49 protein-coding genes and 1 tRNA gene (1 of these 50 only partly in view) are annotated in these 56749 nt (G+C 67.0%); 25 read left to right on the forward strand and 25 right to left on the reverse strand.

Annotated elements, in window-relative coordinates; genetic code table 11:
* From mmsA to HMPREF2716_RS09750, 7 genes are all read left to right on the forward strand, one after another.
* On the forward strand, nucleotides 1-1036 hold a 1036-nt coding region (gene mmsA, locus HMPREF2716_RS09720; protein ID WP_070621872.1), incomplete at its 5' end, for a CoA-acylating methylmalonate-semialdehyde dehydrogenase.
* An 11-nt stretch (nucleotides 1037-1047) separates the two neighbouring features.
* Nucleotides 1048-2211 (forward strand): isobutyryl-CoA dehydrogenase, encoded by a 1164-nt coding sequence (locus tag HMPREF2716_RS09725; RefSeq protein WP_003085499.1) that lies wholly within the window; start codon nucleotides 1048-1050, stop codon nucleotides 2209-2211.
* Nucleotides 2212-2276: 65 nt separating this feature from the next.
* Nucleotides 2277-3095 (forward strand): enoyl-CoA hydratase, encoded by an 819-nt coding sequence (locus HMPREF2716_RS09730; protein ID WP_003085498.1) that lies wholly within the window; start codon nucleotides 2277-2279, stop codon nucleotides 3093-3095.
* Between the two features lie 58 nt (nucleotides 3096-3153).
* Entirely contained in the window at nucleotides 3154-4257 is a 1104-nt protein-coding gene (locus tag HMPREF2716_RS09735) for an enoyl-CoA hydratase/isomerase family protein (RefSeq protein ID WP_003120788.1), read from the forward strand.
* Between the two features lie 111 nt (nucleotides 4258-4368).
* Nucleotides 4369-5265 carry a 3-hydroxyisobutyrate dehydrogenase gene (mmsB, locus tag HMPREF2716_RS09740; protein WP_003454697.1) on the forward strand — a complete coding sequence of 299 codons (897 nt, stop codon included), beginning with the start codon at nucleotides 4369-4371 and terminating at the stop codon, nucleotides 5263-5265.
* Between the two features lie 56 nt (nucleotides 5266-5321).
* Nucleotides 5322-5966 (forward strand): potassium channel family protein, encoded by a 645-nt coding sequence (locus HMPREF2716_RS09745; RefSeq protein ID WP_003085490.1) that lies wholly within the window; start codon nucleotides 5322-5324, stop codon nucleotides 5964-5966.
* 115 nt (nucleotides 5967-6081) lie between these two features.
* A complete protein-coding gene (locus tag HMPREF2716_RS09750) occupies nucleotides 6082-6723 on the forward strand; it encodes an NAD(P)-dependent oxidoreductase (protein WP_003110820.1) in 642 nt (213 codons plus the stop codon).
* A 34-nt stretch (nucleotides 6724-6757) separates the two neighbouring features.
* Here the strand turns inward: HMPREF2716_RS09750 and HMPREF2716_RS09755 are convergent, their stop codons facing one another.
* Complete coding sequence (locus HMPREF2716_RS09755; RefSeq protein ID WP_070621873.1) at nucleotides 6758-8734, reverse strand: alkyl/aryl-sulfatase; 1977 nt, start codon at nucleotides 8732-8734, stop codon at nucleotides 6758-6760.
* A gap of 102 nt (nucleotides 8735-8836) precedes the next feature.
* Here HMPREF2716_RS09755 and HMPREF2716_RS09760 point away from each other — a divergent pair, with 102 nt between their 5' ends.
* Entirely contained in the window at nucleotides 8837-9751 is a 915-nt protein-coding gene (locus HMPREF2716_RS09760) for a LysR family transcriptional regulator (RefSeq protein WP_003116515.1), read from the forward strand.
* A 3-nt stretch (nucleotides 9752-9754) separates the two neighbouring features.
* Here HMPREF2716_RS09760 and HMPREF2716_RS09765 read toward each other — a convergent pair whose 3' ends face one another.
* From HMPREF2716_RS09765 to HMPREF2716_RS09780, 4 genes are all read right to left on the reverse strand, one after another.
* Nucleotides 9755-9943 (reverse strand): hypothetical protein, encoded by a 189-nt coding sequence (locus HMPREF2716_RS09765; RefSeq protein WP_003098351.1) that lies wholly within the window; start codon nucleotides 9941-9943, stop codon nucleotides 9755-9757.
* Nucleotides 9944-10065: 122 nt separating this feature from the next.
* The gene (locus HMPREF2716_RS09770) at nucleotides 10066-10311 is read right to left on the reverse strand and encodes a DUF1145 domain-containing protein (protein WP_003085479.1); all 246 of its coding nucleotides are present in this window, start codon (nucleotides 10309-10311) and stop codon (nucleotides 10066-10068) included.
* A 116-nt stretch (nucleotides 10312-10427) separates the two neighbouring features.
* Nucleotides 10428-10883 (reverse strand): hypothetical protein, encoded by a 456-nt coding sequence (locus tag HMPREF2716_RS09775; RefSeq protein WP_003114164.1) that lies wholly within the window; start codon nucleotides 10881-10883, stop codon nucleotides 10428-10430.
* Nucleotides 10884-10978: 95 nt separating this feature from the next.
* Entirely contained in the window at nucleotides 10979-11158 is a 180-nt protein-coding gene (locus HMPREF2716_RS09780; RefSeq protein ID WP_003098355.1) for a hypothetical protein, read from the reverse strand.
* A gap of 232 nt (nucleotides 11159-11390) precedes the next feature.
* On the opposite strand from HMPREF2716_RS09780, the gene HMPREF2716_RS09785 reads away from it, so the two are divergent.
* The 8 genes from HMPREF2716_RS09785 (at nucleotide 11391) to HMPREF2716_RS09820 (ending at nucleotide 17818) form a co-directional block, all read left to right on the forward strand.
* On the forward strand, nucleotides 11391-12467 hold the full coding sequence (locus HMPREF2716_RS09785; protein ID WP_003098356.1) for a DUF2157 domain-containing protein: 1077 nt from the start codon (nucleotides 11391-11393) through the stop codon (nucleotides 12465-12467).
* Nucleotides 12464-13279, forward strand: coding sequence for a DUF4824 family protein (locus HMPREF2716_RS09790; RefSeq protein ID WP_031800765.1), 816 nt, complete (start codon nucleotides 12464-12466; stop codon nucleotides 13277-13279). Before HMPREF2716_RS09785 ends, HMPREF2716_RS09790 begins: the two co-directional genes overlap by 4 nt.
* An 80-nt stretch (nucleotides 13280-13359) precedes the next feature.
* Nucleotides 13360-13572, forward strand: a complete 213-nt coding sequence (locus HMPREF2716_RS09795; RefSeq protein WP_003098360.1) for a cysteine-rich CWC family protein — start codon at nucleotides 13360-13362, stop codon at nucleotides 13570-13572.
* Entirely contained in the window at nucleotides 13572-14264 is a 693-nt protein-coding gene (locus tag HMPREF2716_RS09800; RefSeq protein WP_003098362.1) for a pseudouridine synthase, read from the forward strand. The genes HMPREF2716_RS09795 and HMPREF2716_RS09800 overlap by 1 nt, the downstream gene beginning before the upstream one ends.
* Before the next feature lie 135 nt (nucleotides 14265-14399).
* On the forward strand, nucleotides 14400-15443 hold the full coding sequence (locus HMPREF2716_RS09805) for a L,D-transpeptidase (protein WP_003098363.1): 1044 nt from the start codon (nucleotides 14400-14402) through the stop codon (nucleotides 15441-15443).
* 79 nt (nucleotides 15444-15522) lie between these two features.
* The gene (locus HMPREF2716_RS09810) at nucleotides 15523-16260 is read left to right on the forward strand and encodes a murein L,D-transpeptidase catalytic domain family protein (RefSeq protein ID WP_003085453.1); all 738 of its coding nucleotides are present in this window, start codon (nucleotides 15523-15525) and stop codon (nucleotides 16258-16260) included.
* A 451-nt stretch (nucleotides 16261-16711) separates the two neighbouring features.
* Nucleotides 16712-17614, forward strand: coding sequence for a (R)-3-hydroxydecanoyl-ACP:CoA transacylase (phaG, locus tag HMPREF2716_RS09815; protein ID WP_003098365.1), 903 nt, complete (start codon nucleotides 16712-16714; stop codon nucleotides 17612-17614).
* Nucleotides 17615-17744: 130 nt separating this feature from the next.
* A tRNA-Gly gene (locus tag HMPREF2716_RS09820) sits at nucleotides 17745-17818 on the forward strand.
* Between the two features lie 137 nt (nucleotides 17819-17955).
* On the opposite strand, the gene HMPREF2716_RS09825 is transcribed toward HMPREF2716_RS09820, so the two are convergent.
* Together HMPREF2716_RS09825 and HMPREF2716_RS09830 are read right to left on the reverse strand one after the other, a co-directional pair.
* Nucleotides 17956-18432 carry a hypothetical protein gene (locus HMPREF2716_RS09825; protein ID WP_012614484.1) on the reverse strand — a complete coding sequence of 159 codons (477 nt, stop codon included), beginning with the start codon at nucleotides 18430-18432 and terminating at the stop codon, nucleotides 17956-17958.
* Nucleotides 18433-18663: 231 nt separating this feature from the next.
* Entirely contained in the window at nucleotides 18664-18957 is a 294-nt protein-coding gene (locus tag HMPREF2716_RS09830; RefSeq protein ID WP_003141121.1) for a DUF2845 domain-containing protein, read from the reverse strand.
* Nucleotides 18958-19296: 339 nt separating this feature from the next.
* Here HMPREF2716_RS09830 and HMPREF2716_RS09835 point away from each other — a divergent pair, with 339 nt between their 5' ends.
* Nucleotides 19297-19554 (forward strand): YjhX family toxin, encoded by a 258-nt coding sequence (locus HMPREF2716_RS09835; RefSeq protein ID WP_003085431.1) that lies wholly within the window; start codon nucleotides 19297-19299, stop codon nucleotides 19552-19554.
* A gap of 59 nt (nucleotides 19555-19613) precedes the next feature.
* Nucleotides 19614-20120, forward strand: coding sequence for a GNAT family N-acetyltransferase (locus tag HMPREF2716_RS09840; RefSeq protein ID WP_017148753.1), 507 nt, complete (start codon nucleotides 19614-19616; stop codon nucleotides 20118-20120).
* Nucleotides 20121-20163: 43 nt separating this feature from the next.
* On the opposite strand, the gene gloA is transcribed toward HMPREF2716_RS09840, so the two are convergent.
* Both gloA and HMPREF2716_RS09850 read right to left on the reverse strand, forming a co-directional pair.
* On the reverse strand, nucleotides 20164-20559 hold the full coding sequence (gene gloA / locus HMPREF2716_RS09845; RefSeq protein WP_031801448.1) for a lactoylglutathione lyase: 396 nt from the start codon (nucleotides 20557-20559) through the stop codon (nucleotides 20164-20166).
* Between the two features lie 44 nt (nucleotides 20560-20603).
* The gene (locus HMPREF2716_RS09850; RefSeq protein WP_003085421.1) at nucleotides 20604-20900 is read right to left on the reverse strand and encodes a heme-binding protein; all 297 of its coding nucleotides are present in this window, start codon (nucleotides 20898-20900) and stop codon (nucleotides 20604-20606) included.
* Between the two features lie 115 nt (nucleotides 20901-21015).
* Here HMPREF2716_RS09850 and HMPREF2716_RS09855 point away from each other — a divergent pair, with 115 nt between their 5' ends.
* The 7 genes from HMPREF2716_RS09855 to HMPREF2716_RS09885 all read left to right on the forward strand — a co-directional run bounded on the left by HMPREF2716_RS09855 (nucleotide 21016) and on the right by HMPREF2716_RS09885 (nucleotide 28713).
* Nucleotides 21016-21870: a LysR family transcriptional regulator gene (locus tag HMPREF2716_RS09855; protein ID WP_031801449.1), complete on the forward strand. Its 855-nt coding sequence runs from the start codon at nucleotides 21016-21018 to the stop codon at nucleotides 21868-21870.
* Nucleotides 21871-22155: 285 nt separating this feature from the next.
* Nucleotides 22156-22935 carry a toxA transcriptional regulator ToxR gene (gene toxR, locus HMPREF2716_RS09860; protein ID WP_003141130.1) on the forward strand — a complete coding sequence of 260 codons (780 nt, stop codon included), beginning with the start codon at nucleotides 22156-22158 and terminating at the stop codon, nucleotides 22933-22935.
* 92 nt (nucleotides 22936-23027) lie between these two features.
* Complete coding sequence (gene catB, locus HMPREF2716_RS09865) at nucleotides 23028-23666, forward strand: type B chloramphenicol O-acetyltransferase (protein ID WP_031801450.1); 639 nt, start codon at nucleotides 23028-23030, stop codon at nucleotides 23664-23666.
* Nucleotides 23667-23920: 254 nt separating this feature from the next.
* Nucleotides 23921-24820 (forward strand): alpha-1,6-rhamnosyltransferase, encoded by a 900-nt coding sequence (migA, locus tag HMPREF2716_RS09870; protein ID WP_003120802.1) that lies wholly within the window; start codon nucleotides 23921-23923, stop codon nucleotides 24818-24820.
* A 127-nt stretch (nucleotides 24821-24947) separates the two neighbouring features.
* A complete protein-coding gene (locus HMPREF2716_RS09875; protein ID WP_070621874.1) occupies nucleotides 24948-26342 on the forward strand; it encodes an amidase in 1395 nt (464 codons plus the stop codon).
* A 70-nt stretch (nucleotides 26343-26412) separates the two neighbouring features.
* The gene (locus HMPREF2716_RS09880; protein WP_070621875.1) at nucleotides 26413-27729 is read left to right on the forward strand and encodes an MFS transporter; all 1317 of its coding nucleotides are present in this window, start codon (nucleotides 26413-26415) and stop codon (nucleotides 27727-27729) included.
* Nucleotides 27730-27807: 78 nt separating this feature from the next.
* Nucleotides 27808-28713, forward strand: a complete 906-nt coding sequence (locus HMPREF2716_RS09885) for a sterol desaturase family protein (RefSeq protein ID WP_031800285.1) — start codon at nucleotides 27808-27810, stop codon at nucleotides 28711-28713.
* On the opposite strand, the gene HMPREF2716_RS09890 is transcribed toward HMPREF2716_RS09885, so the two are convergent.
* The 16 genes from HMPREF2716_RS09890 to gspF all read right to left on the reverse strand — a co-directional run.
* Nucleotides 28696-29361, reverse strand: a complete 666-nt coding sequence (locus HMPREF2716_RS09890; RefSeq protein WP_003116524.1) for a helix-turn-helix transcriptional regulator — start codon at nucleotides 29359-29361, stop codon at nucleotides 28696-28698. The two genes, HMPREF2716_RS09885 and HMPREF2716_RS09890, sit on opposite strands and share 18 nt — an antisense overlap.
* Before the next feature lie 71 nt (nucleotides 29362-29432).
* Nucleotides 29433-30419, reverse strand: a complete 987-nt coding sequence (locus HMPREF2716_RS09895; RefSeq protein ID WP_003098443.1) for a LysR family transcriptional regulator — start codon at nucleotides 30417-30419, stop codon at nucleotides 29433-29435.
* Between the two features lie 9 nt (nucleotides 30420-30428).
* A complete protein-coding gene (locus HMPREF2716_RS09900) occupies nucleotides 30429-30854 on the reverse strand; it encodes a hypothetical protein (protein WP_003110838.1) in 426 nt (141 codons plus the stop codon).
* The gene (locus HMPREF2716_RS09905; RefSeq protein ID WP_003116526.1) at nucleotides 30854-31798 is read right to left on the reverse strand and encodes a peptidylprolyl isomerase; all 945 of its coding nucleotides are present in this window, start codon (nucleotides 31796-31798) and stop codon (nucleotides 30854-30856) included. The genes HMPREF2716_RS09900 and HMPREF2716_RS09905 overlap by 1 nt, the downstream gene beginning before the upstream one ends.
* Before the next feature lie 4 nt (nucleotides 31799-31802).
* A complete protein-coding gene (locus HMPREF2716_RS09910) occupies nucleotides 31803-32282 on the reverse strand; it encodes a YbjN domain-containing protein (RefSeq protein ID WP_003085375.1) in 480 nt (159 codons plus the stop codon).
* Between the two features lie 28 nt (nucleotides 32283-32310).
* Nucleotides 32311-32973, reverse strand: a complete 663-nt coding sequence (locus HMPREF2716_RS09915; RefSeq protein WP_003116527.1) for a hypothetical protein — start codon at nucleotides 32971-32973, stop codon at nucleotides 32311-32313.
* A gap of 34 nt (nucleotides 32974-33007) precedes the next feature.
* Nucleotides 33008-34714: a putative porin gene (locus HMPREF2716_RS09920; protein ID WP_003123057.1), complete on the reverse strand. Its 1707-nt coding sequence runs from the start codon at nucleotides 34712-34714 to the stop codon at nucleotides 33008-33010.
* A gap of 67 nt (nucleotides 34715-34781) precedes the next feature.
* Nucleotides 34782-35528, reverse strand: coding sequence for an energy transducer TonB family protein (locus tag HMPREF2716_RS09925; protein WP_003098450.1), 747 nt, complete (start codon nucleotides 35526-35528; stop codon nucleotides 34782-34784).
* An 8-nt stretch (nucleotides 35529-35536) separates the two neighbouring features.
* The gene (locus HMPREF2716_RS09930) at nucleotides 35537-35956 is read right to left on the reverse strand and encodes an ExbD/TolR family protein (protein ID WP_003085366.1); all 420 of its coding nucleotides are present in this window, start codon (nucleotides 35954-35956) and stop codon (nucleotides 35537-35539) included.
* Between the two features lie 10 nt (nucleotides 35957-35966).
* A complete protein-coding gene (locus HMPREF2716_RS09935) occupies nucleotides 35967-37814 on the reverse strand; it encodes a DUF2341 domain-containing protein (RefSeq protein WP_003134444.1) in 1848 nt (615 codons plus the stop codon).
* A gap of 23 nt (nucleotides 37815-37837) precedes the next feature.
* Nucleotides 37838-39472 carry a ShlB/FhaC/HecB family hemolysin secretion/activation protein gene (locus tag HMPREF2716_RS09940; RefSeq protein WP_003098453.1) on the reverse strand — a complete coding sequence of 545 codons (1635 nt, stop codon included), beginning with the start codon at nucleotides 39470-39472 and terminating at the stop codon, nucleotides 37838-37840.
* A 163-nt stretch (nucleotides 39473-39635) separates the two neighbouring features.
* The gene (locus HMPREF2716_RS30005; protein WP_003116532.1) at nucleotides 39636-40238 is read right to left on the reverse strand and encodes a transposase; all 603 of its coding nucleotides are present in this window, start codon (nucleotides 40236-40238) and stop codon (nucleotides 39636-39638) included.
* 390 nt (nucleotides 40239-40628) lie between these two features.
* Nucleotides 40629-53171: a filamentous hemagglutinin family protein gene (locus HMPREF2716_RS09950; RefSeq protein ID WP_070621880.1), complete on the reverse strand. Its 12543-nt coding sequence runs from the start codon at nucleotides 53169-53171 to the stop codon at nucleotides 40629-40631.
* Between the two features lie 182 nt (nucleotides 53172-53353).
* Entirely contained in the window at nucleotides 53354-54466 is a 1113-nt protein-coding gene (locus tag HMPREF2716_RS09955) for a substrate-binding domain-containing protein (RefSeq protein ID WP_070621876.1), read from the reverse strand.
* 85 nt (nucleotides 54467-54551) lie between these two features.
* Nucleotides 54552-55658: an alkaline phosphatase LapA gene (gene lapA, locus HMPREF2716_RS09960; RefSeq protein ID WP_003112123.1), complete on the reverse strand. Its 1107-nt coding sequence runs from the start codon at nucleotides 55656-55658 to the stop codon at nucleotides 54552-54554.
* Nucleotides 55659-56170: 512 nt separating this feature from the next.
* Nucleotides 56171-56749, reverse strand: the end of a protein-coding gene (gspF, locus tag HMPREF2716_RS09965) for a type II secretion system inner membrane protein GspF (RefSeq protein ID WP_003112721.1). The gene runs 636 nt beyond the window's last position; only the last 579 of its 1215 coding nucleotides appear in the window; its start codon lies beyond the right edge, outside the window; the stop codon is at nucleotides 56171-56173.

A 56749-nucleotide genomic window follows, 5' to 3' on the forward strand; every position in this document is an offset into this window, starting at 1 on the left:
GTGGATGTTCCCGCTGGCCATCGCCTGCGGCAACACCTTCGTCCTCAAGCCCTCCGAACAGGATCCGCTGACACCCAACCGCCTCGCCGAGCTGTTCCTCGAGGCCGGCGCGCCGAAGGGCGTGCTGCAGGTGATTCATGGCGGCCGCGAGCAGGTCGATGCCCTCCTCACCCACCCGGACATCCGGGCGATTTCCTTCGTCGGCTCGGTCGCCGTCGGCCAGCACGTGTACCGCACCGGCACCGCGCACCTGAAGCGGGTGCAGGCCTTCGCCGGGGCGAAGAACCACATGGTGATCCTCCCCGACGCGAACAAGGCCCAGGTTCTCGGCAACCTGGTCGGCGCCAGTTGCGGCGCCGCCGGCCAGCGCTGCATGGCGATCAGCGCGGCGGTGTTCGTCGGCGCGGCGCGCGAGTGGATTCCCGAACTGGCCGAGCGGATGGCCGCCCTGCGCCCCGGCCACTGGCAGGACCCGGACGCCGCCTATGGTCCGCTGATCAGCCCGCAGGCGCGCCAGCGCGTGCTGCGCCTGATCGCCGAAGGCAAGGCGGAAGGCGCCGAGTGCCTGCTCGACGGCTCGCAGTGCCAGGTCGAAGGCTATCCCAACGGCAACTGGCTCGGTCCCACCCTGTTCCGCGCAGTGGCGCCGAAGATGGGCCTGTACCGCGAGGAAATCTTCGGCCCGGTGCTGGCCTGCCTGGAGGTGGAAAGCCTGGAAGAGGCCATCGCCCTGGTCAACGCCAACCCCTATGGCAATGGAACAAGCCTGTTCACCCGCTCCGGCGGCGCCGCTCGGCGCTACCAGCACGCGGTGCAGGTCGGCCAGGTGGGTATCAACGTACCGATCCCGGTACCGCTGCCGTTCTTCTCCTTCACCGGCTGGAAGGGTTCCTTCTACGGCGACCTGCACGCCTACGGCAAGCAGGCGGTGCGCTTCTATACCGAGACCAAGACCGTCACCAGCCGCTGGTTCGACGATGAACCGACGACCGACGAATCGTCGGCCGGCCCGAACATGACCATCCATCTCAAGTGACCCGAGGACCTATGGATTTCGACCTCACCGAAGAACAACGCCTGCTGGTGGAGAGCGCCCGCGCCTTCGCCCGCCACGAACTGGCGCCGAAGGCGGCCGACTGGGACCGCGACCATCACTTCCCGGTGGAAGTCATCCGCGCCGCCGCCGAACAGGGCTACCTCGGCCTGTACATCGCCGAGGAAGACGGCGGCCTGGGCCTGTCGCGGCTGTCCACTTCGCTGATCTTCGAGCAACTGGCCGCCGGCTGCGTGGCCACTACCGCCTACATCAGCATCCACAACATGGCCGCCTGGATGCTCGCCTCGTTCGGCGACGCGGCGCTGAAGGAGGCCTGGCTGCCCGGCCTGATCGGCGGCGAGTCGCTCGCCTCCTATTGCCTGACCGAGCCCGATGCCGGCTCCGACGCCGCGCGCCTGCGCACCCGCGCCCGCCGCGAGGGCGACGAATACGTGCTGGACGGCAGCAAGTGCTTCATTTCCGGCGCCGGCAGCACCCAGGTGCTGATCGTCATGGCGCGCACCGGCGAGGACGGCGCCAGGGGCATCTCCTGCTTCCTGGTACCGGCCGACGCGCCCGGCATCCGCTACGGCCGCAACGAGGACAAGATGGGCTGGCGCGCGCAGCCGACCCGCACCATCACCTTCGAAGGCGTGCGCATCCCCGCCGGCAACCGCATCGGCCCGGAGGGCCAGGGCTTCGTCTATGCCATGAAAGGCCTCGACGGCGGCCGCCTGAACATCGCCAGTTGTTCCCTGGGCGCCGCCCAGGCGGCGCTGGAGCAGTCGATGCGCTACGTCGAGGAGCGCGAGCAGTTCGGCAAGCCGCTGGCGACCTTCCAGGCCTTGCAGTTCAAGCTCGCCGACATGCTCACCGAACTCACCGCCAGCCGCCAGATGGTCCGCCTCGGCGCCCATCGGCTGGACCGCGGCGACGCCGAGGCGACCCTGTACTGCGCAATGGCCAAGCGCTTCGCCACCGACCGCTGCTTCGATGTCTGCAACGAGGCCTTGCAACTGCACGGCGGCTACGGCTATCTCAACGATTATCCGCTGGAGCGCTGGGTACGCGACACCCGCGTGCACCAGATCCTCGAAGGCACCAACGAAATCATGCGGGTGATCGTCGCCCGCCGCCTGCTGGAGCAGGGCGGCATGCTCGATCGCCTGCTGTGAACGCCGCGAACCATCGCATCCGATAGTGCCGGGACGCCCCGGCCCATGATCCAGTGAGGGACTTCATGAACACTGCCGTCGAACCCTACAAGGCTTCCTCCTTCGACCTGACCCACAAGCTCACCGTGGAAAAGCACGGGCACACCGCGCTGATCACCATCAACCACCCGCCGGCCAACACCTGGGACCGCGACTCGCTGATCGGCCTGCGCCAACTGATCGAGCACCTCAACCGCGACGACGATATCTACGCCCTGGTAGTGACCGGCCAGGGGCCGAAGTTCTTCTCCGCCGGCGCCGACCTGAACATGTTCGCCGACGGCGACAAGGCCCGCGCTCGCGAGATGGCCCGCCGCTTCGGCGAAGCCTTCGAGGCGCTGCGCGATTTCCGCGGGGTGTCGATCGCGGCGATCAACGGCTACGCCATGGGCGGCGGCCTGGAGTGCGCCCTCGCCTGCGACATCCGCATCGCCGAGCGCCAGGCGCAGATGGCCCTGCCGGAGGCCGCGGTGGGCCTGCTGCCCTGCGCCGGCGGGACCCAGGCGCTGCCCTGGCTGGTGGGCGAAGGCTGGGCCAAGCGGATGATCCTCTGCAACGAGCGGGTGGATGCGGAAACCGCCCTGCGCATCGGCCTGGTCGAACAGGTGGTGGACAGCGGCGAGGCGCGCGGCGCCGCCCTGCTGCTGGCGGCCAAGGTGGCACGCCAGAGCCCGGTGGCGATCCGCACCATCAAGCCGCTGATCCAGGGTGCCCGCGAACGCGCGCCGAACACCTGGCTGCCGGAGGAGCGCGAGCGCTTCGTCGATCTGTTCGACGCCCAGGACACCCGCGAAGGGGTCAACGCCTTCCTCGAGAAGCGCGATCCCAAGTGGCGCAACTGCTGAGCCTTCCCATCGAACCCGGCGGGCTGCGCCACAGCCCGCCCGAGCCGAGAGCCCCGACATGAACGTGCTTTTCGAAGAACGCCCGAGCCTGCATGGCTTCCGCATCGGCATTGCCACCCTGGATGCGGAAAAGAGTCTGAACGCCCTGTCCCTGCCGATGATCGAGACCCTGGCGGCGAAACTCGACGCCTGGGCCGAGGACGCCGGCATCGCCTGCGTGCTGTTGCGCGGCAACGGCGCCAAGGCCTTTTGCGCCGGCGGCGACGTGCGCAAGCTAGTGGACGCCTGCCGCGAGCAACCCGGCGAGGTACCGGCCCTGGCGCGACGCTTCTTCGCCGATGAATACCGCCTCGACTACCGCATCCATACCTACCCGAAACCCTTCATCTGCTGGGCCCACGGCTATGTGATGGGTGGCGGCATGGGGCTGATGCAGGGTGCCGGGATTCGCATCGTCACCCCGTCCAGCCGCCTGGCGATGCCGGAGATCGGCATCGGCCTGTACCCAGACGTCGGCGCCAGCTGGTTCCTCGCCCGCCTGCCCGGCAGGCTCGGCCTGTTCCTCGGCCTGAGCGCGGCGCAGATGAACGCCCGCGACGCTCTCGACCTCGACCTGGCCGACCGCTTCCTTCTCGACGACCAGCAGGACGCCCTGCTCGCCGGCCTGGTGCAGATGAACTGGAACGAGTCGCCCCAAGTGCAACTTCACAGCCTGCTTCGCGCCCTCGAACACGAGGCCCGCGGCGAACTGCCGGAGGCCCAGTTGCTTCCGCGCCGGCCGCGCCTGGACGCACTGCTCGACCAGCCGGACCTGGCGAGCGCCTGGCAGGCGCTGGTGGCGCTGCGCGACGACGCCGACCCGCTGCTTGCGCGTGGCGCGAAGACCCTGGCCGAGGGCTGCCCGATGACCGCGCATCTGGTCTGGCAGCAGATCGAGCGTGCGCGCTACCTGTCGCTGGCCGAGGTGTTCCGCCTGGAATACGCCATGAGCCTGAACTGCACGCGCCATCCGGACTTCGCCGAGGGGGTACGCGCAAGGCTGATCGATCGCGACAACGCACCGAACTGGCATTGGCCGCAGGTGGAATCGATCCCGCAGGCGGTGATCGAGGCGCACTTCGAGCCGACCTGGGAGGGCGAGCATCCGCTGGCGGGGCTCTGATCCGCCGCGCCGCCCTCTGCCGAAGGAGGGCGCGGGCCCGCCACGTCCATAGCGTCTAAGCTGTTTCACAGCATCCCCAAGAGGCCTCGCGGCCGCCACAGGAGGAGCTCCATGAAACAGATCGCCTTCATCGGCCTCGGCCACATGGGCGCGCCGATGGCCACCAACCTGCTCAAGGCCGGCTACCTGCTGAACGTCTTCGACCTGGTGCAGAGCGCCGTCGACGGCCTGGTCGCCGCCGGCGCCAGCGCCGCCCGCAGCGCCCGCGACGCGGTGCAGGGCGCCGACGTGGTCATCAGCATGCTGCCGGCCAGCCAGCACGTCGAAGGCCTGTACCTCGACGACGATGGCCTGCTCGCGCACATCGCCCCCGGCACCCTGGTGCTGGAATGCTCGACCATCGCCCCGACCTCGGCGCGCAAGGTCCACGCCGCCGCCCGCGAGCGCGGCCTGGCGATGCTCGACGCGCCGGTGTCCGGCGGCACTGCCGGCGCGGCAGCCGGCACCCTGACCTTCATGGTCGGCGGCGACGCCGAAGCCCTGGAGAAGGCCCGGCCGCTGTTCGAGGCCATGGGTCGCAACATCTTCCATGCCGGCCCCGACGGCGCCGGCCAGGTGGCCAAGGTGTGCAACAACCAGCTCCTCGCGGTGCTGATGATCGGTACCGCAGAAGCCATGGCCCTGGGCGTGGCCAACGGCCTCGACGCGAAGGTGCTGGCCGAGATCATGCGCCGCAGCTCCGGTGGCAACTGGGCGCTGGAAGTCTACAACCCCTGGCCGGGGGTTATGGAGAACGCTCCGGCGTCGCGCGACTACAGCGGCGGCTTCATGGCCCAGTTGATGGCCAAGGACCTCGGGCTGGCCCAGGAAGCCGCCCAGGCCAGCGCCAGCAGCACGCCGATGGGCAGCCTGGCGCTGAGCCTGTACCGTCTGCTGCTGAAGCAGGGCTATGCGGAGCGGGACTTTTCCGTGGTGCAGAAATTGTTCGATCCGACCCAAGGCCAATAGACAGGCAGGCGGGTCCGCGCCCAGGCTGGTCGATTCGACGATGCGAGGAGCCCGCCTTGAACGCCCTGCTGCTGCGTTACCGTTTCCGCCTGCTGTTCTTTTCCACCGTGCTGTTCACGGCGATCCTCGGCCTGCCGTCGAGCACCAAGCCACGGGTGCTCGGCAGCCTCCTGCTGCTGGTGCTGGCCGGGATGAACACCTTGCGCAGACGCAGTCCGCTGGTCTACCTGACGGCCTTCTTCGGCCTGTTCAGCCTGGCCCTGTACACCACTGCGGACTTCAGCAGTCCCTACTCCAGCCTGCCGCCCGGCCTGCTGCGCGGGCTGAGCCTGATCCTGCTGTACCTGACCCTGTTCGCCGCGCTGTTCCGCCGCGTCACCCAGGAGCGCCCGGTGACCCACGAGCTGCTCTACGGACTCTGCGCACTCTACCTGCAGATGGCGCTGGCCTTCGCTCTCGCCTACTACATGGTCGAACAGATGCAGCCGGCCAGCTTCATCGCCAGCCATGGCGCACTCGGCCTGGATACCTTCGTCTACTACAGCCTGGTGACCCTGACCACCGTGGGCTACGGCGACATCCAGGCGATCAACCCGCTGGCGCGCCTGCTGGCCGGCAGCGAAGGAGTGATCGGGGTCCTGTTCATCGCCCTCGCCGTGGCCCGCAGCCTGACCCTGATGAGCGACAGCGAGGAGGTCTGATTATTAAGCTGAGCTAACGAGTGCATCCCCCGCGCAGCGGTTTATCCCGGCGAGCGCAGGGCGGATGATGCTGATCGACGCCGCTCTGCGGCATTTCTCGAACGGAAGGTGCAGCATGAAAATCGCCCTGATCGGCGCCACCGGCCACGTCGGCCACTATTTCCTCAACGAAGCCCTGCAACGCGGCCACGCGGTGACCGCCCTGGTCCGCGACCCGAGCAAGCTGGCGGCGCGCGACGGCCTCTGCGTAGTGCAGGCGGACGTCAGCGACCCGGCCCAGGTGGCCAGCGCCGTGGCAGGCCACGAAGTGGTCATCAGCGCTTTCAACGGCGGCTGGGGTAGCGCCGACCTCCGCGCCCGCCACGCCGCCGGCAGCCAGGCCATTCTCGACGGCGTGAAACGCTCCGGCGTGCCGCGCCTGCTGGTTCTCGGCGGCGCCGGGAGCCTGGAGATCGCCCCCGGCCAGCGCCTGGTGGACAGCCCGGAATTCCCCGAGCAGTGGAAGCAGGGCGCCCTCGGCGCCGCCGACGCCCTCGACCAACTGCGCGGCGAGCAACGACTGGACTGGGTGTTCCTCAGCCCGGCGATGCTCCTCGAACCCGGCCAGCGCAGCGGCAAGTTCCGCCTCGGCGGCGACCAGGTTCTGTTCGACGCCAAGGGCGAGAGCCGGATTTCCCTGGAAGACCTGGCGGTAGCCATGCTCGACGAGGCCGAGCAGCCCCGTCATCATCGCCAGCGCTTCACCGTGGCCTACTGAAAAGACCAGGCGCCCCTCTCGGGCGCCTTCGTCGTCAGCCTTCGGACTTCGCCGCCGGCGTGACGATATCGAACCAGAAGTCGAAGTCGCCGAGCATGCCGAACAGTTGCCCCAGCAACAGCGGATTGCCGGAACTCTTCAGCTTGCCCTCGAAGACCAGGCGTACCGCCGATACCTCTTTGAGCAGCAGCCGGTTGAGATCGGCGCGGTCGATGCTCACGGTCTGCCCGGCGTCCTCGCTCTGCACGCCGCGCAGGTTGTTCAGGTGCGAGTTCTTCAGTTCCAGCAGGTAGTTCTCACCGATGTCCGGCAGGCGCAGGTTGATGCTCAGCGCCTTGCCCTCCGCAGCGCCGGCGTCCAGGCGCACGCCGAGATAGTCGAACAGCAGGCCGGTGTCCATCGCCGCCAGGGCATCGGCGCTGCCGGCCTTCATCGTCGGCTGGTCGCGCGGTACGCCGTGGCGCAGTTCGTAGGCGGCGCTGAGGTAGCTGTTGCGCCAGCCGGCGTTCTCCGCCTGGTAGCCGAGCTGCTCCAGGGCGTCGGCCTGCAGCTCGCGCGCGGCCCGGTTATCCGGCTCGGCGAAGACCAGCCTGTTGACCACCTCGACCACCCAGCGGTACTCGCCCCTGGCGTACGACGCCCGCGCTTGCTCCAGCAGGCGCTCGGCGCCGCCCATGTATTTCACGTAGCGGCCCGCCGAGTCCTCCGGGCTGAGCGGGTCGAGGCTCGCCGGGTTGCCGTCGTAGTAGCCCAGGTAGCGGTTCAGCACGGCCCGTGCGTTATGGCTGACCGAGCCGTGGTAGCCGCGGTCGTACCATTCCTGGTCGAGGCTGGGCGGCAGGCGCAGGCGGTTGTGCACCTGGCCGATGGTCACGCCCTGGTTGGCCAGGTGCAGGGTCTGGTCGTGCAGGAAGCCGTACAGGTCACGCTGCTTCTCCAGCACCTCGACGATCTCCGCGTTGCCCCAGCGCGGCCAGTTGTGCACTGCGAACATCACCTCGGCCTGCCTGCCGAAACGATGCAGCGCCTGGTTGATGTACTTGCTCCAGCCCAGCGCATCACGTACCTCGGCGCCGCGCAGGGTGTACAGGTTGTGCAGGGTGCCGACCACGTTTTCGGCCATCAGCAGGGCCTTCTGCCGCGGCAGCCAGATGTTCATCTCCGCCGGCGATTCGGTACCCGGCGTGTTCTGGAAGGTGAACGGCACGCCGTCCAGCACCAGGTCCTCGCCCTCGCCTTCGATCAGGCGGGTCGGCGCCAGCAGGCTCAGCGGTCCGCGCGCCAATCCCTTGCCGATGGCCATGTCGACCTGCCCCTGCGGCCCCTTGGGCAGTTGCGTGCCGTACTGGTAGGTGGCGCGGCGCATCATGGCGTTGCCGGCCAGGACGTTCTCCTTGATCGCCGCCTCCATGAAGCCGGCCGGAGCGATGATCTGCACCGCGCCGCTGGCGACCTGCCGTGGCTCTACCAGACCGCGCACGCCTCCAAAGTGATCGGCGTGGGCGTGGCTGTAGATCACCGTACGGATCGGCCTCTCGCCCAGCTCGCGGCTGACCAGTTCGTAGGCCGCCCTGGCGGTGGCCGGGGTGGTCAGGGTGTCGACCACGATCCAGCCGCTGTCGCCGCGGATGAAGGTGATGTTGGCCAGGTCGAAGCCGCGCACCTGGTAGATACCCTCGGCAACCTCGAACAAGCCGTACTTGAGATTGAGCAGGGCCTGGCGTTGCAGGCTGGGATTGATGCTGTCGCGAGGCTTGCCGTCGAGGAGGAAGTCGTAGCCACCGAGCTGCCAGGCGACGCTGCCGTCGGGGTTGCGGATGAGTAACCGCTCCGGGCGCCGGATCAGGCCGCGGTCGGCGCGCTCGAAGTCGGCGCGGTCGGCGAAGGGCAATTCCGCTTCGACCCGCCGCTGGGCCTCGACGGTGAAGGCACTGGGCGGTTTGGGCGCGGTGGTTTCGGCGGCGCCGGCGAGCAGCGGGGCGAGCGCCAGGAGTGCAAGCAGACGGCTCATCGGATACTCCGTTTTATTGTTGTGGGCTTCGGCTGGCACTATGCCGAGCGGCACGGCAATAATTCCAATGCATTCCAGATCCACATTCGATGCGGAGTCCGCATGAGCGATCTACGCCAGTTCCGCCACTTCGTCGCCCTCGCCGAGCACGGCCACTATGCCCGCGCCGCCGAAGCGGTGAATCTCAGCCAGCCGGCGCTGTCACGCAGCATCCAGGCGCTGGAGGGACAGTTGGGTTGCACCCTGGTGGAGCGCGGCAGCCGCGGCGTGGCCCTCACGGCCCACGGCCGGCTGGTGCTGGAACACGCTCGGCGCCTGCTGGCCGGGCATCGCGCACTGCACAACGCGGTGAGCCAGTTGGCCAATCTCGACAGCGGCGAGCTACGCCTGGGCGGCGGTCCCTTCCCCGCCGCACGGCTGTTGCCCGAGGCACTGGCCGGTTTCTCCAGCGCCCACCCACGCGTGCGCGTCGTACTGCTCATCGAAGACTGGCAGACCCTACGCCAGCGCCTGCTGGATGACGCCGTCGAACTCTTCGTCGCCGATATCCGCGAGCTGCAAGGCGATCCGCAGTTGCGCATCCACCCGCTACGCGAGTATCCCGGCGTACTCTTCTGCCGCCCCGGCCATCCGTTGCTGCGTCTGGTGAGGCCGAGCGCCGAGCAACTGGCCGACTACCCGCTGGCCGGCCCGCGCCTGCCCGAGGCAGTCCGCGGCGACCTGGCGCGCCTGCTGCAACGCGAAGAACCGCTCGGCATACAGTGCGACGACGTGCTGATGCTCAAGGGCCTGGTCGGCTCCAGCGAGCTGATCAGCCTGGCGCCCTGGGACGTGGTTGCCGCCGACGTCGAGGCCGGCCGCCTGGCGCTGCTGCCCTGGCCCGCCGGCGCCGAGCCCGCCCGCGCCAAGGGCTCCGCCTACGGTCTGGTCAGCCGCGCCGGCCGCAGCCTGTCGCCGGCCGCGGCAGTGTTCGTCGAGCGGGTGCTGGAACAGGACCGGCGCTTCGCCGCCACCTGAGGATCAGCGCCAGCGAGCGTCGTCGCGGCGCTCCTGCCAGGAACGGTTCCAGTCGCGCCCGCGGTTGTCACGGTCGCGGTCGTGATAGCGCTCGTAGCGGTAGTCGGGACGATGCCGGTGGTCGTTGCGGTCGTAGACCACGCAGGCCGACAGCGGCAGGACGAGGATCAGCAGGGAAAGCAAACGACGCATGGCGCCTCCTGTGCGGTTCCGGCCTCTCCTGCGGATGCGGGAGGATTGCCTGTTCCGGAACCTGCACATCGGACTGCGCGGCGCGCGGGCGGTGCCCGCGGCGAGAGTAAAGCCTGGGTAAATCAGCCGAGGCTACGCAGGTGCAGGACGCCGAACAGCAGCACCTGGAGGCGCTCCAGCCAAGGTGCCGGGCGCGCCTTGAGACGCCCGTTGAGCAGCAGGATCTCGGCGGCATGGACCAGCACCAGCACGCCGGACAACAGCAGGATCGGTCGATGCAACTCGCCCAGCGGGTAGGCCAGGTTGACCAGCGCGACGAGCCAGAACATCGCCAGGGCGCCCTTGGCGAACGACAGAAAATGACTCATGGGAACCTCCTCGTTTCGGTATCGGCAGAGTGTGCCGAGCAAATGCGCCAAGAGGGTCCGCACTTTCGACTGGAAAGCACGACGGCGCCCGCAGGCGCCGCCTTTCCTTGCGCACCTCAGTTGCGCCAGCGAGGTGTCCCGCCCTGCTGGCCCTGGTGTCCCGGACGATCCTGCCGACCGTGTTGTTGCCAGCGTTGCGGAGAATGCCCGCGCCATTGCGGCTGGCCGCCGCGCTGCCAGTTGCCCGGATGCCGCTCGCCACGATGGGCCGGGCGCGATTCGTGGTAGCGCTGCTGGTAGCGATATTGCTCGCGCCGGTAGTCGCGGTGGCCATCGTAGCGGCGTGGCGCCGGGTAGTAGCGTTGGTCGTAGTAGCGCGTCGAGTAGTAGCGCCGTTCGCTGCGCCAGCCATCGTCATACACGCGATAGCGCGGCACTTCGTAGGCGTAGCCGTAGGGCTGGCCGCGATAGTGGCGCCAATCGCCGTCATCGTAGTCGTAGTCATACACCGCGCAGCCACCCAGGCTGGCGAGAAGCAGAAGAAGCGGGACTCTCAGGAATGTGCGCCACATGGCAGCCTCCTGCGGCCCCGCTGCCGACCGGCCGGACGACCGGCGACGCCGCGAGGCGCGCATACGACGTGAAGACTCGGGAAATGGAAGTGGGCTCAGCACCAGCCTTTCTTGGCGTGGCCCGGAGGACAATGGGGCGGGCCGCCGCGATCGTAGCCGTAGTAGCCATCGTCGAACGGATCCAGTTCGACGTAGGCGCCCGGCACCCGAACGCTGCAACCGCTCATCAGGAAGGCCGCCAGTAGCAGCCCGAACAATCGCATGACCATCAGCATTCTCCTTCATCGCAGAACGCAGCCGAACCACGCCTGGACAAGATCCCGATGGAGCGGGAAGCCGGTTGCGGCGGTTGCAACCCGGCTGCAATAGAGACCGAAGGAAAAAACGGAAATTCCCTGAATCCGACCAACGACACGGGCCTCCAGAACGTGACCGCAGCCGGCGTTTCTCGGTAGAGTGCGCGGACCAAGGACTGCCGGCCCCGCCGGAACCGCTCAAGGAGCATGCATGCAACCCATCGACCGCGCCCAGGCACAGCAGCGCGCCAACGACATCCTGGTGTTCCAGCGCGAGCTGCAACGCCTCGACCAGGAGCAGGCGTTCCGCCTCGAACCGGCCCAGGCCCGGCAACTCGCCGACTATCACCTGGCCCTGCTGGACAGCTACCGCGACCGTTTCGACATCGACCACGACCTGCGCAGCCAGCAACTTTCGCTGGGCATGCGGGTAGCCTCGTTCTTCGGCGCCCTGGCCTTCGCCGCCAGCGTGTTCCTGCTGTTCTATCGCTTCTGGGGCCTGTTCCCCACCGTCGCCCAGGTGGCGATCCTGATCGGCAGCGCCTTCGCCGCGTTCTTCGCCACGCTCTGGGTCCAGGCCAAGGACGCCTCGGGCTACTTCAGCAAGCTGGCGGCGATGGTCGCGTTCGCCTGCTTCGTCCTCGACCTGACCATGCTCGGGCAGATATTCAACGTCACCCCCAGCGACCTGGCGCTGGTGCCCTGGGCGCTCTACGCCCTGCTCCTGGCCTACCTGTGCAACGCCCGCCTGCTGCTGGCGGCGGCGATCCTCTGCGTGATGGGTTTCATCGCCGCGCGCGTCGGCACCTGGGGCGGCGGCTACTGGCTGAGCGTAGGCGAGCGACCGGAGAACTTCTTCCCCGCCGCCGCGCTGATCTTCGCCGTGCCGCTGTGCTTCGAGCAGCGCAACTTCAGCGGCTTCGCCGTGATCTACCGGGTGTTCGCCCTGCTCGGCCTGTTCCTGCCGATGCTGGTGCTGGCCAACTGGGGCTCAGGCAGCTACCTGGCGTTACCGTCGGCGCTCATCGAGGGGCTCTACCAGGTCGCCGGCTTCGTCGCCGCCGCCCTTGTGATCTGGCTCGGCGCGCGACGCAACTGGGCGGACGTGAGCAATACCGGGATCACCTTCTTCGTCATCTTCCTCTACACCAAGTTCTTCGACTGGTGGTGGGAAGCGATGCCGAAGTACCTGTTCTTCCTGGTGCTCGGCCTCAGCGCCCTGCTGATCCTGCTGGTCCTGCGCCGCCTGCGCACGCCCCTGGGCATCGCCGCGAGGACTGACGCATGAATCGCAACCGTCGCAACGCCCTGATCGCCGGCAGCCTCCTGCTGCTGGCGGCGAACCTGGCCGCCCTCGGTGGCGTCGCCTGGAACCGGTCCGGCGAGGCCGAAAGCAAGCTGGTGCTCAGCCAGCGCGAGCTCCAGCGCAACTGGTCCTACGGTTTCTGGAGCGAAGAGAACAGTGGCGTCGAACTGCGCCTGGAGCTTCGCTCGCCGAGCAGCGAGCCGCCCAGTGACCTCGCTCCCCCGCTGCCGCCCGAGCAGATGCGCGCCCTCGGTTTCAGCATCCCGGACGCGCTCGACGAAGAGAGCGTACGGCGCTACCGCCGCCAACAGGAAAAACAGGTGCTGCTGGTCCTGGAGCTCGACGGCCCGGCCTATCGCCGCGAAGTACGCCTGGCCGAGGAGCGCCTGGCCGAGGCCAGCGCCCGTAGCAAGGCCCTGCCCAAGGACGAAATGCTGTCCAGCCAGATGGAAGCCGCTCGCCACCAACTGAAGCATGAGCAGGGAGAGGCCAGCCGACTGTTCATCGTCGACGCCGGCCTCGACCTGGCCGCCCTGCGCCAGCGCTACCCCGAGCGCCAGCGCTACGCCATCGTCAAGGGCCGGGTGCGTCCCTGGTCCGCGGTCGACGGAGGCAGGACGCTGGTCGGCGGCTACATCAGCCGTACCGACCTCGCCGCGATCAACGTGCCACGACAATGGCACGCGGTATTCGCCAAGGTCGACGAACAAAACTACCGGCTAGCGCCGCTGGAACTGCACCTCAGCTTCGGCCAGCGCCTGGAGCCCTGGATCACCAACGCCATTCGCCGCTGAAACGCCCCGCCTGGCGCACGATGCTTGCATCCGCGCGCCGGGCCCTGCACCCTGGGCACCCGCCAGCCATCCACCGCGCCATGAACAGCGAAATCGATCCAGGCCGCTGCCCGCTGTGCCAGCAATCCAACCGCTGCACCCTGGCCTATCCCGCTAGCGCCACCCAGGCTTGCTGGTGCTTCACCACGGAGATCGATGCGGCCGTGCTGGAGCGGATTCCCGCCGAGCTGCGCCGCCGCGCCTGCCTCTGCCCACGCTGCGCGCAACTGCTGCCGCCCGACGCCGACGACTGATGCGCCTGGACCGCTTCCTCGCCAACCTGCCCGAACTCAGCCGCCGCGACGCGCAGATGCTGATCGCCGGTGGACGCTTGCGCGTGGACGGCCAGGTGGTGCGCGACGGCACCCACGAGGTGCGGGTGTTCAGCCGGGTGGAACTGGACGAGCGGCTGCTCCAGGCTGGCAAGCCGGCGCGCTACTACATGCTGCACAAACCGATGGGCTGCGTCAGCGCCACCCGCGACCCGCAACACCCGACCGTCCTCGACCTGTTCCCGGAAGACCTGCGCGACGACCTGCACATTGGCGGTCGTCTCGACTACAACACCACCGGCCTGATGCTGCTGACCAACGATGGCCAGTGGTCGCGCCGCCTGACCCTGCCGGGCAGCCGGCGCGACAAGGTCTACTACGTGGAAACCGAGGCGCCCATCGACCAACGCTACGTGGATGCCTTCGCCGCCGGCCTCCACTTCCGCTTCGAAGACCTGGTCACCCTCCCCGCGCAGCTCGAACCGATCGGCCCACGCTGCGCCCGCCTGACCCTGCACGAAGGCCGCTATCACCAGGTCAAGCGCATGTTCGGCCACTTCGACAACAAGGTGCTGCGCCTGCACCGCGAGCGCATGGGCGATATTTGTCTCGACCCGCAGTTGCCGCCGGGTGCCTGGCGCCCCCTGAATGCTGAAGAAATCTGTTCGGTGTGAAACCCCGCCGCCCGCCGCCTGTCCACCGAAAGAGGCCGGACCGCAGGGGTTTGGCCGGCCGTCGCGAGCGACGCTAAGCTGAATGGCATCTGTCGGAGCGACAGCCTTTCCCGCATGGAGCAAGAGAAAGCGCCAATGAAAAGATCCCTTGCCGTACTGCTGCTGGCCTTCGCCGTCGGCAGCCTCCACGCGGCGCCCGCCAGCCCAGCGAACGCGCCTTTGCCGCCGGCCGACATCAAGGCGCGGCTGAAGAGCATGAAGCCCGGCGAGTACCTCTGGTACCCGGAGGTTTCCCCGCAGGGACCAGTGACCATCGTGGTCAGCCTTACCGAACAGAAGGCCTACATCTACCGCAACGGTATCGCCATCGGGGTCAGCACCCTCAGCTCCGGCAAGAAGGGCCGGGAGACCCCGACCGGAGTGTTCTCGATCCTGCAAAAGAGCGTCGACCACAAGTCCGACCTCTACAACAGCGCGCCCATGCCCTACATGCAGCGCCTGACCTGGGACGGCATCGCCCTGCACGCCGGCAACCTGCCCGGCTATCCCGCCTCCCACGGCTGCATCCGCCTGCCCATGGCGTTCGCCAAGAAACTCTACGGCATCACCGGATTCAGCTCCACCACGGTAATCATTTCCAACGCCAGCAGCGCGCCGAAGGAAGTCGACCACCCCGGCCTGCTGGCACCGACGGTAGCGGACGGGCGACCGGTGACGCTGCCGGTGGAGCCCGGAGAAATCGCCTGGAACGACCCCGGCGCGGAACGCGGTCCGTTGTCGGTGCTGATCAGCCGCGCCGACCAGCGCGCCTATGTCTATCGCGGCGGCCAGCGCATCGGCACCGCACCGGTGCAGTTGCCGGCACGCCCGCAGACCGGCATGGCGGTGTTCTCGCTGCTGGAAAAGCCGACCCCGGAAGAAATCAGCGAGACCTCGCCGAACCTGCGCTGGTCGGTGGTCCAGGTGAGCAACCCGGGACAGGGCCTGACACCCTCCGAGCAACTGGGCAAGATCCGCATGGACCCGACCTTCGTCCGCGAAATGCTCGGTGCCATGGACGTCGGCAGCACCCTGGTGATCACCGACTGGGCCTCGACCCGGGACACCCACAGCGACTCCGATTTCACGGTGATCGCCACGGAAACACCGAACAATCCGACGAAATCGCTTAAAAAGTAGTCGGCAAGTTGTTCAAAAATCGAGCACAATGCCTCTCATCCGGTAAAAACCACACTGAACCGATGGGAATACTGCTCGTATGCCAACCTTCCTCCGTGCCGCCCTGCGCAGGCTGAGCCTGGCGGGCGCCACCCTTTGCGCACTGGCCAGCGGGCCGGTATTCGCCATGCCACTTCCCTCCGCCAAGGACCTGCAGAAACTCGCTCCCCAGGCCAGCCTGCCGACCCTCGAACTGGCCCTTACCGCCTATGCCTGCGCGAGTGCCAGCCAGGGCGGCGACAACGGCCTGCTGACGGTGATCGACTACTCGCGGCCGTCGCGCGACAAGCGTCTCTGGGTATTCGACCTGAAGGCCCGCAAGCTGCTCTTCGAAGAGTGGGTGACCCACGGCAAGAACAGCGGCGATGACCTTGCCACCTCCTTCTCCAACCGGCCGAACAGCTACCAGTCGTCGATCGGGCTGTTCCAGACCGGCCAGCTCTATACCGGCAAGCATGGTCAGTCGCTGCGCCTGGTTGGCCTGGAGCCGGGCTTCAACGACAAGAGCGAAGAACGCGCCATCGTCATGCATTCCGCTGCCTACGCCGATCCCAGGGTGGTTCCCGGACTCGGTCGCCTGGGCCGCAGCCAGGGCTGCCCTGCGGTACGCCCGGCCGTGGCCGCCCGGCTGATCAACACCCTCAAGCGCGGCAGCTACGTGTTCGCCTACTACCCGCAGCCGAAGTGGCTGGAAACCTCGCGCTTCCTCGCCCCGCAGAGCTGCGCCGTGGCACGTGCGGCGCGTACGCCGGAAGTCATCGCCAGCCTGCTCAAATGAACCGCCGGGGCGGCGGCCGCGCCGTCCCTTTCCTTCCCGGCATCCCGAAATCGCAGCATCGGTACTTGCCTCGCGGCATTTCGTCGGATTCCAGCCCCCCTTCCCCCATCCAAAAGCGAAACAGGGCTTGCAGCCCGGCACGCCGGCTGCTTAACTGACGCTCACGTTGTGACTGACCAGTCACAAACGACTTCCAAGAAAGCCCGCGTGACTGCCCGCGCTTCGGCGCCGGCCTTTCCTGCCCGGCCAATAGCCGCTTCGCCAAAATCCGAGAGGATTTCGGACGCTCTCTATTTGCCTGTAAGTCGTTGAAAATCAAAAGTTTATTAAATCCATCCGAATGACATTCAACTGTCATTGGGAGGCGCTTTCATCTGCCCATGAGCATTTTGTATTCGCCGCGACAAGCAGGTCGCCGCGTTCCCATCGAACGATTCCAGGAGGAAGCGACATGAGGCCGGAAACAGCCATCATCGAGATCCACGGGCAATACAGGATTCACACCGAGTTCTACGGCAACCCCGCGGCGCAGCAGACCATCATCCTGGTCAACGGCTCGCTGTCGACCACAGCGTCCTTCGCCCAGACCGTGAAGTACCTGCAGCCGCATTACAACGTGGTGCTCTACGACCAGCCGTATGCCGGCCAGTCCAAACCCCATAACGAAAACCACACGCCGATCAGCAAGGAATGCGAGGCCAGGATCCTGCTGGAACTGATCGAACGCTTCCGTGCCGAGGTAGTGATGTCGTTCTCGTGGGGCGGCGTCGCCACCCTACTGGCCCTGGCGCAACGTCCCGGACGGATCCGCAGGGCGGTGGTCAACTCATTCTCGCCTCAGCTCAACCCGGCCATGCTCGACTACCTGCATCGCGGCCTCGACTACCTCGCCGCCTGCGATCGCACCCAGATCGGCAACCTGGTCAACGAAACCATCGGCCGCTACCTGCCGCAGTTGTTCAAGCGCTACAACTTCCGCCACGTCAGCAGCCTGGACGAGCACGAATACCACCAGATGCACTTCCATATCCGCGAAGTGCTGCGCCTGAACGCCGATAGTTATACCGAGAGCTTCGCCGGCATCGAGATCCCGGTGCTGTTCATGAACGGCGAGCTGGACATCTACACCACGCCCCACGAAGCCCGCCAGTTCGGCCAACTGATCCGCGGCGCGGAATTCCACACCATCCGCAATGCCGGCCACTTCATCGACGTCGAGCACAAGGCCGCCTGGCAGCAGACCCAGGACGCCCTGCTGGCCTTCCTCCGCCCGCAGCGCACGCAGCCGCTCAACCCGATCTACCGCCCCCAGCCCAACGGCGCCAGCGTCCCCCTCGCCGCCCTCGCCAGCTAACCGCCACCGCCACGGGGAGCCCCGCTCCCCTGGCGGAAAAACCCAGCGAAATCAACAAAAACCCCGCCCCGGGCTTCACCTGCCGCCGCGCATCTGGTAAAAAGGCGCCCTGGCCGCAAAAGCCATCCGAGCGGGCGTCGTATAATGGCATTACCTGAGCTTCCCAAGCTCATGACGAGGGTTCGATTCCCTTCGCCCGCTCCAGATCCCAATGCAAAAGCCCCTGACACCAACCAGTGCCAGGGGCTTTCTGTTTTCAGGCTTTACCGCGTAAAGCCCGGGAAAGATCGGAAGCGCCCCCATGGATTTCGGCGGAGACGCAGCCGGAAGGTTCCTCTCCTTTACATCATCAGCGAGTAGGCCCGCTCCAACTGGTCCAGATCGATATCCAGGGGCAGCGGCAGGGGCGCTTCGCCGATGCGCTGCTCGCTGGCGAACTTTCCCTCGGCCAACACACGTGCCGGGTCGTTGAGGGCGAGGAAGTCGCCCCCGTCGTATTCCCAGAAATTCAGCGGGGAGCGGCCGGAATAGGTTTCGTTCCAGCAGGCGACGTACGAACGTTCGCCCAGGACTTTCGGACGGCAGGAAACGTAGGGTTCCAGATAGACCTCATGGGTGAGGTACAGGAAGGTGAGGTCATCCACGCGATAGACCGGCGCTTCGCTGACCTCCTGAGGCTCCTCGTCCAGTTGCGCTTCGGGGTTCGCTCCCGGATCGACCGCTGCGACAGCGGAAAACCCATCCGCCCCCCCTGGCTCTCCCATGGCCATGCCTCCACAGATGAAAAGGGAAGCAACCACGACCAATAACTTCAACACGACGCGTCCTCGCCTGAAAATCGCGGAGATTACGCCGCCAACTTTTCAGGTATGCGATCAGGGTGGCCCGCAACCTTCCGCCCCGCCGCCCGATATCGGGCAATTCCTACACGACGGAAGACGCATCCACCTGGGCCCGCACCCGGCTCGTCTTCTCTCTCAGCGCTCTTTCACGGTGTTCCGCAGCAAATTAGTAATTATCTGTAGGAATAACTCCTCAACAGCCTCGTATCACTTCCGCTCGAGCCGAATCTCGACCAGCTTGCCATCGATGAAGCGCAAGTGTCGGTAGACGCCTCCACTGGGGCCATACACCCAGAATTCGGTGCGTGCGGCATTCAACTTGGGCACGCCGTTGTTGCGCAGGGCAGGCTCGTTGACGATCCTGCTCAGCGGTTGCCCGCACCTTTCCAGGACTTGCTCGACGCTGTCGCCCTCGTCCACCAGGTGCGTGCCGCATCTCATCGAGGCGACGGCAGGAATTGCCAACGAAGACATGAACAGCGTCAGCGCCGTGCGAAACATGGATACCTCCCGCTTCCCCCGATAATGAAAGCGCGGACCGCCGCGGGGCGAGGCGAACTCCCTCACAAAGCCGCAAGCGTCGCACAGCGGCATGGCGACGCAGGCAGTTCCTTGCCGTCGCTTCGCCAGCTTCGTTAGACTGCCGCATCGCAGCACGCTTTCGTGGCTGCGCCCTCCCCGATCCGAGGCTTGCATGTTGGAGATAGTAGTCATCCGATAACCGCCACTTCGTCATCCCGCACGAGGTGTCGCCGGTTATCTGCCTTCGCCATGGCTCGCACGCGCCTTTTCGCGCCGTGCGGCCGCGTTGTCACACCGATGATTACAGGTTCTACCGACATGAACGTTTCCAAGCCGGAACAACGGACGCTTCACGCCTTGGCCCAGGGCGGCCATATCGCCTTCCTTCGCGACGCTTCGGGCAAGATCACCCGCGTCGAGTGCTACAACCGCGACGGCCACCTGCTGCTCGACTGCACCCTGGCGGTGTTCTCCAGGCTGAAGAACAAGGGCCTGGTCCACTCCCGCCAGGGCAGGCCCTACCGGATATCCATGGCCGGGCTGAAAGCCGTGCGCCCGCAGGCGGACAATCGCTGACCCCCTTCCTTTTCCATTGCCCCCGCCGGGACAAGGCGGGGGTTCCGAGGAGTGCTTGCATGAATATTTCCATCCGTGCGGAAACGCCCGGCGACATCGACGCCATCGCCCGCCTGACCGAAGCCGCGTTCCGCAACGAAACGCACAGCAGCCATACCGAGCAGTACATCGTCGACGCCCTGCGCCGTGCCGGCGCGCTGACGTTTTCGCTGGTGGCCGAAGCGAACGGCCAGGTGATCGGCCATATCGCGGCCTCACCAGTGACCATCGATGGCGAAGCGGGCGACTGGTACGGCCTCGCGCCGCTATCGGTGGCGCCCGGGCGGCAGCGCCAGGGTCTCGGTTCGCAGTTGGTCCGGCGCCTGCTCACCGAGTTGCGACTGCTGCCCGCGGGTGGCTGCGTGGTACTGGGCGAACCGACCTACTACTCGCGCTTCGGCTTTCGGGTGGAAAGCGGCCTGGCGTTGCCCGGCGTTCCCGCCGAATACTTCCAGGCGCAGTCCTTCAGCGGGCGCATGGCGCAAGGAATAGTGGCCTTCCACGCCGCATTCGACGCCAGCGGCTGAGCCGGAACGACAGCAGCCGCTATGTCGCCCCCTGGTCGCGGACTCAATCGAACTGGGTGCCCTTCTGGATCAGTTCCACCTTGTAGCCGTCCGGGTCTTCGAGGAAGGCGATCACGCTGCGTCCGTGCTGCATCGGCCCGGCCTCGCGGGTGACCCGATAGCCCAGCGCCCTGGCCCGGGCGCAGGTGACGGCGGCATCCTCGACCTCGATGGCCAGGTGGCCGTAGCCGTCGCCCTGGGTGTAGCTGTCCCGGTCCCAGTTGTGGGTCAACTCCAGGGCAGCGGCCGCGCGCTCGTCCTGGTAGCCGACGAAGGCCAGGGTGAAGCGGCCTTCGGGATAGTCCCGGCGCCGTAGCAGACGCATGTCCAGGGCGCGGGTGTAGAACTCCAGCGCGGCCTCGAGATCGGCCACGCGGAGCATGCTGTGCAGGATTCGCATGGAAATTCTCCGTGGAGTCCGGCGGCGAGCCGCCGGAGCGGGGATCAACCTTCGACGCGGTAGCCCTTGAACAGGAAAAGCGGACCGAAGGCGTAGCTGTCGATCAGTTCATAGAAGCGCGCGATGGTTTCGTTGCGGCAATGCTGGAGGAACGCCGCCTCGTCTTCGTACACCTCGTCGAGGTAGAAGCGGTTGCGGTTGTTCTCGTCGCGGATCACCTCGAAGCGCAGGGTGCCCGGCTCGTTCTGCAACGAGCCATTGGCATCGAACAGGCCTGCCGCGGCGAACGCTTCGCGCTTGTCGGAGGGAACGTCGAACTGAACCAGTACGTGGTAGGTCATGGAATCTTTCCTCGTGAAATGGGGTTGGAAGCGATCGCGAGGTCCATGCTAGGGTGGCCTTTCACTCATTAAAAGTAATCAATAATCAGCAAATCGCTCACTTAAAGAGAATGATGTGAAACTCTCTCAACTCGGATTCTTCTGCGCGGTGGTCGAACGCGGCACCATCGCAGCCGCGGCCGAACAGTTGCATTGCGTGCCGTCGAACATCACTACCCGCTTGCGCGAACTCGAAGGACAACTCGGCGTAGCCCTGTTCAATCGCGAAAGGAACCGCCTGCTGGTCACCCCCGAGGGCCGCCTGTTGTACCGCCACGCCCGGCGCCTGCTGGCGCTGGCCGACGAGACCGCCGCGCTGTTCGCCGGCGACCAGGCGCACGGCGCGCTACGGGTCGGCGCGCTGGACGTGGCCCTGGCCAATCACCTGCCCCAGCGCCTGGCCCGCTACCGCCGCGAGTCGCCGGGCGTTGAACTGCACATCCGCCCGGAGCATTCGCTGCTGCTCGAGCGTCTGCTGATGGAAGGAGAGCTGGACCTGATCGTCACCGACGGCCCCATCGAACACCCGTTGCTGGCCAGCCGCCTGGCCTTCCGCGAGCGCCTGTTGCGGGTCACTCCCGCCGACCTGCCGGCGCCCACTCCCGAGGACCTCGCCGGCCTCGAACTCTATGTGTTCGGCCACACTTGCCACTACCGCCGCCAGGTCGACCGCTGGCTGGCGGAGAGCGGTATCCAGCCGCGTGCGACCCTGGAAATCGAGTCCTACCCGAGCCTCTTCGCCTGCATCGAGGCCGGTCTCGGCTTCGCCTGCGTGCCGGAGAGCTTCGTTGCACGCATGCCCTCCACGCGACGGGGTTTCCATGCCGAACCGGTAGCCGGCCTGGACTCCAGCGATATCCATTTCGTCTGGCGCAAACAGCAAGCCTCACCGCTGATCCAGGACTTCATCGACAGCATCGGCGCCGACTGACGCCAACGAACGATGCCGCAACACAAACGCACTCGGAAAAATCGGTAACAGCGGAACCACTGCACAGACCAGAGAAAAAGCCGCCACCAACCAGGCCTGGCGGCGACACCGGAAGTACCCTCGGCGGCCGATTGCCGAGCCGATCCCCTACCTGCCCCCTGGGTTTTCCGACGAAAGACCTTGATTCGTGGGAGGTAGGGTCGTCTCCGCTAGATACCCCTCAACCCTGCGTGCGGGCTCCATGCCCGGGCGCCTTGGCGAGATTTGCCCATAGAGCCATCACTTATGACTGCGACAGACAGAACGCCCCCGCCATTGAAATGGCTCTGCCTCGGCAACCGTGATGCGAACGACGGATTCGAGCTCTTCGCCCATGGCATCTATGCGAGGAACGGCGCGTTGGTCGGCAGCAAGCTCTCCCTGCGCGAACGGCGCCAGCGCGTCGACCTGTCGGCCTTCCTTTCCGGCGCACCGCCGCTGCTTGCCGAGGCGGCGGTCAAGCACCTGCTGGCGCGCCTCCTGTGCGTGCACCGGCACAACACCGACCTCGAACTGCTCGGCAAGAACTTCATTCCCCTGCATGCCAGCAGCCTGGGCAACGCCGGGGTCTGCGAGCGGATCCTGGCCTCGGCCAGGCAATTGCAGCAGCACCAGGTCGAACTCTGCCTGCTGCTGGCCATCGACGAGCAGGAACCCGCCTCGGCGGAGTACCTGGCGTCCCTCGCCCGGCTACGCGACAGCGGCGTGCGCATCGCGCTGCACCCGCAACGCATCGATACCGACGCTCGCCAGTGCTTCGCCGAGGTCGACGCCGGCCTCTGCGATTACCTGGGCCTGGACGCGCGCCTGCTTGCCCCCGGCCCGCTGACGCGTAACCTGCGCCAGCGCAAGAGCATCGAGTACCTGAACCGGCTGCTGGTAGCACAGGACATCCAGATGCTTTGCCTCAACGTCGACAATGAGGAACTGCACCAACAAGCCAACGCACTCCCCTTCGCCTTACGTCACGGCAGGCACTATTCGGAGCCTTTCCAGGCCTGGCCGTTCAGCAGTCCGGCCTGCTGAACGCCGATGCGGCTGCCAGCCGTCACGCCAGGCTGGCCCGCTATCCCGCCAGGCGCTACCCTTGGCGGTTTCGACGGACAGGGACGACGGTCATGGGCAACTATTTCGAGAGCCCCTTCAGGGGCAAGCTGCTCTCGGAACAGGTCAGCAACCCGAACATACGGGTGGGGCGCTACAGCTACTACTCCGGCTACTATCACGGGCATTCCTTCGACGACTGCGCCCGCTACCTGATGCCGGACCGCGACGACGTGGACAAGCTGGTCATCGGCAGTTTCTGCTCGATCGGCAGTGGCGCCGCCTTCATCATGGCCGGCAACCAGGGACACCGCGCCGAATGGGCGTCGACCTTCCCCTTCCACTTCATGCACGAAGAGCCTGTCTTCGCCGGCGCCGTGAACGGCTATCAGCCAGCCGGCGACACGCTGATCGGCCATGACGTCTGGATCGGTACCGAGGCGATGTTCATGCCAGGCGTACGGGTCGGCCACGGAGCCATCATCGGCAGCCGCGCGCTGGTGACCGGCGATGTCGAGCCCTATGCCATCGTCGGCGGTAACCCGGCCCGGACCATTCGTAAGCGCTTTTCCGATGGCGATATCCAGAACCTGCTGGAAATGGCCTGGTGGGACTGGCCACTGGCCGATATCGAGGCAGCCATGCCACTGCTGTGTACTGGGGATATCCCCGCCTTGTACCGGCACTGGAAACAGCGCCAGGCCTCGGCCTGACGGTTGGACGAAGGAGGTCGAGGATTTTTCTCGGGCCCGATGGCCTACCCTCTATGCTTCCAACGGTGTACTGTCGCGATGCCTGGCCATCCAGGCATGCGTGCCAGAGCCACTCCAGCGACCGTACCGGCGGAACGAAACGCTGTGTTTCCGCCAGCCCGTGCCGAGCAACGATCGCCGGAACGATCGCAGGACTTCATGACCGGCGGCCTCCTGGAACGGCTACCGGGCAAGACGAGTGACAAGAACGACACATGATTGAAGAAGCCACTTCCAGCAAGCACTCAGGCACGACGGACGCCCCGCTGGTATCCGTCGTAGCACCCTGCTTCAACGCGGAAAAGTACCTGGAAGAAGCCCTGCGCAGCATCTACGAGCAGGACTACCCGAATTTCGAAGTGATCATCGTCGACGACGGTTCCACCGATAACAGCTACGCCATGCTGGAGCAGTTGCAGAAAGTCCACGGTTTCCAGCTCTACCGCCAGCAGAACCAGGGCGTCAGCGCAGCGCTGAACTTCGGTCTGCAACACGCCCGCGGCGACTACGTAGCCACGCCGGACCTGGACGACATCATGCTGCCGCACTCGTTGAGCGTGCGCGCCGCGTACCTCGACCAGCACCCGGAAGTCGGCTGCGTCGGCGCCCTGGTGATCTACATCGACAGCGAAGGCCAGGAAACCAAGCGGCAGAACGGCAATCGCATCCGCCAGCTGGACTTCGACTACCTGCTCGGCAACGCCTACGTCTGCGGCGCCCCGGTGTCCCTGTACCGCATGGAGGCCCTGCGCGCAGCCGGCTTCTACGATCCCGAGATCAAGGTGCAGGACTTCCAGATGACCCTGCGCATCGCCAGCCAGGGCTACCAGATCCACAAGCTGCCGGTGCTGGTCACCCGCTACCGGCGCCACCCCGACAACCTGTCGCGGCGCTACAAGGTGCTGCTCGATGCCGACCTGCGCACCATCGCCCCCTACCAGTCGCATCCCGCCTACGAGCGCGGCCGCACGGAGCTGGTCAACAAGGCCCTGAAATACGCCGTGGTCGCGGACAAGCGGCATGCCTGGCAACTGCTCCGCTCGCTGCCGCTGCGGCAGTGGAACCGCACCACCTTCCGCCGGTTGAAGCGCTTCCTTCTCCATCACGAGAGCTGAGTCCGTCACCGCGAAGATTCGCCGGTCATGGGCTATACCTCCCCGATACACCTTGGTTTCGAATCGCCGCCCAACAACGGGTAGGCCGGCCGCTTGACGCCCGCGGCCGTTCTTCGAGGGAGCTTGAATGACCGCGCTGCACGACCTCCCGGGAACCCGCCTGCTGGCACTGTTCGCCCGCCGGGAACTCTCGCCTGGCGAGTACTACGAGCATCTGCTGGCCCACATCCAGCGCTGGGAACCGCATCTCAACGCGCTGTATCGCTTCGACCCGCAACGGATTCGCGAACAGGCCGCGGCGGCCACCGATCGCTGGCGCAAGGGACAGCCCAAAGGCCCGCTGGACGGGCTGCCGGTAACCATCAAGGAGCTGATCGCGACCGCTGGCGAACCTATCCCATTGGGCAGCGCCGCCACCGCCCTGCAACCCGCGCCCTGCGACGCGCCACCGGCCGCTCGGCTGCGCGAAGCCGGCGCGATCGTCCTGGCCAAGACTACGGTTCCAGACTTCGGCATGCTCTCATCCGGCCTCTCCAGCTTCCACGGAGTCACCCGCAATCCCTGGAACCTGGCCAACAATACCGGCGGCTCCAGTTCGGGCGCGGCAGCGGCGGCCGCCGCCGGCTACGGACCGCTGCACCTGGGCACCGACATCGGCGGCTCGGTACGACTGCCGGCGGGCTGGTGCGGCCTGGTGGGCTTCAAGCCAAGCCTCGGGCGGATCCCCATCGACCCCTACTACACCGGTCGCTGCGCCGGTCCGATGACCCGCTGCATGGACGACTGCCTGCTGCTGATGCGCTACCTCGCGCAGCCCGACGCCCGCGACGCCACCAGCCTGCCGCCGGAAGTGCTGGACTGGAGCGCCGAGCCGCTGTCGGTGCGCGGCCTGAGGGTCGGCCTGCAACTCGACCCCGGCTGCGGCCTGCAGCCCGACGCGGAAATCCGCGCCGCGATCGAGGCCGCGGCGCGGCTGTTCGAGGAGCACGGCGCCCAGCTCAGGATCGTCGAACCGCTGATGGACCGGAGCCTGCTCGACGGCCTGAACGACTTCTGGCGCGCCCGCCTGTGGAGCGAACTGCTGCTCCTCGACGAGACGCGGCGGGCCAGGGTGCTGCCCTATGTCCACGCCTGGGCCGAGGGCGGCGCACGGGTCAGCGGGGTCGATGCGGTGCGCGGTTTCAACCAGACCTTCGAGATGCGCCGGCGCGCCGCCCGGCTGTTCGGCGAGATCGACCTGCTGCTGACGCCGACCAACCAGGTCGAGGCCTTCCCCGCCGACTGGGCCTCGCCGCTGAACGATCCGCAGCGACCATTCGAGCACATCGTCTTCACCGTGCCGTGGAATATGGGCGAACAGCCCGCGCTCTCGATAAACTGCGGCTTCACGGCCGCCGGCATGCCGATCGGCCTGCAACTGGTCGCGCCGCGCTTCGCCGATACCTGGCTGTTGCGCATCGGCAAGACCTACGAAGGCTGGCGCGGTCCGATCCACGGCTGGCCACGGCCGCCGGCTGACTGAAGCCGGCAGCCGCTCGTCGCTCGGCTCCAGGCCTGAGTGTTTCAGTCGTCACTCCGAGAGGGCCTTCGCCATGCGCCCCCCCCCCCGTCCCCCGGCGGCCGCCGATCCGGCCAGCCGCCGCAGCGTCTTTGCCGTGGTCCTCGGCAACGCCGTGGAATTCTTCGACTTCGGGGTCTATGCCACCTTCGCGGTGATGATCGGACGGACTTTCTTCCCCTCCGACAGCGCCTTCGTCAGCCTGCTCCTGTCGGTCACCGCGTTCGGCGTCGGCTTCGTCATCCGCCCCCTCGGCGCGGTCCTTATCGGCGCCTACGCCGACCGCGCCGGGCGCAAGCCGGCGATGCTCCTTACCCTGTTCCTGATGGCGCTGGGCACCGGCGGCATCGCGGTGCTCCCCGGCTACGACAGCATCGGCCCGGCTGCGCCGCTGCTGCTGGTGCTGACCCGCCTGCTGCAAGGCCTGGCCTGGGGCGGCGAGGCCGGGCCGGCGACCACCTACATCCTCGAGGCGGCACCGCCGCACAAGCGCGGCACCTACGCCTGCTGGCAGGTCGTAGCGCAAGGCATCGCGGCGGTCGCCGCCGGGCTGATGGGCTACCTGCTCACCCTCTGGCTCGACGAGCGCCAACTGCAGGAATGGGGCTGGCGGATTCCCTTCGCGGCCGGCCTGCTGGTCCTGCCGATCGGCCTGTACATCCGCCTCAACCTGGCCGAGACCTTTGCCGGACGCGGCCGCCAGGCCAGCACCCGGAGCCTGCTCGGCGAATTGTTCGGCAATCATCGGCGGGCCCTGCTGCTCGGTCTGCTGATCCTCTCCGGAAGCACCATCACCCAGTACTTCCTCAACTACATGACCACCTTCGCCCTTACCGAGCTACACCTGCCGGCGGGCATCGCGATGCTCTCGACGCTGGTCGCCGGCGCCGCACTGGCGCTCTCGGCGTTGCTCGGCGGCGTGCTCTGCGACCGCTACGGGCGCCGCGCCGTGCTGATCCTGCCGCGCCTGGCGCTGCTCGCGGTGCTGTTCCCGGCACTGCAGGCAATGACCCGTCACCCCGAGCCGGCAGTCTTCCTCGCCGTCCTCGCCCTGCTCTCGGCCCTGCATGGCATGAGCGGCGCGGCACTGATCGTGCTGCTGGTAGAAAGCTTCCCGCGGGCGCTGCGCTCCACCGGTTTTTCCCTGGTCTATGCGACCGGCGTCGCCGCGTTCGGCGGCACCGCGCAGATCGTGGTGACCTGGCTGATCGGCGTCACCGGCAGTCCGCTGTCGCCGCTGGGCTACCTGCTGCTGGCCAACCTGGTCTGCCTGGTTGGGGCCTGGCTGGCCCGCGAGACCTGGCCGGGTCGCGGGGACATGGGAGGCGCGCCGCTGGTGCTGCGCGACTGAGAACTTGCGCGGTTCGTTCAAGCGCCGCCGGCCTGTCGCGGGCGACGCTGGGGACCTCATTCATCCGGAGGTCCCACCATGCAGTTCTTCCTGCGCTACGCCTACGCGCCCCTCTTCTGGTCCGGCTTCATCGGCCTGGCGACCTGGCAGGTCGGCTATCGCCAGGCTTCCCACGCCTGGCTGGTCGCCCTGTTCCTCGGGGCGCTCGGCCTGTCCTTTCTCGCCGAACGACGACTGCCCTACCAGCCACGCTGGAACCGGCCGCACGCCGACCGCCTGCGCGATGTCCTGCACGCGTCGGTCAACGAAAGCCTGAACGCACTTGGCATCCTCGCCCTGCCACTGCTGGCCGGAGTCCTGGGCTTCTGGCCGGTATGGCCGCAGGCCTGGCCGCTGTGGCTGCAACTGCTGCTGGCGATCGTCCTGGCCGATCTCGGCATCACCCTGGTGCACTACGCCAGCCACCGTTCGGCGCTGCTTTGGCGGCTGCACGCGGTGCACCATAGCGTGCAGCGCCTGTACGGTTTCAACGGGCTGATGAAGCATCCCCTGCACCTGGGCCTGGAAGCGCTCGGCGGCACCCTGCCGCTGTTGCTGCTCGGCGTGCCGCAGACGGTCGCCGCGCTGCTCGCCTTCGCCATCGGCATCCAGTTGCTGCTGCAACACAGCAACGTCGACATGCGCATCGGCGGGTTACGCCATGTGTTCGCCTGGGCACCGCTGCATCGCCTGCACCACATCCGCTACGGGCGCGCCGGCGACGTCAACTTCGCGCTGTTCTTCAGCGTCTGGGACCGCCTGTTCGGCACCGCCCTCCATCGTCCCGACTACCGCCTGGACAGCACCGACATGGGCATCGGCGACCAGCCTGACTATCCCCGCGACTATGCCGGCCAGTTGCTCGCGCCATTCCGCGACCTGCCACGCAGCAGGCACGTCCCACAGCCGCCGGAAGGATTGGGGCGTTCAGCCGGCCAGGCGTAGGTGCGGCAGCGACAGGCCGGCGCGGATACCGAGCAGGCTGCGTACGCTGCGCGACAGGTGCGCGGCGTCGGCGAAGCCGGCGTGATGGGCCGCCTCGGTCAGGCTGCGCCCCTGCAAGGCCAGGGCGAAGGCCAGGTACAGGCGGCGCCAGAGCACCAGGCGGCGCACCGACAGGCCGACCTGGACGGCGAACAGCCGCTCCAGTTGGCTCAGCGAAAGACTGGCGCTGCGCGCCAGTCTTTCCGCCTCGACCCGCGCCGCGAGTTGCTCGTCGAGCGCCGCCAGGGCCTTTTCGACGCGGCGGTCGAGCCGTCGACGAGGCAGCCGCGCAAGCCGCCCCAGCAACGCCTCGGGCTCGCCGGGAGCGTCCTCGAGAAGCTGACGCAGGTCGTCGCTGTCGAACGCCAGCGGCTCGGCGTACAGCGCCAGCAACGGCTGCGACGCTTCGACGCAATGGGCTTGCAGCGAGGGCACCAGCAAGCGCCGGGCCTCCAGTACCTGGCCAGCGACGCGCACCCGCAGCGGCGTCTCCGCCAGCAGCAACTGGTGGGCATAGTGCGCGTGCTCGCGAGTATCGCCGTTGACCCCGGCGAACAGCGCGTGGTCCCGCGCCAGCCAGACCTCGCCCTGCCAATGCCGCTCCGTCATCGCGTACCTTCCGTCAACCGTTCCGTGGCGAAACGGTGTCGGCTATGGCGGCCGCCGTCAAGCCCGCAAGGTCAGCGTCCGAACCAGTCGCGCCGGTCGTCGAAGGCGTGCTCGATCAGATCGAGCAAGGCACGCACCTCCACGCGGTTCTCCGCTTCCGGCTGCACGCTCATCCAGACTTCCCGCCGCATCGGCTCGTCGAAGACCTGCGGCAACGCCGCCAGGTTGCGCTCCAGGCGTCCGGCGTAATGCGGCAGCAGGCCGATGCAGGCGCCCCAGAGGATCGCCTGTAGCAGCAGGTCGTGGCTCTGCACCTCGATCACTCCCGACTGGCGAGCCGCCACTCGCCGGTTCCAGGGCGCCAGGGCGGCGCTGGCGGCGTGACCGTGGAGCTGCGCCAGCAGGTAGTCGTCCAGCTCGTCCTCGCTGGCCGGCCGCGTGCGCTCGCGCGAATAGCGCTTGCCGATGTGCGGCTGGTACTCCAGCTCGGCGATGCGCGCCGGTGCGGCGAAGTGGCCTTCCATCGCCGGATGCGGCTGCCCCGGATCGGCGATCCAGATGGCGATCTCCGCCGGCCCTGCGCTTTCCGGCCAGCCCTCGCGCAACTCGGCGAGGGCTACGCGCAGGTTGGCGTTCTTGCGCAGGTAGCCCCACAGCTCGCGACTGAGCACATCGTGCAGGACGCTTTCGGCCACCGCCAGTCGCACCAGCGGCTGTTGCCGGTGAAGATCGGCGTGGCTCTGGCTGTCCTCGACCAGGCGCTGCCCGGCGGCCTGGACGATGCGGCCCTCGCGGGTCAGCGAGAGGGCGTTGCCCTCATGCACGAACAGATGCAGGCCGAGGCGCTCCTCGAGCCGGGCCAGGGTCTTGCGCAGCAGCGTCGGCTTGACGTCCAGGCTGCGCGCAGCCTGCATGAAACAGCCGCAACGGGCGGTGACCAGGAAGAAATGCACCACCTCCAGAGAACCGAACAGCTCGTGCCAATAGGCACGGTCGTCGCGTCCCTGCGCGGGCCTGAGCAGTGCCGGGCGCTGCCCGGCGGACTCCGATAGGGCCATGCTTCCTCGCTAGCGTCCAGGCATGAGGCGAATCCGCAGTTCGATCGGCTGCGGCATGTGTTCCGGCGGCGGCAGGCGCAACGAACGGTCCATCAGCGCGCGCCGCAGTTCATTCTCGATCGGCTCGGCGTCGCTGCGCAGGCAGGCGAGACGGACGATCCAGCCGCGTTCGTCGAGCCAGACCCGCAGGTCGATGTCGGTATTCGGCAACTGCCCCGCCGCGCGCCGCGACTCCAGGAAGGCCAGCAGCCGCGGCGCGGTTTCGGCGTCTTCGCCCAGGCGCTGCTGGACCTGCTCACCGAGCCATGCGGCATAGGCGCCCCAGAGCCGCTGGCGTTCGTCGCGGAACCGCTCTGGCTCGCCGAACAGCCAGCTGCGCAGGTGCCGCCAGCGGCTCGCGCGCGGCCCACGCCTGGCCTCCGGGATGCCGTCCATCAGTGCAGTTCCGCCAGGGTCTTGCCGAGCAACGCGCCGTCGATGCTCAGGGTAGCGTTGTTCACCAGGCCATCCAGGTAGGCCTTGGCTATCTGCTCCTGGCGTTGCGCGCGCAGGCTTTCGCGCAGGCGACCACGGACCTCGTCGAGGGTGGCGAGGCGGGCGTCGCGACGCTCGGTCAGCTTGACCAGGTGGAAACCGTTGGCGCCCTGGATCGGCTCGGACACCGCGCCGACCTTTAGCCGTTCCAGCGCCGGACGGATCGCCGGCAGCAGTTGCGCCTGCGCCAGCAACCCACCGATGTCGCCGCCGTTGCGGGCGGTCTGCGGGTCGTCGGAATGCTTGCGCGCCAGTTCGGCGAAGTCGCCGTCCGCGGCCTGCCGGTAGAGTTCCTGGGCGCGCTTGCGCGCTTCGGCAAGCCCGCCGGCCGCAGAGGCGGCGATGAAGATCTGGCTGACCCGGTACAGCGCCGGTACAGCCAGTTGCGCCTTGTTCGCCTGGTAGGCGGCCTGCAGTTCGGCATCGCTGGGGTAGTCCTCGGGCACCGTGCTCACCGACTCCAGGTAGGTACGCAGGACGATCTGCCGCGCCGCCGCATCGATCAGCGTCTTCACCTGCGGACGCTGTTGCCAGTCCTGGGCGCTGGCCTGTTCGTAGAGCGCCTTCTCGGCGAGCCGCGCACGCATCCAGCGTTCCAGTGCGTCGCGGTTCTCGCTCAACTGCGCGCGGGTTTCCGCCGGCACCTCGGCCAGCAGCGCCTTCAGTTCGTCCGGCGCCACCTGCAAGGCGCCGAGGCGGGCCACCGCGGGTTCCGCGGCGGCGCTGGCAGATGGCTTGGCAAGCGCGGCCTGGGCCTGGCCCGCGCCGCCGTCCTCGCGCTGGCCACAGCCGGCGAGAACGGCAAGCGCGAACGCCAGGATGCCGCAACGAAATGCCGGCCGCATCGGCTCAGGCCTCGCCATCGACGGGTTGACCGGCATCCTGCGCCATGCCCTGCTGCTCCGCGGCCAGGCGGCTGTAGTCGCGCAGATAGGCGATGAACTCCTGCAGCAGGCGATCCCACAGTTCGATATGGCTACGCAGGTTGGCCGGGCTGACGCCGCCGGCGACGATCACGTCCATTTCCATCACCAGGAACTCGCCCTGCTGCGACAGGCGGCCGAAGCGCCGGCTGAGATTCCAGCGCTCGGTCAGCCCGGCGGGCAATTCGCCCTGCACGCGCAGGGCGCAGCTGAAGGTGAAGTCGAGGTAGCTCGCCGGCGTCGCCGCCGGATTGCCGAAGCGCACCGCGTAGCCGATTCCCTGGCTGGCACTGAGCAGTTGCACGACGCCGTTCTGCTCGCTGCGGTTGACCCGGTAGCCGGCGTCCTGCAAGGCCTCGGTCAGGCTGTCGACGGAAAGGTGTTCGATCAGGGTGATGTCGTTCATGTCCGGGTTCCTGGTTTGCTGTCGGATTTCACTGGGCGAGCGCCGCCTGGCGGTTCTCGACCTGGGTCTTGTAGAGGTCGTCGCCGAGCTTCTGCGCCATCTCTTCGAATTTCACCCGCGCACCGCTGGCGAACGGTTGGCGGATCTTCATCACCTCGGCGACGCTGACGTTCTCGTAGGCGCCGAGGATCTCCTTGGCCACGCCATACATCTCCCGATTCTTCGCGGTGCACTGCTGCAACTGCTGGTCGTGCTCGCGGAACGCCAGGTCGAGCTTCTGCCGCTCGGCCTCCTTGGCTCGCGCCATGACCAGCAACTCGTCGTAGGCCTGCTTGTACTTGCCCAGTTGCTCGTTGCTCGCCTCGACCATCTGCCGCGCCCGGTCGTGCAAGCCCTGTTGCTGGGCCGAGAGCTGCTCGGCCTGGCCCTTGGCCCGGGTCAGCTCGGCGCTCAGTTGCTTGACCTGGGCCAGCGCCGCATCGCGCTGGCTCTCCAGCGCAGCTTTCGCCGCGGCGGCCTGGGCCTGTTCGGTCTGCAGCACCTGGAGTTGCTGGGTGGTGCTGCGCAACTGGGTGCGCAGGCGTTCCTCCAGGCTGTCGGCGTAGGCCGCCTGGCTGGCGTAGGCGGCGAAGGCGGCCCCGGCGAGCAGCGCCTGGGCCCAGATCGGTAATGAGAAAGGTCGCGTGTTCATGGTCTGCCTCTTCATGGTCTGCCTCGAGGAGCGCTCAGAAGCGCGTGTTGACCTCGAGTTGCAGGACGTCGATGGAGAACGGTGCGCCGTAGACCTCGTCGGAGCTGAGCCAGCGCGCGGTACCGTAGACGCGCTTGTCGAAGCCATAGCTGGCGCCGAGGATGTAGCCCTTGGCGTTGGTCCCGCCAAGGTGGAAGGTGGAATCGTTGAAACCGTCCGGCAGGGCATCCGGCTGGATGTACTTGTAGGCGGCGAAGACCTGCCAGTCGCCGGCGTCGCGCATGTCCAGGGCGTTGCCCAGGGTGAACTGGAGCATCCAGGCGTTCGCCCCGCTCTTGATGTCGCCGTCGGAGCCGAGGTTGTTGGCGATCTGCGCCACACCGCCGGCGCGCTTGCGCATGTCGCCCTCGTCGTAGCCCAGGTTGTGCACGTAGTTGCCGGCCACCCGCAGCTTGAAGTCGTTGGGTAGCTCGGCATCCCAGCCGAGGTTCAGGTCGAGCAGATTGAACTCCGAGGCCAGGCCGACGTACTGCGGGTTCGGCGTGTTCGCCGGGTCGGCCGGGTTGGGCACGATGTCGCGCAGGAGGAACACCGTGTTGCCCTTCTGCATGAAGGTCGGACGGCTGCCGTCGGTGTCACACTCCGGATCTCCGGCCCAGGGCCGGCAAGGGCTGGAACGCCGCCCTTCGATATCGTCGAAGCGGTAGTAGGCCAGCGCGCCGGTAAGGCTGTGCTGCGGGTTGATCTTCCAGGTGGCGCCCAGTTGCGCGCCGTAGAGCCACTTGTTGTCGCTGTCTTCCTTGTCGAAGCCGTTCGACGAGGCGGTATCCGAGCTGTATTCCACGGGGAACGCGCCGACCGTGCCGAACAGCGCGACATCGCGGCTCAGCGGCTGGTTGAAGATCGCCGCCACGCCGTCGAAGTTGAGGTCGTTGGAATACAGCAGGTCGGTGGACAGGAACGGATTGGCGATCCGCCCGCCGGTCAGGCTCAGGCGCTCGCTGGGCTTCCAGGTCAGGTAGCCCTGGTCGAGCCAGAGGTCCTTCTTGCCGAAGCCGCCGCCGAGGGTCTGGGTGGTCGACACCGGGTTGTTGTCCGAACCGGTGCCGATGCGGATGCCGGCGCTCCAGCTTTCCGACAGCGCCGCCTTGAGGCCGAAGCGCGCGCGCAGGCGCAGCAGGCTGTCGCGGTCCTCGCGGGTATTGAGCAGCGGCGGCAGGCCCGAGCTGGTATTCGGGTTGACGTCATAGGGACCGTCGTCGTTGAGTTCGGCGAAGTCGGTGATCTGGTTGCTGTTGCCGTTGCCGAAGGAGCGCGACTCGTAGCGCAAGCGCACGTCGCCGTCGAAGCTGATGCGCGAGGCCCAGTCCGGGAAGGCGTTGGGCTGCGCCCAATTCTCCGCCTTGGCCTGGGTCATTACCTCGGCCTTCACTTCGTCGCGGATCTGGTCGCGCACCACCTGCGGGATATAGGGTACGCGGACCTCCCCGGGGACAGCGGCAACGGCCGCCGCGGGCGCCACGGCCTGGCGCGCCTGCTGGGCCTGCTGCGCCTCGGCCTCGGCCTGCCTGACCAGCGCATCGGCCTGTTCCTTCTTCAACACGCCCTGCTGTACCAGCAGGCGGATCAGGTTGATCGTGGCGTTCTCCGAGGGCGCCGGCGGCTGGGCCTGCGCCTGGCCGGCCAGCGCGGCGAGCATGACGCCCATCCCCAGCGCCAGTCGGTTCACTTTCGCGTTCATCTGTGTACGGCTCCTAAGGTCCTTCAAGGCAGTCGCCTGCCGGAAATCATTCTGGGTTGGCGTCTTCTCATCCCGGCCGCTTGCCCTGCAGGGCGATGCGCACCGGCAGGGTCAGCGAAGCCGGCGGGCGTTCTTCCAGGCGGCCGGCGGCGCGCAGCGCGGCCAGCACCTTCTGGTCGGTCTCGGGGTCGCCGCTGGAGCGGGTCAGTTCGGCCCGGGTGATATCCCCCGAGGAACTCAGCCAGATCTCCGCCTGCAGGCGGAACGCCAGGTTGCGCAGCTCCGGGTTGTCCCGCAGCAGGCGCTGGAAGGCGTAGGCCAGGTACTGGCTATAGCTGGCGTTGCCGGCGCGACCGCCGCCGGAACCGGCCATCCCGCCGCCCTTGCCGGCGCCGATGTTGAAAGCGTCGGAGCCGGACTGGGCGTCGCCATCCATCTGCATCGGGTCGGCCAGGTCGTCGGCCGGCGACGGCGGCGCTTCCTCCTGCGGCTTGACCTCCTCCAGTTCGGGTTGCGGTTCCGGCTCGACGATCTTTTCCTCTTCCACCGGCTGCTCCGGTTCCGGCGGTTTTTCCGGCGGCGGCGGAGGCGGTGGCGGCAGCGGGATGATCGCCGGCACCTTGGGCGCCTCGCGGCGCACGCCGCTCATGTCGTTGGCCCACTCCCAGACCAGCCAGGCGAGGCCGGCGAGCAGCAGCGCGCCGAGGCCCCACTTGAGGTAGCGCAGGGTCGGGTTCGCCGGGCGGCCGTCGATGGACAGCGGCGCGGCATTTTTCGGCTCGGGGGTGTGCTTGGGATCGGCGGACATGTTCATCCCGGGCCTCAGGTCGGTTTGCCGGTGACCAGGCCGACCTGGGACAGCTCCAGGCGGCGCAGCAGGTCGAGGACCTCGATGACCTTCTGGTACTGCACCGTGGCGTCGCCGCGGACCACTACCGGGAAGTCGGGGTTGAGGGCCTTCTCCGTACGCAGGCGGTCCTCCAGCTCGGGCAGGGTCACCGGGTAGGCGTCGAGGAACACCTGGCCGGCGTCGTTCACCGAGATCGCCTTGGTCTTGGGCTGCGACAGCGCCACGGTGGCACTGGCCTTCGGCAGGTTGATCTGGATCCCGGCGACCTGGGCGGTGGCGGTGAGGATGAACATCACCAGCACCACCATCAGCACGTCCACCAGCGGGGTGATGTTGATGCTGTCGACGGCGCCGTCGTCGTCATCGTCGTGGCTGCTGTTCACGGAAGCCATGGCGTTCTCCTCAGGCCGGCAACGGCTGGCCGTTGCGACGATGGGCCACTTCGCTGAGCTGGCTTTCGCCATGTACCTCGGCGAGGCGGGTGACGAACTCGTCGACGAACACCCGCATGTCCGCGCTGACTTCCTTGTTCCGCGTGACCAGGCGGTTGTAGCCGAACAACGCGGGGATCGCGACGAACAGGCCCATGGCCGTGGCCAGCAGGGCGGCGGCCATGCCCGGGGCGATGGCATTGATGTTGACGTCGCCGGCCATGGCGGTGCCGAGGAACACCACCATGATCCCCAGCACGGTGCCGAGCAGGCCGATGTAGGGGCCGCCGGCGATGGCGTTGGACAGGCTCGACAGGCGCGAGCCGAGCTGCTGGTTCTCCTTGGTGCGCACGCCGTCCATGGAGGCGCGGATCGCCTCGATGGTGGCCGCGGAGACGGAAGAGGTGTCGGCGCCCTGCTCGCGGCGGGTGCGGATCTCCTTCACCGCCACCTGGTACAGGCGCCACAGCGAGGAGTGTTGCAGGCGGGCAGCCAGCTCGCGGTCGTCGGCGAGCAGTTCCAGGCGCGTGCCGACCTCGGCGAAGCGCTCGCGGAACAGCCCGTTGGCACGACTGACGCGGCCGACGTTCTGGTTCTTGCGGTACATGATGACCCACGACTGGACCATCATCAGCGCCAGGATCGCGATGATCACCCAGGCATCCAGCGGCACTGCGTTGAGCAGGAAGCCGAGCTTGCCGAAGCCGAAGCCGGACTGCTTCTCGTCGACCCCGTAGGCCACCAGGCGCGACTCGGCGCCCTGGGCGGTGGCATCGGCGAGGAGCAGCGCCGCCGGGCGGGCGATCTTCGACAGGCGCAACTCGTCGATGGCGCCCTGGAAGGGTTGCAGGGTCGGCGCCGCGGCGCTCGCCTCACCTTCCCCGCTTGCCGCCTCAGTGGCGGCCGCAGGCGCGGCCTGGCCTTCCGCGCCGATGGCGATCGCGCCGCTGAACGCCGGCAGCGCCGCCGCCAGGCTGGCGACTTCGCGACCGCCGAGATACAGCGCCAGCCGGGTACCGTCGGCGACCAGCGCCAGGTGCTGCCATTGCCCCTGCGCCAGGGCCTGGCTGGCGGCAGCGCGCTGACCGTTCAGCTCGACGAAGGGCGCGCCCTGGGCCAGGCCGACCAACAGAGCGTTGCCGCCTTCGCGGCGCGACAGCAGGACCTGTTCGCCGGCCAGTTGGTCGGGACGCACCCAGCCGCTGAAGCTGAAGGTGCCACCGGCGCTCACCGCCAGCGATGGGCTGGCCGGCAGCAGCAGCGGCTGGCCCAGCAGTTGCGCGGAGCGACCGATGACGCCCTCCACCGGACTGCCGGCGGCGGTCTGCGCATTGTTGGCGTAGGCGGTGGAGTCCCGCGGCGGAGTGCCCGGCGCACCGTCGAAGTGATAGACCAGGGTGTAGTCCGGGTCGAACACCGACTGGCCGTTGCCGCTCTCCGGCGCCTTGGCGTTGCCGTAGTACATCCAGATGTCCTGGCGCTGGCCACCCTCCACCCGCGGCACGTCGACCCAGATCAGGGCCATGCCCATCAGCGGGTCGAAGCTCTCGACCTGGTGGCGCAACACGGTCTTGTCGTCGGCGGCGACGAAGCGGATGTCCGAGCCGTTCTCGTTGACCCCGTCGAAGGTGAAGTTGCCGGTATGCAGGCGCACCAGCAGCGGCAGGCGACCGAGACTGTCGTTGATCGCCGCGCCTTGCGGGGTGGTATCGACCGAGACCTGCTTGCGGTACTGCCAGTCGTCCTGCCACCAGGCACTGGCGCTGGCCGGGGCCAGCAGGCCCAGGCAGATCAGCGATGTCAGCAATAAGCGATACATGTGGGGTTACTCCGGGGTCAGCGTCAGAAGCTCGCCTGCACGCTGAAATGCAGGCGCGAGTCGTGTTTGTCGGTGTTCGTCCCTTCCAGCAGCGGGAAGGCCCAGTCGAGGCTGCCGGACAGCCAGTCGGCGAGTTGCGCGCGGGTGCCGATGCCGACGCTGGCCAGGCTGAAGTCGTCGTCCTGCTCGGGCAGCGCATCCTGCAGGCGCAGTTGCGCGCCCTCGGCGAACACGTAGAAGCGCCAGTCGTTGACATAGCTGCCGGCGCGCTTGCCGAGGAAGCGTCCGAGGGACGGCGTACGCCATTCCTGGGAGAGCAGGTAGCCGTCGTCGGCGGTGTTCTCCGCCGCCAGGTAGCCACGCACGCTGGTGGCACCGCCGGCGGCGAACTGTTCGTTGGAAATCAGCGGCCCGGAGGCGAGCTGGAAGGCCGCCTTGGTCGCCACCTGCCAGTCGCCGCCGAAGGTCAGGGTGTGGTTGAGATCGCCCTTGAGCACGCCGAAGCCGGACTTGGCGCGATAACGCTTGCGGTCGAATTCCTCGTCGTCGTCGCCGTAGCCGAGGAGACTGCCGGTACCGGCCACCAGGCTCAGGCCAAGGGCCAACTGGGAACGTTCGGTGTAGCGGAAGCCGTTGTAGCCGAGAGTCAGCGGGGCGTACTTGATCGGCACCCTGTCGTTGTTGCCGCCGATCCGGGTCTGTTCCTCGAAGTCCTTGAAGTCGACGCCGAAGGAGAACGAGTGCGACCAGAGGCCGGTGACCGGCAGGCTGTAGATCGCCGCGACGCCATAGGAGTGGCCCTGGCCGACCACATTCATGCTGCCCACCGTGGCCACGTCGCTGTCGGACTGGTAGCCGGACAACTGCACGCTCCAGCGCTGGCTCAGCGGCGCGGTATAGGAGCCGGACCAGACCTTGGCGTTGTCCTGGTCCTGCGGCGCGGTGAAATAGGTCAGCGAGATGGCGTGGCCGAGTTGCCAGAGGTTGTCGTAGCCCAGCGAAACCACCGAGCGCAAGTGACGGGTGTCGGCGCTGTAGTCGTTGTTCAGGCCGATGCTGGCGTGCCAGGGATTCTTGTCTTCCACCTGCAGGTCGACGTCCATGGTGCCGGGCCGCTGGCCCTCGCGCACCATCGGCAGCACCTGGCGGCCGGGGGTGCGGTTGACCTGCGCCAGCTCGCGCTGGACCTGGGCGAAGTCGGGCACCTTGCCCTCCTCCAGGGCCGGCACTTCCTCGCGCAACTCCACCGGCGAATAGTGCTTGGCGCCGACCACCCGGACGCGACCGACAGTGGTCTCGGTGACCTGCAGGTAGACCACCCCGCCGCTCACCTGCTGCTCCGGCAGCTCGACGTAGACCGACTGGTAGCCCTTCTCCTGGTAGGCGGCCTGCAGCGCATCGCGCGCCCCCTCGATGTCGCCCAGGCTGCGCTGCGGTCCGAGGAAGGGATACACCGCCGCCTCGATGGCGCGGTTGTCCAGCACGGTGTTGCCGCGTACCACGTACTCGTTGATGTCCACCAGACGCTGGGTCTCGGCTCCCGCCGCGGCGGGAGGGGCCTCGTCGGCCAGCGAAGCGCACGACAATGCGACAGCCAGGCAACCGATCGACCAGCGCTGGCGAAACGGGTGCGCACAATTGAACAGCGAACGCTTCACACGGTCCCCCGAAGTTCCATCGGGACTTATTGTTCTAATGCAACAAGTCCGTTCATCGAACAGTTCTGTGAAAGACAACAAACTAGCGGCGACGCATGAACAACCTGTTAAAAACGGCGCCCGCCCTTATGAAATCTCGTTCTTTTCTATTTTCACTTTCGTGCTAGATATTCAGCCGTCGCGCTCCGCCATGGCGCGCTTGCCATGTATGCAACAAGGCGAAGTTCAGGGAGAACTCCGGCATCTGCATGAGATCCCCGGAAATCACTTCCCCGATAATCCTGCCTATTATCCTTACCGCCTCCGCGCTGTTCAGCAGGACGGTTATATCGCTGACGAAAACCGGAAAATTCCAGATCTTCTGCTTCATTTCCAGGCCGACGAACCAGCGATACAGCAGGTTGTAGTTCAATTGCTCATACAACTGCTGCTCGCTGGGAATCGCGTACAGCAGTTGCAGCAGCAGCGCGTGGATCAGCGGCTCCGGGGCCAACTGCATGCCATGTTCGCGGGCAAGCGCCGAGAGGACTTTCGCCTCTTCGACAAGGAGACTTTCTATTTGCGGTTTCAGCAACGCCAGGGAATGTCCCGGCGGTATATAGCTGGACACTTCCTTGAGCGCACCCTGCCAATCTTCCTGGGACACTATCCAGACCCATGGCGCCCCATATCGATAAACCGATACCGGTTTCTTGCGTGCGGCTTCGACGATCTTCGATAGGCGCTGGTCAAGTTCCTGCATACCGACTTTCGAGTAACTTTCCATCAATACTCACCGTCCTTCGCCGTATTCACCGGAGTGACCACGGCCGTTAGCGGATACTGTTCTCTTGTTTCAGAGCGGAACGCGTCTTTCTCGAACGACACGCTCATTTCCAGCAACCGGTCAGCGCAACCGGGAAATGGCCGATTCCTTTCGTTCCCGTCCCTGCCTTTCACCGCTGAATTCCGTTTTCCTCATTCACACCTGTTTGACGGCAACCCCGCCGCACCACCGAACTTTTGTCATGAAAACTTCATGCGGCCGGCCATTCGCGCGCCACCGGCGGGGACGAACGGGCATTCACCCGAGAATCGACCAGCGCCTCGGAAGTTCGCAAAAAAAGGGCCCTCCGTGGGGAGGGCCTGGCGGGTATCGTGCCTCCGCGGCGGTGCCTTACAGGATCAGGTTGCCGCGCTCTTCATCGGTCAATTGGCTGCGCGCCTGTTCGCCGAGGGCTCCGGCGCCGAGCACCTGCACGGCGCTGTCCGGGTTGTAGCCCGGCGAACGACTGGCGCCGTCGCGCGAAGGCTCCAGGCGCTCGTTGCCGAACCCGAGCACCTGCACCGTGATCACCGACGGCATGCGCTGCCGCGCGGCGGCCTGCTGCTGGCGACTGACGTCCTCCGCCGCCTGGGTCGCGGAACTCGCCGCGGCGCTGGCGGAGGTCAACGCCCCGGTATTCACCGAAGCCACCAGCGGAATGCCGCTGGACTGGCCCTGGGTCTGGATGTTCGCCGCGTTGACCACCTGCAGCGCCGCCACGTTGACGTTGCCGGAGACCCGGATGCCCGCCTCGCCGGCATCGATGGTGCCGAGCGGGGCGATCAGGTCGATGTCGCCCGGCGCCACTTCGGGAATCGGGTTGAGGGTGGCGATACCGGCGCCGGTGCTGGGCACCTGTGGCGACAGGCTGACGTTGCCCCAGGCGTCGTAGATGCGCCGCGGCGGGGTGTACACCACGGTGGTCTGGGAACCGCGACCGGCGTTGATGTCGCCTTCCGCCGACCAGGCCAATATGCTGCCGCCGAAGGTGGTCATGATGCGGCTCTGGCCGAGCAGGATGCTGTCCCGCGAATAGGCCTGGATATTGCCCTGGCCCTGGGTGACGATGCCTGCGGTGGACGGCGGCGCCTCGCCCTCGATACCGAACACCTGGCGCCCGCCGGGGCTAAGCAACTGGATGTCGCCGCCGAAGTCAGTGTGCACGCCGGCACCGCCATACATGACGATATCGCCTTCGTAGCTGATCGGATTGCCCGCCGGATCGCGCTCGGGGAACAGCGCGGCGATCGCGTTGCGCCCGCGCAGGTAGCTACCCTGGCGTACCCCGCCGACTTCGTTGTACTCGCGGCCGCCGGCCCTGAGTTCGGCGAAGTACACCTGGCGGGCGAAGATCCGCTGCTGCTCGGCGGGCAGGCCGGCGAAGAACGCCTGGGCCTGTTCCGCGTCGCCGGCGAAGCCGAAGCGCTCGTTCAACCACTTGGCCAACTCGCTTTCGTAGGTCCTGACCACCTTGCCCGGCTGCTCGGCCAGCGGGGTGCCGCCCTGCGCCAGGTTGGCCGGATCCAGGTAGCGCTCGAGGAAGGCCTGATAGTCGGCCCCCGCCGCGCCGGCCTGGAGCACGATATCGGCACCCGGCCGGCTGTCGCCCGGCACCACCGCGCCGAGACTGGTGATCGCCGCGCGATCCTCCATGAGAATGTTGCGCCCGGCGCTGATCTCCAGGGTACCGGGGCCGGCGACGTTGAAGTTGCCGTAGAGGATGTCGCGGCCGGCCTGGACCAGCGAGAGGTCGTTGGGGTCGTCGTGGACGAAGAGGTTGCCGGTGAACGAGGCATCCGTACTGATCTGACTGGGAGCGCTGATACGCTGTCCCAATGGGGTTCCGGAGGCAACGATGTCGCGCCCGGCGCGCATCCAGACGGGACCGGCACCTTCATACCAGGTTTGCCCGGCGCGGTTCCCCGCCTGCTCGCCGAAACGAATCTGCGCACCGCTATTGAGCCCGACGATATCTCCTGTCAACGCATAGAAACGCGCCGGTTGCAGATCGCGCGCCAGGCTCGCAGCGCTATCGGGGCCGAAGTAGAACAGAGGCAATCCGCCAATGACGGCCGGATTCCCGTCCGGACTGCCGTTGCCGGCTATCGGGTTGAGCAGCGCGGCATCGGAGTAGCCGGCAAATGCCGGCGTCCAGATCGATGGCAGGTTCGCAGGATCGGCACCTGAGCGTTGCACCGAATAGCCACCGGCATAAATGGAGTCTCCAGCCAGCAACTCCAGTTCACCGTTGAGCGACGGTGCCAGTAACAAGGAGTAGGGAGTGGTCGAGACATTCAGGCTCACGCCTCCCATGTAACCGCTGGAAGGACCGAGATAGATACTTCCTTCCGGGGCAGCCGCACGTACTATCGATGGATAGATGAATCGCCCATCGCTAGGCGACAGGTTTCGGCCTGCCATGGGAATAGCGTTGGTTGCCTCGACCAATTGGGTGCTGGGCGTCAGGTTGCCGCCCGCCGCAAACAGATCGATCGAGGTGTGTGCAGTCCAGAGACTGAACCAACCGATTCCGCCCCCTTGGTAGACGCTGCCATCGGGAGCCGTGAAGCCAACGGTATTCGGCACCCCCACCCTACCGGGATCAGTCACCCCGCCCAGGACCAGGTCGCCACGGGTTTCCAGACGCATGCCAGTATCTCCGGCCACCAGGGTGAGGCCGCCCGTGGAGCTAGCCAGCGTCGGGCTGAACGCATCCCTGCTGCGCACTTCGGCGGGGTCCCGCAGTAGAGTGTCGTAGCGAGGATCGATGCCTCCCAGCGCACCACTGTACAAGCTCGCGGAACCGCGCAGATTGATGAGGGCCCCCTGCAGATCGTGAATGGTGCCGCCGCTGTAAAGACCGTCAAACCCCGAACTCGAGTAGGTCTGGGTAGCCCGCGCCTCCCGGCTCGGGTTCACCTCCCCGCCAATTCTCACATTCAGGTCACCGCCGCCGCCAAGTTGCAGCGCGCCGTCGGAGGTGAGCCGGCCAGTGCCGGCAACCGCCAAGACCAGTCCCTGGCTGCGCGGATTAAGGTTACCGGACGAAGGTATCGAACCATCTCCGCGTGGCGCGATATTGCCGGCATCACCTCCGGTTCGCATGCTGAGATTGCCGCCTCCCAGAGTGCCGAAACCGGTGAAGCCGACCAGATAGGGAGCATCTCCCTCCGCGCCACGCACATAGCTGCCGAAATTGACCCACCAGGCCGTCGGCACTCCTTCCCTATCGGCGCTGCCCTGGCGCCAGAGCCAGTTGCCGACTGCAGCGCTGGGGGGCAAGGGGCGAATGGGATCGCTACTTGTCAGTTTCTCGGCCCATTGATCGCCAACCACATCACCGCCAACGGCGATATCGAGGTTGCCGCCATGTTCCGGATACCAGGCCTGGTACTGGCTGGTTGAGAGCACTTCGTAATCCGCGCCACCGGCGCCCAGTACCGACCCATTGAACAGACCGCGAGGCTGATTGAATCCCGTCGCGACATCGGCGGCCTGCGTTCCGGCGGTATAGACGCCGTACGGCGACCATTGCGTAAGGTTACCGGCACTGGCCAGGTCAAGATCGCCAGTGCCGGTGCGCAGCACACTGAACAACTGGTTCTGCGGTGTGACCACGGTTTTGCCGAGATTCTCGATACACAGGGACGGATCGACACTGCACCACCACAGATCGCCCTCGCCGATCGCCGTACCAGCAGGCATGCCCAGGTAATTGCCGGGCGCCCAGGTCCAGCGGGGAGGCTCGGCACAATACGGCCCCAGCCCGCAGATCCATTCATTGCTCTCGTCGACCGGAGTTCCCGGGGTGATCCCCCAGTCGGTAGCCTGATCGGTGAACACCAGCCCTCCCGAGCTCTGTTCGATCTTCGCCTGATAGTGCGTATCGGCCAGGTTCAGGCTGGCCGAGGAGTCCGGACGCACCAGACGGTTGTCGGCAGCCGCGAGATCGGCACCGGCGACCAGGCGCATGGACCAGGACTGGCTACCGGCCGGCAGCATCTCGGCCAATGCCCAGTTGCGTCCCTGGCGGACACCGTCGCTGGGCCGCAATTCGATGAAAGGCGCATCGCCAGCCAGTACCACCTCGGTCTGCGAAGGGATCAGAGAACCACGTGCCAAGGCCAGCTCTCCATTGAGCAGCAGGACATTGGGTCTGCTTGGCCCCTCGCGCAGGATGCTCGGCAAGGGCACGCCCGCAGGCCAGGTCATCGCCTGCACGCTGGCCGGTGCAGCCAGCAGGGTACCGGCACCCAGCCGGCTGCCGACCTCCAGCGTCACCCCGTCGCGCAGCAGGCTGCCCGCGGCGTACAGCAGGTTGCCGGCGGCATCGTGGATGTCCGCTACCAGCACGCTGCCGGCGGCCAGGGTATAGGGCTGTTCGAGTACCGCCTCGGTGGCCAGACGGGTGCCGGCGGCCAGGGTGGTGCCCTTGATCGGCAGGTCGTAGTTGAGGGTGCGGCCGCCGAGGAACGCGGTACCGTCGCCGAGCACCACGCCCGGGCCGGGAACCACCAGGTCGCCACCGAACGGCTGCACTCCCGGGGTGAGGATCCAGCCCTTGTCGTCCGGCGAGTCCGGCGGCGGCGCGAAGCCGTCGTTGATACTGCCGTAGAGGTTCAGGTCACCGCCGGCGCGCAGCACCAGCGCGCCGACCTCGCCGGAACCGTAGACCTCGGTCAGCGGCGTGTTCGGATTGAGGCTGGCGTAGCGGTAGCCGGACAGATCGAGATCGCCCTGCACCACCAGATCGCCGTCCGCCGTTGCGCTGACGATCTCCACCCCTGGACGCAGGTGGAAAGCATCCGCGTAGGTGGCATTGGTCAGTCCGGCCAGCTTGCCGTCGAGCAACTCGCGGTTGGCCAGCGCCGCGGCGATGAACGCGCTGCTCTCGGCATGCCGCGCATCGAGGTAAGCCTGGTCGATCACCTGGTAGGACCGCCCGCCGGCCGCCGGATCGTTGCCCCAGGGCGCATCGTCGTAACGCTGCATCGCGTTCAGGGCGATGCTGCCGGCGCCGCGGATATCCAGCGCGCCGCTGGCATCGATGGCGATGTCGCCGGCGCTGACCCCGCCCAGGCGTGGCGCGTTCAACTCCAACGTGCCACGGGCGACGCCATCAACCTGTTCCGCTGGCGCCGCGGTGCCATGGCGCAGGTCCATGCGCGCGCCGCCGGCCAGGACCAAGGTGCCGCTGCCGGAACTCAGCTCGACCATCGCCCGGTTCGGGCTGTCGATGATCTGCCCGTAGCTGTCGCGCCGCAGCAGGCTTCCATGCGCATCCAGCAGCGCGTTGCCACCCAGGCTCAGGCCGCGGCCGCCGGCCAGGCGGATCTCGCCGACCTGCGCGCCGCTGGCGTCCACCGTTCCGCTCACGCCGAGCTGGCCATTGTCGAGGGACACCTCGATGCGATGCGCCTTCAGGCCGTCGCCGATCTGCAGGTCGCCTTGCTTGAGCTGGAAGCGCCGCGCGCCGAAGACCTCGCCCTGGTTCAGGCGCTGGTTCAAGGCGGTGAACTGCTCGCTCAGGCTGCCGCCATCGCCCAGGCGCTGGGCGCGGATCTCCAGCTCGCCACCGAGGAACGGCACGCGGGTGCCGCCGGCATCGTAGTCGCCGCTGGCGCCACCCAGTATGCGGCCCTGCAGGTCCACCACCCCGGCGTCCTCGGCCAACGCCACGGCGCTCAGGGTACCGCCGCGGTTGTTGCGCGCCGACAGGTCGATCAGCGAACCGGCGGCCTGGCGGATGTCGCCGGCGCGACTGCTCAGCAGCAGGTCGCCACCCCAGCTGTATTTATCCACATCGTTGAAGCTGGCCTTGCGTCCGGCCAGGTCAATGCGCGCGCCATCGCCCAGCTCCAGGTCGTCTTCGGCGCTCAGGCTCAGCTTGCCGCTGGGTAGCGAGACCGCGCTATCCAGGCGGATCTCGCGGGCGCTGAGGGACAACTCGGCACCAAGCCCGGCGGTGCCGCTGTCGAAGGTCACCGCGGCAGCGCCCGCCGGCGCCGCCAGGCTGAGGCTACCGCCGCTGCTGATCCGACTCAGCGAGCCGGCCTCGCCGGTCAGCAACGGCGTGCTCAGGCGCAGGTCGCCGCCACTGTAGCGCAGGCCTTCGCCGGCGACGTAGCCGTCCAGGCGCTGGTAGACCCGCAAGCTGCCCTTGTGGTTGGCGCTGATCCGCTCGCTGGCGTTCAGTTGCACCTCGGCGAAGCCCAGCGCCAGGCGTGCCTCGTCGGTCTCGCCGGCCGGCTGGGTATTCGCGCCGTAGCCCAGGGTGATGCGCTCGGCATCCACCCGCAGGGTTCCGCTACCGCTACCGGCGCCGCCGGCGACCGGTGCTGCGGCCGGCTGGCTGGAGCCGCTCCAGACCAGGCTGGCGGTGCGAATGCTGGCGACATCCTCGCCGGTGCCATGGCCGTAGATGGCCGGGGTGCCCAGCACCAGGTTGGCCAGGCTGGATTTGCCGGTGGCCGGGTCGTAGGTGTCGAGGCTGACGCTACCGTATATGTTGACCGCATCGCGGGCGCTGAGGATCAGGTTTTCCAGGGCCGGAATACCCGCCCCGCGCTCGCCGCGCAGCAGGCGCTGGAGCACCGTCTGGTCCAGCGCCAGGCCGTTCGGCAACACGCCGCGAGCGGCCGCGTCGGCCAGCGACTGGCTGGAGCCGATATTGATCGTACTCAGCGCCAGGCTGAGATTGCGTGTCCCGTAACGAACGTTGTCGCCAAACGTCACCGTACCATTGGTGGCGATACCCAGAGTGCCCTCCGAATAGAGTTCGGTGTCGGCGCAGCCCGCCCCTTCCGCACAACCTCCGAGACGAACCGGTAACGAGCTATCCGCTGCGGGTGCCAGCAGGTTCAGCCATCCGTTGGACAAGAGCAGCAGGTTACGGCCGCCGGGTTGATAGATGAAACCATCGGACGAATCGTATGCAGTCTTGCCTTTCCCCAGAGTGCTGATGCCACTCCCACCTTCAAGGGTGATATCCCTGCCAATGATCACCTCCGGTGCGGAAAGGTGCGCGCCCTTTCGCAGCACAACGGGAAAGAGCCGGTTGCTCCCGCCGAACTGGACGAAGTTTCCTTGCTCGCCGTATTCGACGTAGGGCAGCGTGCCAATGGCGATACGGCTGGCGCCTATTGCATTCAGATCGTCCGCAACCAACGACACGCCAGCGAAATCGGAGTCGGGCAGCCCACCTTCAGGCAGAATCTCGATGCCCGCCTCGGCATCCACGATGAGGCTGCCGCCATATCCGCTTTCTTCCGGCGTGAAGTCGACCTTCCCCTCGAAGCTCAGGGCGTTTTCCCGAAGCTCCTCATCCGCGCGCAATCCCAGGTAGAGGGATCTGGCATCCACTGGCAACATCGCTCTGGGGATGTTCTTGCGCGCGGCATCGGCGCGAATGAAATCCGCATAGCTCATTTCGTTGTACTGCGAGTAGCGGCGCAGCGTATCGGCGGAAGACAGGATGACCTGACGGCTCAGACTGTCGCGGATGGACGTGCCGGCAATCGACAACTGCCCGGACGTCGCCCAGGAGCCATTGCGCAACCCCTGCGTCGCCATGGGCGCGCCTTGCCCCGCCAGACCGTTGATCTCGACGCGGAAAGCGCCCGGCAACAGGGCATAGGTCGAAGGCAGCAAGGTGTAGGTACCGGCGGCCAGGCCGGGAACGCCATCCCCGATGGTGACCTGTTGCCCGACCAACGGCTGGATGGCGCCCGCCTCGCCGCCCAATGGCGCACTAACGGCTTGGTGTCCAGGTACGATGGCATACACCGGGTTGCTGGACAGCTCCGGCAGACGGAACCCATCATTGTCCTGCTGCACCAGGGGATGAAAACGCGCATCGGTCGAACCCCCTCTGCCGGAGATGAATCCAGCCCCCGCGAGTTCGCCGCCGCCGGACAGGTCCAGCCGCGCCCCCTGTTGCACATCGACCTCGCTGGCATAAAGGCCGACTCCCGCAACCAGTGTCCCAGCAGCGAGAGCGCCCCCGGCACCGGTCAGTTGAATGGGGACCTGGTTGACCAGATAGTTGATCCCATCGGTCGTGCCTCCATAGGGCATGACCAGCTCAGCGCCGCTGACCGAGGTCAGGCTACCCGGCAACAACCTTACCGTGCCCGGGGCACGATCCAGATTGCTGCCGAACTGGATGAGCCCCAGCGGCGCACGCACCACGCCACCCTGCTCGATATTCGATGCCATGAACGCCAGACTGCCGAATACCGACAGCGGAGTGTCCGGCAAGGACTCGCCGCTACGTTCGATAGCCAAATGCCGTTCGGCATCGAAGACGGCCTGCCCCCTCTCATCCAGTCCATACCCGGCATAGAGGGTCGAACTCGCTCCCGTCACCGGATAGAGTTGGGCCGCAGTCAGTTGCAGATCGCCGTGGGTTATCAAGCGCCCCGACGGATCGCCATTCTCTGGATAGTCGCCAGCGAAACGCAGGTCGCCCTCGCTGCGCAGCGTTACCTTCTCGAAACCTGGTCGCTGATAGCGGACAGCCTCTGCGTTGACCCCATTGATCACCCCGTCGCTACCGAATGACAAGCGCCCGGCGATATCCAGCAGGCGCCCGGCAGAAACCTGCAAGCGAACCTGCTCCGCTGTCGCGGTCGGCCCGTACGTGAGACGCGGACGAAACTCGCCAGAGGCCTGCTGCCCATACATCCCGATGCCGGAAAGGCGGACATAGGGCGCCTGCAACTTCACCTCGCTCGGCCCGCCACCTGTGGCGGCTATCGTCCCCGCGTACAGATTCAGGCTGCGCCCCATCGCAAGATCGATGTTCCCCTCGAACGACAGCGGACCGTTGCTGAACAACGAAAGTTGGTCGAATCCGCCGCCCGTCAGCGACTGCGTCCCAACTCGGCTCTGGCCATAGCGCAGAGCCGAATCGTCCATTCCCGGTTGCAGCAAGGTCGGTAATCCCGAATCGGCATGCCCTGCCGTCAGGATCAGCTCGCGCATGGCCAATACCCGGTCATCCACGACAGTAAAACCTTGGTACAGGGGAGCGTCCGCAATGATCTCCAGGCTGCCGCCCGCCGCTCCCGAGCCGCCGGCTGCGGCGCGCAACGAGCCGTCTAGATACAGCCCATTGTAGGAACTGAGAGCGATGCGCCCGCCGTCGCCGGTCAGCAAAACCCTTCCCAGTCCCGGTACATCCAGCTGTGCCTGGCTGCCGGAGGCCTCCAGTCGTGCACCGGGGCGTACGATGACGAACGCATCCGCCGAGGTCGCGATCGCCTTGCCCGGATCGATCTCGCCGCCGATGACGATGCTGCCGCCGGACTGTACTTCTCCATAGCGGCGACCGCGCCCATCCACGGCAGTGACAGCGCGGCCGGCAACATCCAGCAATGCCTGCTCTCCAATCCAGATGGAGCGTGCATGGGGCTGGCCTTGCGCCTTGGGCTGATTGTCCTGGGTAACGTCGAGCGCGCCGAACTGCTGCTGGCGCACGTCGATGCGTCCGCCCCAAGCGTTCAGAGTGCCATCCAAGGTGATCTGTCCGGGACCGCGCAGGACGATGGCGCGCCCCGGATCGACCTCGACCAGCGAACCGCGCCCCAGCTCCAGCGTCTGGCTGGCGGGATCGAGCTGCCCGAGGATATTGCCGTCGCCGCCTGCCTGCAGGTACAGGTCCGCCCCTTCGCGTTGGACCAAGCGTCCGGCCAAGGCATCCTCCAGGTACAGCGGCGGTATCCAGGCCTCCAGCGCCTCTCGCGGCGCCTCGCCAGCCGCGACCTCGCCGGCCCCGCTGGCGAAACGGTAGACCGGCCGCGCGACCCGCACCTGGGCATCCTCGGCTACCGTCAATCCGGAGCGACCGACCACCCGGTAGCTGGCGAAGCCCTGCTGGAAGAAATCTTCGGCCAGTTGCAGGCTGCCATCCCCGAGGTCGCCGCCGCCGATCCGCACCTTGCCGCTCTGCAGCGACAGCGTGCCGGCGCCACTCGTGCCGAGACCATTCAATGTGCCGCCCAACTGCAATTGGCCATCGCTGGCCTGCGCCAGCCCGGCACTGGCGTGCAAGGCGATGTCGCCGCCGCGTCCGCCCAGTCGTTTGCCGTCGGCCAGCAGCGCCGCCCCGGACGACACGTCGAGCAGACTGCCCTGTCCCAGGCTCAGGTCGCCGCCGCTGCGCAGGGAAATCCGTCCGCCGTCGCGGTAGGCCAACGTATCGTTGTCCTCCGGCGCCAGCAGCAGGTTGCTCCACAAGCCGCTGGCATCCAGTCGTACACCATCGCCCACGCGCAAGATGCCGGCTTCGCGGCCGGCATCGACGAAACCATCGATCGTCCCGTTCGGGGAAATCTGCGCCAGTACGTTGCCGGCCTGCAGGCTGCCGCCATGAGCGGTGATGTCGGCGTCGATCGCCACGTCGTTGGCGAACAGGATCGCCTCGCCGCCATTGGCCAGGGTCAGCGCGCTGTCGACGCGGATGCTCTCGCCGGCCGCCACCTTCAGGCCGCCCAGCTGGAAGCCGTTGAGCAGTTCGCTGTCCAGGCTCAGGCGGCCCTGGCGCTCGGCGGCCACCGGAGCGTCCAGGGTCGGCTCCTCGGCCGCCACCTCGCCGGCACCGATGACCACCTGCTTGAGGCTGCCGGCATCGGCGCCGAGAGCGTACTCCAGCAGGCCGCTGCTCTTCACGTAGTAGGGGGTGTAGCGCCCGACGACCAGCTGCGCGCCGCGCGCCACGGCATTCTGCGACTGGTTGTAGCCGTCCAGGCCGGCCTGTGGCGCTTCGGTCTGCCGCTCGCCGCGATAGGTATCGCCGACCACCTGGCCGTCGAGCCGCGCATTGGCGCTGCCGATCACCAGACTGCCGGCGTCGCGGCCAACGCTGTAGCCGTTCTCGTAGCGCTGGGTCGGCGCGATCAGCGGATTGTAGAAATAACGGGTCTGGTCCCAGCGCTCGCTGTGTGCCTCGTAGCCGCGGTAGATGCCGTCGTAGAGCAGGTCACCCGGCGCCGAGCCGAGTTCGTAGAGGCGTCCGTCCGACCCCTTCAGCCAGGTCTGGCGGATGTAGCCGCCCTGCACATCGAGGGTTCCGCCGGACAGGTTGATCTGTGAACCGGCCTGGGTCACCACGTCGTTGCCGGTGAAACTGACGATGCCGCCCTGGGCCATCCACTCGCCCGCCGAGTGGCCCTGGGTGCCCAGGTAGCCACCGACCTCCAGCAGGCCGCCAGCGGTGTACCAGCGGTCGCTGGCATAGCCGTTGGTGCCGGCAGGCACCCGTACCAGGTCGCGCACGTCGACCCACACGTCCTGGCTGTTCAGACCGCCGCCCTCGCGGTTGACCGAGGCGTCGCGCTGCTCGTTGCCGCGCACGTTGACCTTGATGCTGTTGGTCTCCATCGCCACCTGCACGCCTTGCGCGCCGGAGACATCGATCACCGCGCCGTCGCGCAGCAGCGCGCGCTGGCCAGCGTTGACCGCCACCTGGCCACCGCTGGCGAGGGTGATGGAGCCGTCGCGGAAATCGACGCTGCCGGCGGAGTCGATCTCCACCCGCGACAGGACGCGGCGGTCGTCGTCGCCCCGACTGACAGCGGCACTGGAGCCGTTCAACGGCTTGAGCAAGGCCTCGCGCTGGCTGTCGAGGGCGGCGCTGCCGCTGCTATCCACCAGGATCGCGCTGGTGGCGCCTTCGGCCAGGGTGATCCGCTCGCTGGCCTTCAGGTGCAGGGTGCCGCGGCTGTCCACCGAACTGCTGGAAAGCAATACACCGGCCTGCTCCACCTCGCGGCCGCTGAGGCTGATATCGCCGGTGGCGGCCTGCACCAGGCCGCTGTTGCGTACCCGGCCGGCACTGCTGTCGGCGGCGAAGCCCGGCAGCACCTCGTTGCCGCGGGTGGTGGAGGTCAGGTTGCCGTCGGTGCCCTGGCCACGGCGGATGACGAAGCTGTCGCCGGCGGACAGGACCGTCTGCCCCTTCGGCGTGACGATGCTGCCGGCGTTGTCCACCTCGCTGCCGAGCAGCAGGACGTAGCCGCCGCCCCTGGTCGAGCCGGACGGCGCTGCCGTACGCAACTGTGCGCCCTGCTCCACGCGCACGGCGCCGGCCGCGTCGGTGAAGGTCGGACGGCTGCCGGCGTTGTCGTAGTAGAGGCCGCGCTGACGGAACTGTTCGTCCGAGATGTTCGCCGCCGCCACCGTCAGGTTGCGCACGTCCACCTGGCTGCTGCCGGAAAACACCACGCCGTTGCGGTTGACCAGCATCACCGTGCCGTCGGCCTTGATCTGCCCCTGGATCTGGCTGGGCCGCGCGCTGGGGTCGTTGACCCGGTTGAGCAGCGCCCAGTCGGCGTGCTGCTGGAAGTCCACGGTGGTGTTGCGGCCGACGTTGAAGGTCTCCCAGTTGAGCACCGCCTTGTCGGCGGTCTGCTCGATGCTCACCGTGGTCTTGCCGCCGGCCTGGGTCTGCACCGGTCCCTTGGCGTTCTGCCAGGCCTGCTCGAACGGCAGCGAGGCGTCGACCTTGAGGCCGCCCTCGCCGAGTCCGTCCGGAACATCCTGCGGGAGGTTCAGCGCCGCCTGGCGTCCGGCGGCCTGGGCGGCCTGCTGGGCGGCAATGGCGGCGACGGTGTTGTTCAGGTTGGCCATCGAACGCTGCAACTGCTGGTTGACCCGCTGCTGCTGCGCCAGCGGCGGCGGCGCCCCCGGCAACTGCGCTCCCGGTCGCGGCGCCCCGGCAGCGCCGCCCTGCGCCGCGCCCTTGGCGGCGAACCAGGCGGCGCTGAACGGCTGACCGGCGGCCTGGGCGCCCCCTGCGACCAGCAGCAGGGCGATGGCCTGGGCCAGCGGCTTCAGGCGCGGCGCGTAAAGCGCGCGGGAGGAACGGGCGGACGACGGCGAACGGGACGGCATGGCGAAGGGGTCCTTGAGCATGAAGTCGGTCGGGCGCCCGCAACGACGCCCGTTACTGGTAGACGGCCTGGCGGAGGGTGGGCCGAAGACTTGTCATGGAAACTTCATGGAGCGGAGCGAGGAGCCTGGGCGAACGGAAACACGACGGCAGCCGGATTTCAGCCACCGTCATGACAGGTCACTCATGGACGCCCTTTGCCGTTGCAGACGGAGGGATTGTTGATCGCGAGGTTTTCGCTGGTACCAGTGATGAAGGCGCTCATGATGGCGCTCTTCCAGGAAGCGACCAGGGGTACGAAACGGTGGTCAGCTACCGCTCTATTTTTAGTGGTGCCGCCATAATGCTGGGTAAGGAAGGCACGCAGGTCGGCGGCAACAGTGGCATCCTTGTAGCACTGGCCAAAGACAAAGTTGGTATAGCCGACGATGGAGTAGCCTGCGTTCGGGTTGACGAAGACCGGTATCCACTTGCTCGGATCGGCGCGATCTGCAGCGACACCCGGCGGAGCCACGCTACGAACAGCGATCACGCGATTGGCTAGAGTAGGGAGCAAGCCATTCACTCGCGCGATCTTTGAATTGTCGCTCAGGTCCACACCATCAGGCCCCTCATAGCCGATCGAGCCTGACACATTGTCGACGGCATTCCTGACACTTTCATAAGGCTGTACTGCCACCCAGTTGCTCGGCAGCGCACCGCCGGCCGGCAGACGGGCGTTCGTGAAGATCGAGTTGGTGGCGAAGCGAGTCGGGCAGACCGAGTTCAGGTGGCGGGTCAGCAACTCGGTGGCTCCACTGCCGCCCCGCTGGTAGACGATACGAATCGGCGTACGGTCGGCGGGGTTCCCCAATAGTTGCCCCCAAGTGACCTTGGCGCCGGAAAAGGCATCGCAGAGCTGGGCACTGGTCAGGTTCAGGTCGGTAATGTCGGGCTTCTTGTAAGGAATGGTTACTGCGGTACCCGCCAATGGAATCTGGATCAGTGGACCATATGCGCCTCTATAGTTGGTTGAATAGGCGCTCAGTTCGCTGCTACTCAAGATCGAGTCACTACCAATGTAGTGGACGGTGCCGGTAGTAGCGCCAAGCAGCATGGGGTTATTCATCAGGAAAGCGGTCTTGCCAATGCCGCTGCCGCTTGCGGCATAGCTGAAGTTGATTGGCAGGATGCTGTCGGCAGAACCTTTGTACAACTTGGCCGGCATGGAAGCACCACCGCCGGTCACCGTAGCGCCCAGCGTTGTATGACTGGTCAAGAGCGTCAGAGCAACGACGCCAAACATTGGCTTGAGCATGAAAACCTCCTGGGTTCCCCACAAGAAAAAAGACCGGCAGCCATAGGGCTGCCGGTCCTCGTATCGATTCGCCTAGGCGAAGCGCTTACGGGCGGCCTTTGGTGTTGCAGACGTTGGTGTTGCCGATGGCCAGGTTTTCGCTGGTGCCGGTGTAGAAGGCGCTCACGATGGCGCTCTTCCAGGCCGGAGTCAGCGGGATGAAGCCATGGGCGGCAACTGCGGCGTTGGTGGTAGTGCCACCGTAGTGCTTGTTGATGAAGGCGCGGACGTCGGTGGAAACGCTGGCGTCCTTGTAGCACTGGCCGAAGACGAAGTTGGTGTAACCGACGATGGAGTAGCCGGCGCTCGGATTGGTGAACACCGGAACCCACTTGCTGGGGTCCGCACGGTCGGCGGCGTTGGCCGGCGGAGCCACGCTGCCCAGGGCAGTGGAAACGTTAGCCTGGGTCGGCAGGTTGCCGTTCACACGGGAAACCTCGGCGTTGCTGTTGATGTTCACCGCATCCGGGCTGACATAGCCGAGGGAGCCGTTGGTTGCCTTGACGGTCGACACCACGGTGGAAGTGGCGGCGACGCCAACCCAGTTGCTCGGCAACGTACCGCCGGCCGGCAGACGGGCGTTGGTAAAGGTCGAGTTGGTGGCGAAGCGAGTCGGGCAGATCGAGTTCAGGTGGCGGGTGAACAGTTCGGTGGTGCCGCTGCTACCGGTGCGATAGACGATGCGGATCGGCGTGCTGTCGGTGGTGCCCAGCAGTTGACCCCAGGTGGTCTTGGCGCCGGAGAAGGCGTCGCAGAGTTGGGCGCTGGTCAGGTTGAGCGTGGTGTTGCCGTCCTTGCGATAGGGCACGGTGACCGAGGTGGCTACCGACGGGATCTGGATCAGCGGACCGTAGGTGCCGTTGTAGTTGCTGTTGTAGGTGGTCAGTTCGCTACCGCTGAGGACCGAGTCGCTACCGGCATAGTGAACGGTACCGGTGGTGCCGAACAGCGAGGAGTTGTTGGTCAGGAAAGCGTTCTTGCCGGTGCCGCTGCCGGTCACGGCATAGCTGAAGTTGGCCGGCAGGATGCTGTCGGCGGAGCCTTTGTACAGCTCGGCCGGCAGGGAAGCGCCACCGCCGGTGACGGCCATGGCTTGGGCGGATACGAGGGCGGCCACGCTCAGCGAGGCAGCGATCAGAGAGCGCTTGAACATGAAGAATCTCCTTTCATCGTGGTGTTGGTACGTTGAGGAAGTCGTCTTGCATGAGGCGGCGCCGTGCTTGCCGGGCTTTGCATCCCTAGCCGGTCGAAGGGGCCGCTGGGGATAAAACTCGCAAGTTCCGGTGACAGATCGGGGAAAAAATCTCGGGAGCATCGAATTGTTTTCGCAGCCTTTCCTCGGGTGTTCGCAGGCTCTGCGCCGGGCCTTTTCGCGGGACCTGCGAGGTTCCGCGAGCGCCTCCCGGCGGCCGGCCCGCGACGGCCATGGCGCGCCCTCGGGGCAACCTCGCTGAAACATGCACCCGAGCCCTGGCGAGGGGCCACACGGGTTGATGACAGCGAGAGGAAGGCCGGCTTGCACAAGCCCACCCGTAGGGCGGATTACGCCAGCGGCGTTATCCGCCGATACCTCTCTTCGGAAGACTGCTGAGACGCCCCATCCCCACGGCGGATAGCCGCGAGCGGTTAATCGCCCAGCACGGGAAAGGCTTGTTCAGGCACGGACTACTGGACCAGTTGGTTCATCTCGATGATCGGCATCAGCACCGCCATCACGATGGTCAGCACCACCCCGCCCATGACCACGATCATCAGCGGCTCGAGCAACGCGGTCATGCCCATGGCGCGGCGCTCGATGTCGCGCGACAGGGTCTGCGCCGCGCGGTCGAGCATCGGCGGCAGCGCACCGGTCTTCTCGCCGCTGGCGATCAGGTGGGTGAGGATCGGCGGGAACACCTGCCGCGTGCGCAGCGCCGAGGCCAGCGAGACACCTTCGCGAACCTGCGCGGTGGCCTCCTCCACCGCCTGCGCGAGGCAGTCGTTGGCCAACGTCTGGCGCGCCGCATCGAGCGCGCGCAGCAGCGGTACGCCGGCGCTGCCGAGGATCGCCAGGGTGGAGGCGAAGCGCGCGGTGTTCACCCCGAGCACGAAGCGACCGAGCAGAGGCAGGCGCAGCACTCGCCGGTGCCAGCCGAGCCGCGCCTGCGGGTCGCGCAGGTACAAGCGCCAGCCCCAGTAAGCGCTACCGATGGCGCCGGCGCAGAGCCAGCCCCAGGCGCGCACGAAGTCGCTGGCCTGGAGCAT

Source organism: Pseudomonas sp. HMSC076A11, from assembly GCF_001810205.1.
GTDB lineage: Bacteria > Pseudomonadota > Gammaproteobacteria > Pseudomonadales > Pseudomonadaceae > Pseudomonas > Pseudomonas aeruginosa.

What these genes read in the sequence shown, in the direction of transcription:
- HMPREF2716_RS09725 (WP_003085499.1), top strand. Translation starts at nt 1,048, where the DNA reads ATGGATTTCGACCTCACCGAAGAACAACGCCTGCTGGTGGAGAGCGCC.
- HMPREF2716_RS09730 (WP_003085498.1), top strand. Translation starts at nt 2,277, where the DNA reads ATGAACACTGCCGTCGAACCCTACAAGGCTTCCTCCTTCGACCTGACC.
- HMPREF2716_RS09735 (WP_003120788.1), top strand. Translation starts at nt 3,154, where the DNA reads ATGAACGTGCTTTTCGAAGAACGCCCGAGCCTGCATGGCTTCCGCATC.
- mmsB (WP_003454697.1), top strand. Translation starts at nt 4,369, where the DNA reads ATGAAACAGATCGCCTTCATCGGCCTCGGCCACATGGGCGCGCCGATG.
- HMPREF2716_RS09750 (WP_003110820.1), top strand. Translation starts at nt 6,082, where the DNA reads ATGAAAATCGCCCTGATCGGCGCCACCGGCCACGTCGGCCACTATTTC.
- HMPREF2716_RS09755 (WP_070621873.1), bottom strand. Translation starts at nt 8,734, where the DNA reads ATGAGCCGTCTGCTTGCACTCCTGGCGCTCGCCCCGCTGCTCGCCGGC.
- HMPREF2716_RS09760 (WP_003116515.1), top strand. Translation starts at nt 8,837, where the DNA reads ATGAGCGATCTACGCCAGTTCCGCCACTTCGTCGCCCTCGCCGAGCAC.
- HMPREF2716_RS09765 (WP_003098351.1), bottom strand. Translation starts at nt 9,943, where the DNA reads ATGCGTCGTTTGCTTTCCCTGCTGATCCTCGTCCTGCCGCTGTCGGCC.
- HMPREF2716_RS09770 (WP_003085479.1), bottom strand. Translation starts at nt 10,311, where the DNA reads ATGAGTCATTTTCTGTCGTTCGCCAAGGGCGCCCTGGCGATGTTCTGG.
- HMPREF2716_RS09775 (WP_003114164.1), bottom strand. Translation starts at nt 10,883, where the DNA reads ATGTGGCGCACATTCCTGAGAGTCCCGCTTCTTCTGCTTCTCGCCAGC.
- HMPREF2716_RS09780 (WP_003098355.1), bottom strand. Translation starts at nt 11,158, where the DNA reads ATGCTGATGGTCATGCGATTGTTCGGGCTGCTACTGGCGGCCTTCCTG.
- HMPREF2716_RS09785 (WP_003098356.1), top strand. Translation starts at nt 11,391, where the DNA reads ATGCAACCCATCGACCGCGCCCAGGCACAGCAGCGCGCCAACGACATC.
- HMPREF2716_RS09790 (WP_031800765.1), top strand. Translation starts at nt 12,464, where the DNA reads ATGAATCGCAACCGTCGCAACGCCCTGATCGCCGGCAGCCTCCTGCTG.
- HMPREF2716_RS09795 (WP_003098360.1), top strand. Translation starts at nt 13,360, where the DNA reads ATGAACAGCGAAATCGATCCAGGCCGCTGCCCGCTGTGCCAGCAATCC.
- HMPREF2716_RS09800 (WP_003098362.1), top strand. Translation starts at nt 13,572, where the DNA reads ATGCGCCTGGACCGCTTCCTCGCCAACCTGCCCGAACTCAGCCGCCGC.
- HMPREF2716_RS09805 (WP_003098363.1), top strand. Translation starts at nt 14,400, where the DNA reads ATGAAAAGATCCCTTGCCGTACTGCTGCTGGCCTTCGCCGTCGGCAGC.
- HMPREF2716_RS09810 (WP_003085453.1), top strand. Translation starts at nt 15,523, where the DNA reads ATGCCAACCTTCCTCCGTGCCGCCCTGCGCAGGCTGAGCCTGGCGGGC.
- phaG (WP_003098365.1), top strand. Translation starts at nt 16,712, where the DNA reads ATGAGGCCGGAAACAGCCATCATCGAGATCCACGGGCAATACAGGATT.
- HMPREF2716_RS09830 (WP_003141121.1), bottom strand. Translation starts at nt 18,957, where the DNA reads ATGTTTCGCACGGCGCTGACGCTGTTCATGTCTTCGTTGGCAATTCCT.
- HMPREF2716_RS09835 (WP_003085431.1), top strand. Translation starts at nt 19,297, where the DNA reads ATGAACGTTTCCAAGCCGGAACAACGGACGCTTCACGCCTTGGCCCAG.
- HMPREF2716_RS09840 (WP_017148753.1), top strand. Translation starts at nt 19,614, where the DNA reads ATGAATATTTCCATCCGTGCGGAAACGCCCGGCGACATCGACGCCATC.
- gloA (WP_031801448.1), bottom strand. Translation starts at nt 20,559, where the DNA reads ATGCGAATCCTGCACAGCATGCTCCGCGTGGCCGATCTCGAGGCCGCG.
- HMPREF2716_RS09850 (WP_003085421.1), bottom strand. Translation starts at nt 20,900, where the DNA reads ATGACCTACCACGTACTGGTTCAGTTCGACGTTCCCTCCGACAAGCGC.
- toxR (WP_003141130.1), top strand. Translation starts at nt 22,156, where the DNA reads ATGACTGCGACAGACAGAACGCCCCCGCCATTGAAATGGCTCTGCCTC.
- catB (WP_031801450.1), top strand. Translation starts at nt 23,028, where the DNA reads ATGGGCAACTATTTCGAGAGCCCCTTCAGGGGCAAGCTGCTCTCGGAA.
- migA (WP_003120802.1), top strand. Translation starts at nt 23,921, where the DNA reads ATGATTGAAGAAGCCACTTCCAGCAAGCACTCAGGCACGACGGACGCC.
- HMPREF2716_RS09875 (WP_070621874.1), top strand. Translation starts at nt 24,948, where the DNA reads ATGACCGCGCTGCACGACCTCCCGGGAACCCGCCTGCTGGCACTGTTC.
- HMPREF2716_RS09880 (WP_070621875.1), top strand. Translation starts at nt 26,413, where the DNA reads ATGCGCCCCCCCCCCCGTCCCCCGGCGGCCGCCGATCCGGCCAGCCGC.
- HMPREF2716_RS09885 (WP_031800285.1), top strand. Translation starts at nt 27,808, where the DNA reads ATGCAGTTCTTCCTGCGCTACGCCTACGCGCCCCTCTTCTGGTCCGGC.
- HMPREF2716_RS09890 (WP_003116524.1), bottom strand. Translation starts at nt 29,361, where the DNA reads ATGACGGAGCGGCATTGGCAGGGCGAGGTCTGGCTGGCGCGGGACCAC.
- HMPREF2716_RS09895 (WP_003098443.1), bottom strand. Translation starts at nt 30,419, where the DNA reads ATGGCCCTATCGGAGTCCGCCGGGCAGCGCCCGGCACTGCTCAGGCCC.
- HMPREF2716_RS09900 (WP_003110838.1), bottom strand. Translation starts at nt 30,854, where the DNA reads ATGGACGGCATCCCGGAGGCCAGGCGTGGGCCGCGCGCGAGCCGCTGG.
- HMPREF2716_RS09905 (WP_003116526.1), bottom strand. Translation starts at nt 31,798, where the DNA reads ATGCGGCCGGCATTTCGTTGCGGCATCCTGGCGTTCGCGCTTGCCGTT.
- HMPREF2716_RS09910 (WP_003085375.1), bottom strand. Translation starts at nt 32,282, where the DNA reads ATGAACGACATCACCCTGATCGAACACCTTTCCGTCGACAGCCTGACC.
- HMPREF2716_RS09915 (WP_003116527.1), bottom strand. Translation starts at nt 32,973, where the DNA reads ATGAACACGCGACCTTTCTCATTACCGATCTGGGCCCAGGCGCTGCTC.
- HMPREF2716_RS09920 (WP_003123057.1), bottom strand. Translation starts at nt 34,714, where the DNA reads ATGAACGCGAAAGTGAACCGACTGGCGCTGGGGATGGGCGTCATGCTC.
- HMPREF2716_RS09925 (WP_003098450.1), bottom strand. Translation starts at nt 35,528, where the DNA reads ATGAACATGTCCGCCGATCCCAAGCACACCCCCGAGCCGAAAAATGCC.
- HMPREF2716_RS09930 (WP_003085366.1), bottom strand. Translation starts at nt 35,956, where the DNA reads ATGGCTTCCGTGAACAGCAGCCACGACGATGACGACGACGGCGCCGTC.
- HMPREF2716_RS09935 (WP_003134444.1), bottom strand. Translation starts at nt 37,814, where the DNA reads ATGTATCGCTTATTGCTGACATCGCTGATCTGCCTGGGCCTGCTGGCC.
- HMPREF2716_RS30005 (WP_003116532.1), bottom strand. Translation starts at nt 40,238, where the DNA reads ATGGAAAGTTACTCGAAAGTCGGTATGCAGGAACTTGACCAGCGCCTA.
- HMPREF2716_RS09950 (WP_070621880.1), bottom strand. Translation starts at nt 53,171, where the DNA reads ATGCCGTCCCGTTCGCCGTCGTCCGCCCGTTCCTCCCGCGCGCTTTAC.
- HMPREF2716_RS09955 (WP_070621876.1), bottom strand. Translation starts at nt 54,466, where the DNA reads ATGCTCAAGCCAATGTTTGGCGTCGTTGCTCTGACGCTCTTGACCAGT.
- lapA (WP_003112123.1), bottom strand. Translation starts at nt 55,658, where the DNA reads ATGTTCAAGCGCTCTCTGATCGCTGCCTCGCTGAGCGTGGCCGCCCTC.